General features: G+C 70.2%; 57 protein-coding genes, 2 tRNA genes and 1 other RNA gene (2 of these 60 running past the window's edge). 29 read left to right on the top strand and 31 right to left on the bottom strand.

Going from position 1 to position 53686, the window contains the following annotated elements; genetic code table 11:
• The 5 genes from SM757_RS02865 to mraZ form a co-directional block, all read right to left on the bottom strand.
• A protein-coding gene (locus SM757_RS02865; RefSeq protein ID WP_066331661.1) for a UDP-N-acetylmuramoyl-L-alanyl-D-glutamate--2,6-diaminopimelate ligase crosses the window boundary here: on the bottom strand, positions 1-244 show its beginning. Its footprint begins 1277 nt before the window's first position; the window shows 244 of its 1521 coding nt (coding positions 1-244); its start codon is at positions 242-244; its stop codon lies off the left edge, out of view.
• A gap of 85 nt (positions 245-329) precedes the next feature.
• Entirely contained in the window at positions 330-2108 is a 1779-nt protein-coding gene (locus tag SM757_RS02860) for a peptidoglycan D,D-transpeptidase FtsI family protein (protein ID WP_322464297.1), read from the bottom strand.
• Entirely contained in the window at positions 2105-2386 is a 282-nt protein-coding gene (gene ftsL, locus SM757_RS02855; protein ID WP_066331657.1) for a cell division protein FtsL, read from the bottom strand. Before ftsL ends, SM757_RS02860 begins: the two co-directional genes overlap by 4 nt.
• The gene (rsmH, locus tag SM757_RS02850) at positions 2383-3405 is read right to left on the bottom strand and encodes a 16S rRNA (cytosine(1402)-N(4))-methyltransferase RsmH (protein ID WP_084267150.1); all 1023 of its coding nucleotides are present in this window, start codon (positions 3403-3405) and stop codon (positions 2383-2385) included. The genes ftsL and rsmH overlap by 4 nt, the downstream gene beginning before the upstream one ends.
• Positions 3405-3845 carry a division/cell wall cluster transcriptional repressor MraZ gene (mraZ, locus tag SM757_RS02845; RefSeq protein ID WP_066331655.1) on the bottom strand — a complete coding sequence of 147 codons (441 nt, stop codon included), beginning with the start codon at positions 3843-3845 and terminating at the stop codon, positions 3405-3407. Before mraZ ends, rsmH begins: the two co-directional genes overlap by 1 nt.
• Before the next feature lie 293 nt (positions 3846-4138).
• On the opposite strand from mraZ, the gene SM757_RS02840 reads away from it, so the two are divergent.
• Positions 4139-4420, top strand: a complete 282-nt coding sequence (locus SM757_RS02840; RefSeq protein WP_066331653.1) for a hypothetical protein — start codon at positions 4139-4141, stop codon at positions 4418-4420.
• A 68-nt stretch (positions 4421-4488) separates the two neighbouring features.
• Here SM757_RS02840 and SM757_RS02835 read toward each other — a convergent pair whose 3' ends face one another.
• Complete coding sequence (locus tag SM757_RS02835; protein WP_322464296.1) at positions 4489-5481, bottom strand: MBL fold metallo-hydrolase; 993 nt, start codon at positions 5479-5481, stop codon at positions 4489-4491.
• A gap of 100 nt (positions 5482-5581) precedes the next feature.
• Between SM757_RS02835 and SM757_RS02830 the strand changes: the two genes are divergently transcribed.
• The 4 genes from SM757_RS02830 to SM757_RS02815 all read left to right on the top strand — a co-directional run bounded on the left by SM757_RS02830 (position 5582) and on the right by SM757_RS02815 (position 8722).
• A complete protein-coding gene (locus SM757_RS02830; protein ID WP_066331650.1) occupies positions 5582-5806 on the top strand; it encodes a hypothetical protein in 225 nt (74 codons plus the stop codon).
• Between the two features lie 29 nt (positions 5807-5835).
• The gene (locus tag SM757_RS02825) at positions 5836-6753 is read left to right on the top strand and encodes an NAD(P)/FAD-dependent oxidoreductase (RefSeq protein ID WP_322464295.1); all 918 of its coding nucleotides are present in this window, start codon (positions 5836-5838) and stop codon (positions 6751-6753) included.
• 232 nt (positions 6754-6985) lie between these two features.
• On the top strand, positions 6986-7753 hold the full coding sequence (locus SM757_RS02820; RefSeq protein ID WP_066331646.1) for a histidine phosphatase family protein: 768 nt from the start codon (positions 6986-6988) through the stop codon (positions 7751-7753).
• A 96-nt stretch (positions 7754-7849) separates the two neighbouring features.
• The gene (locus SM757_RS02815) at positions 7850-8722 is read left to right on the top strand and encodes an NAD(P)H-hydrate dehydratase (protein WP_157118721.1); all 873 of its coding nucleotides are present in this window, start codon (positions 7850-7852) and stop codon (positions 8720-8722) included.
• 82 nt (positions 8723-8804) lie between these two features.
• Here SM757_RS02815 and rnpB read toward each other — a convergent pair.
• An RNA gene (gene rnpB / locus SM757_RS02810) (RNase P RNA component class A) lies at positions 8805-9147 on the bottom strand.
• Positions 9148-9187: 40 nt separating this feature from the next.
• Between rnpB and cysK the strand changes: the two genes are divergently transcribed.
• Together cysK and SM757_RS02800 are read left to right on the top strand one after the other, a co-directional pair.
• Complete coding sequence (cysK, locus tag SM757_RS02805; RefSeq protein WP_066331639.1) at positions 9188-10105, top strand: cysteine synthase A; 918 nt, start codon at positions 9188-9190, stop codon at positions 10103-10105.
• A 91-nt stretch (positions 10106-10196) separates the two neighbouring features.
• Positions 10197-11174, top strand: a complete 978-nt coding sequence (locus tag SM757_RS02800; RefSeq protein WP_157118720.1) for a GGDEF domain-containing protein — start codon at positions 10197-10199, stop codon at positions 11172-11174.
• Here the strand turns inward: SM757_RS02800 and SM757_RS02795 are convergent.
• Together SM757_RS02795 and pyrC are read right to left on the bottom strand one after the other, a co-directional pair.
• The gene (locus SM757_RS02795; RefSeq protein ID WP_407655734.1) at positions 11087-11896 is read right to left on the bottom strand and encodes a DUF3025 domain-containing protein; all 810 of its coding nucleotides are present in this window, start codon (positions 11894-11896) and stop codon (positions 11087-11089) included. The genes SM757_RS02800 and SM757_RS02795 overlap by 88 nt on opposite strands.
• Positions 11897-11951: 55 nt before the next feature.
• A complete protein-coding gene (gene pyrC, locus SM757_RS02790) occupies positions 11952-12989 on the bottom strand; it encodes a dihydroorotase (protein WP_322464294.1) in 1038 nt (345 codons plus the stop codon).
• A gap of 99 nt (positions 12990-13088) precedes the next feature.
• On the opposite strand from pyrC, the gene SM757_RS02785 reads away from it, so the two are divergent.
• Together SM757_RS02785 and SM757_RS02780 are read left to right on the top strand one after the other, a co-directional pair.
• Positions 13089-14315, top strand: a complete 1227-nt coding sequence (locus SM757_RS02785; protein WP_322464293.1) for an ABC transporter substrate-binding protein — start codon at positions 13089-13091, stop codon at positions 14313-14315.
• Positions 14312-16042, top strand: coding sequence for a sensor histidine kinase (locus SM757_RS02780; protein ID WP_322464292.1), 1731 nt, complete (start codon positions 14312-14314; stop codon positions 16040-16042). The genes SM757_RS02785 and SM757_RS02780 overlap by 4 nt, the downstream gene beginning before the upstream one ends.
• 58 nt (positions 16043-16100) lie before the next feature.
• On the opposite strand, the gene SM757_RS02775 is transcribed toward SM757_RS02780, so the two are convergent.
• From SM757_RS02775 to SM757_RS02745, 7 genes are all read right to left on the bottom strand, one after another.
• On the bottom strand, positions 16101-18662 hold the full coding sequence (locus SM757_RS02775) for a chemotaxis protein CheW (protein WP_322464291.1): 2562 nt from the start codon (positions 18660-18662) through the stop codon (positions 16101-16103).
• A gap of 456 nt (positions 18663-19118) precedes the next feature.
• Complete coding sequence (locus tag SM757_RS02770) at positions 19119-19547, bottom strand: hypothetical protein (RefSeq protein WP_322464290.1); 429 nt, start codon at positions 19545-19547, stop codon at positions 19119-19121.
• A 336-nt stretch (positions 19548-19883) separates the two neighbouring features.
• A complete protein-coding gene (locus SM757_RS02765) occupies positions 19884-20618 on the bottom strand; it encodes an amino acid ABC transporter ATP-binding protein (protein WP_322464289.1) in 735 nt (244 codons plus the stop codon).
• A 12-nt stretch (positions 20619-20630) separates the two neighbouring features.
• The gene (locus SM757_RS02760; protein WP_322464288.1) at positions 20631-21299 is read right to left on the bottom strand and encodes an amino acid ABC transporter permease; all 669 of its coding nucleotides are present in this window, start codon (positions 21297-21299) and stop codon (positions 20631-20633) included.
• Position 21300: 1 nt separating this feature from the next.
• Entirely contained in the window at positions 21301-22041 is a 741-nt protein-coding gene (locus tag SM757_RS02755) for an amino acid ABC transporter permease (protein ID WP_066331973.1), read from the bottom strand.
• A 129-nt stretch (positions 22042-22170) separates the two neighbouring features.
• On the bottom strand, positions 22171-23067 hold the full coding sequence (locus tag SM757_RS02750) for an amino acid ABC transporter substrate-binding protein (protein WP_066331975.1): 897 nt from the start codon (positions 23065-23067) through the stop codon (positions 22171-22173).
• Positions 23068-23122: 55 nt separating this feature from the next.
• Complete coding sequence (locus SM757_RS02745; RefSeq protein WP_066331978.1) at positions 23123-24967, bottom strand: ABCB family ABC transporter ATP-binding protein/permease; 1845 nt, start codon at positions 24965-24967, stop codon at positions 23123-23125.
• 37 nt (positions 24968-25004) lie between these two features.
• On the opposite strand from SM757_RS02745, the gene SM757_RS02740 reads away from it, so the two are divergent.
• Positions 25005-25403, top strand: a complete 399-nt coding sequence (locus tag SM757_RS02740; protein WP_066331979.1) for an acyl-CoA thioesterase — start codon at positions 25005-25007, stop codon at positions 25401-25403.
• A gap of 22 nt (positions 25404-25425) precedes the next feature.
• Here the strand turns inward: SM757_RS02740 and SM757_RS02735 are convergent, their stop codons facing one another.
• A complete protein-coding gene (locus SM757_RS02735) occupies positions 25426-26187 on the bottom strand; it encodes an enoyl-CoA hydratase (RefSeq protein WP_066331981.1) in 762 nt (253 codons plus the stop codon).
• A 119-nt stretch (positions 26188-26306) separates the two neighbouring features.
• Between SM757_RS02735 and SM757_RS02730 the strand changes: the two genes are divergently transcribed.
• Positions 26307-26864, top strand: a complete 558-nt coding sequence (locus tag SM757_RS02730; protein ID WP_066331983.1) for an HNH endonuclease — start codon at positions 26307-26309, stop codon at positions 26862-26864.
• Between the two features lie 208 nt (positions 26865-27072).
• Positions 27073-27627, top strand: coding sequence for an outer membrane lipoprotein (locus SM757_RS02725; protein WP_322464287.1), 555 nt, complete (start codon positions 27073-27075; stop codon positions 27625-27627).
• Positions 27628-27697: 70 nt separating this feature from the next.
• On the opposite strand, the gene SM757_RS02720 is transcribed toward SM757_RS02725, so the two are convergent.
• A complete protein-coding gene (locus tag SM757_RS02720; protein ID WP_066331989.1) occupies positions 27698-27937 on the bottom strand; it encodes a hypothetical protein in 240 nt (79 codons plus the stop codon).
• 206 nt (positions 27938-28143) lie between these two features.
• Between SM757_RS02720 and SM757_RS02715 the strand changes: the two genes are divergently transcribed.
• The 3 genes from SM757_RS02715 (at position 28144) to SM757_RS02705 (ending at position 32680) form a co-directional block, all read left to right on the top strand.
• A complete protein-coding gene (locus SM757_RS02715; RefSeq protein WP_322464286.1) occupies positions 28144-28662 on the top strand; it encodes a DUF4142 domain-containing protein in 519 nt (172 codons plus the stop codon).
• A gap of 194 nt (positions 28663-28856) precedes the next feature.
• Positions 28857-29729 (top strand): ATP-binding response regulator, encoded by an 873-nt coding sequence (locus SM757_RS02710; RefSeq protein ID WP_322464285.1) that lies wholly within the window; start codon positions 28857-28859, stop codon positions 29727-29729.
• A 98-nt stretch (positions 29730-29827) separates the two neighbouring features.
• Complete coding sequence (locus SM757_RS02705; RefSeq protein WP_322464284.1) at positions 29828-32680, top strand: histidine kinase dimerization/phosphoacceptor domain -containing protein; 2853 nt, start codon at positions 29828-29830, stop codon at positions 32678-32680.
• Between the two features lie 7 nt (positions 32681-32687).
• On the opposite strand, the gene SM757_RS02700 is transcribed toward SM757_RS02705, so the two are convergent.
• Positions 32688-33572: a LysR family transcriptional regulator gene (locus SM757_RS02700; RefSeq protein ID WP_322464283.1), complete on the bottom strand. Its 885-nt coding sequence runs from the start codon at positions 33570-33572 to the stop codon at positions 32688-32690.
• Positions 33573-33654: 82 nt separating this feature from the next.
• On the opposite strand from SM757_RS02700, the gene SM757_RS02695 reads away from it, so the two are divergent.
• Positions 33655-34113, top strand: a complete 459-nt coding sequence (locus tag SM757_RS02695; protein ID WP_084267171.1) for a DoxX family protein — start codon at positions 33655-33657, stop codon at positions 34111-34113.
• Positions 34114-34135: 22 nt separating this feature from the next.
• Here the strand turns inward: SM757_RS02695 and SM757_RS02690 are convergent, their stop codons facing one another.
• A complete protein-coding gene (locus SM757_RS02690; RefSeq protein WP_322464282.1) occupies positions 34136-34405 on the bottom strand; it encodes a hypothetical protein in 270 nt (89 codons plus the stop codon).
• An 89-nt stretch (positions 34406-34494) separates the two neighbouring features.
• Between SM757_RS02690 and SM757_RS02685 the strand changes: the two genes are divergently transcribed.
• Positions 34495-34887: a hypothetical protein gene (locus SM757_RS02685; protein ID WP_322464281.1), complete on the top strand. Its 393-nt coding sequence runs from the start codon at positions 34495-34497 to the stop codon at positions 34885-34887.
• A 168-nt stretch (positions 34888-35055) separates the two neighbouring features.
• On the opposite strand, the gene SM757_RS02680 is transcribed toward SM757_RS02685, so the two are convergent.
• A tRNA-Ile gene (locus tag SM757_RS02680) sits at positions 35056-35132 on the bottom strand.
• 54 nt (positions 35133-35186) lie between these two features.
• Complete coding sequence (gene hrcA, locus SM757_RS02675; protein WP_066332004.1) at positions 35187-36206, bottom strand: heat-inducible transcriptional repressor HrcA; 1020 nt, start codon at positions 36204-36206, stop codon at positions 35187-35189.
• 69 nt (positions 36207-36275) lie between these two features.
• On the opposite strand from hrcA, the gene SM757_RS02670 reads away from it, so the two are divergent.
• Genes SM757_RS02670 through SM757_RS02655 form a run of 4 tightly spaced genes read left to right on the top strand, consistent with a single transcriptional unit; the run spans position 36276 to position 40427 of the window.
• Entirely contained in the window at positions 36276-37151 is an 876-nt protein-coding gene (locus SM757_RS02670) for an NAD kinase (RefSeq protein WP_066332005.1), read from the top strand.
• On the top strand, positions 37151-38842 hold the full coding sequence (gene recN, locus SM757_RS02665) for a DNA repair protein RecN (protein ID WP_322464280.1): 1692 nt from the start codon (positions 37151-37153) through the stop codon (positions 38840-38842). Before SM757_RS02670 ends, recN begins: the two co-directional genes overlap by 1 nt.
• The gene (gene rapZ, locus SM757_RS02660; RefSeq protein ID WP_322464279.1) at positions 38839-39744 is read left to right on the top strand and encodes an RNase adapter RapZ; all 906 of its coding nucleotides are present in this window, start codon (positions 38839-38841) and stop codon (positions 39742-39744) included. Before recN ends, rapZ begins: the two co-directional genes overlap by 4 nt.
• Positions 39741-40427, top strand: coding sequence for an LON peptidase substrate-binding domain-containing protein (locus SM757_RS02655; protein ID WP_322464278.1), 687 nt, complete (start codon positions 39741-39743; stop codon positions 40425-40427). Before rapZ ends, SM757_RS02655 begins: the two co-directional genes overlap by 4 nt.
• 320 nt (positions 40428-40747) lie before the next feature.
• Here SM757_RS02655 and mutY read toward each other — a convergent pair whose 3' ends face one another.
• From mutY to mutM, 3 genes are all read right to left on the bottom strand, one after another.
• Positions 40748-41827 carry an A/G-specific adenine glycosylase gene (gene mutY / locus SM757_RS02650; protein WP_322464277.1) on the bottom strand — a complete coding sequence of 360 codons (1080 nt, stop codon included), beginning with the start codon at positions 41825-41827 and terminating at the stop codon, positions 40748-40750.
• A 15-nt stretch (positions 41828-41842) separates the two neighbouring features.
• Positions 41843-42910, bottom strand: coding sequence for a hypothetical protein (locus SM757_RS02645; RefSeq protein ID WP_066332008.1), 1068 nt, complete (start codon positions 42908-42910; stop codon positions 41843-41845).
• Positions 42911-43019: 109 nt separating this feature from the next.
• Entirely contained in the window at positions 43020-43862 is an 843-nt protein-coding gene (mutM, locus tag SM757_RS02640; RefSeq protein WP_322464368.1) for a bifunctional DNA-formamidopyrimidine glycosylase/DNA-(apurinic or apyrimidinic site) lyase, read from the bottom strand.
• Between the two features lie 88 nt (positions 43863-43950).
• On the opposite strand from mutM, the gene SM757_RS02635 reads away from it, so the two are divergent.
• The 8 genes from SM757_RS02635 (at position 43951) to SM757_RS02600 (ending at position 50463) form a co-directional block, all read left to right on the top strand.
• Positions 43951-45792, top strand: coding sequence for a tetratricopeptide repeat protein (locus SM757_RS02635; protein WP_066332238.1), 1842 nt, complete (start codon positions 43951-43953; stop codon positions 45790-45792).
• Positions 45792-46313, top strand: a complete 522-nt coding sequence (locus tag SM757_RS02630; RefSeq protein ID WP_322464367.1) for an outer membrane lipoprotein LolB — start codon at positions 45792-45794, stop codon at positions 46311-46313. The genes SM757_RS02635 and SM757_RS02630 overlap by 1 nt, the downstream gene beginning before the upstream one ends.
• Positions 46314-46370: 57 nt before the next feature.
• Positions 46371-47276: a 4-(cytidine 5'-diphospho)-2-C-methyl-D-erythritol kinase gene (ispE, locus tag SM757_RS02625; RefSeq protein WP_322464366.1), complete on the top strand. Its 906-nt coding sequence runs from the start codon at positions 46371-46373 to the stop codon at positions 47274-47276.
• A gap of 36 nt (positions 47277-47312) precedes the next feature.
• A tRNA-Gln gene (locus SM757_RS02620) sits at positions 47313-47389 on the top strand.
• A gap of 90 nt (positions 47390-47479) precedes the next feature.
• Complete coding sequence (locus SM757_RS02615; RefSeq protein WP_066332018.1) at positions 47480-48442, top strand: ribose-phosphate pyrophosphokinase; 963 nt, start codon at positions 47480-47482, stop codon at positions 48440-48442.
• Positions 48443-48550: 108 nt separating this feature from the next.
• On the top strand, positions 48551-49171 hold the full coding sequence (locus tag SM757_RS02610; RefSeq protein WP_066332020.1) for a 50S ribosomal protein L25/general stress protein Ctc: 621 nt from the start codon (positions 48551-48553) through the stop codon (positions 49169-49171).
• Positions 49172-49345: 174 nt separating this feature from the next.
• Positions 49346-50023: an aminoacyl-tRNA hydrolase gene (gene pth / locus SM757_RS02605; RefSeq protein ID WP_322464276.1), complete on the top strand. Its 678-nt coding sequence runs from the start codon at positions 49346-49348 to the stop codon at positions 50021-50023.
• On the top strand, positions 50023-50463 hold the full coding sequence (locus SM757_RS02600; RefSeq protein ID WP_322464275.1) for a hypothetical protein: 441 nt from the start codon (positions 50023-50025) through the stop codon (positions 50461-50463). The genes pth and SM757_RS02600 overlap by 1 nt, the downstream gene beginning before the upstream one ends.
• 124 nt (positions 50464-50587) lie before the next feature.
• On the opposite strand, the gene SM757_RS02595 is transcribed toward SM757_RS02600, so the two are convergent.
• From SM757_RS02595 to hisH, 6 genes are all read right to left on the bottom strand, one after another.
• Positions 50588-50860, bottom strand: a complete 273-nt coding sequence (locus SM757_RS02595; protein ID WP_322464274.1) for a YfhL family 4Fe-4S dicluster ferredoxin — start codon at positions 50858-50860, stop codon at positions 50588-50590.
• Between the two features lie 53 nt (positions 50861-50913).
• On the bottom strand, positions 50914-51411 hold the full coding sequence (gene coaD / locus SM757_RS02590) for a pantetheine-phosphate adenylyltransferase (protein WP_066332030.1): 498 nt from the start codon (positions 51409-51411) through the stop codon (positions 50914-50916).
• Entirely contained in the window at positions 51408-52061 is a 654-nt protein-coding gene (rsmD, locus tag SM757_RS02585; RefSeq protein ID WP_322464273.1) for a 16S rRNA (guanine(966)-N(2))-methyltransferase RsmD, read from the bottom strand. The genes coaD and rsmD overlap by 4 nt, the downstream gene beginning before the upstream one ends.
• Positions 52058-52837: an imidazole glycerol phosphate synthase subunit HisF gene (hisF, locus tag SM757_RS02580; RefSeq protein WP_322464272.1), complete on the bottom strand. Its 780-nt coding sequence runs from the start codon at positions 52835-52837 to the stop codon at positions 52058-52060. Before hisF ends, rsmD begins: the two co-directional genes overlap by 4 nt.
• Entirely contained in the window at positions 52838-53590 is a 753-nt protein-coding gene (hisA, locus tag SM757_RS02575) for a 1-(5-phosphoribosyl)-5-[(5-phosphoribosylamino)methylideneamino]imidazole-4-carboxamide isomerase (RefSeq protein WP_066332035.1), read from the bottom strand. It lies immediately after the preceding gene.
• A gap of 68 nt (positions 53591-53658) precedes the next feature.
• Positions 53659-53686: the final stretch of an imidazole glycerol phosphate synthase subunit HisH gene (gene hisH / locus SM757_RS02570; RefSeq protein ID WP_322464271.1), read on the bottom strand. 683 nt of this gene lie beyond the right edge of the window; the window shows 28 of its 711 coding nt (coding positions 684-711); its start codon lies off the right edge, out of view; its stop codon occupies positions 53659-53661.

The raw sequence follows: 53686 nt of genomic DNA, 5'->3' as shown, positions 1-53686 counted from the left end.
CGGCGGCGATGCGCTCGTCGTCGAAGCCGAAAGCCTCCACGCCCTCGCTGGCCACCAGGCAGGCCGCCGCGCCGGCCTGCAGCGCGCCGGCCACGAAGCGGCGCGCGTCGTGCGCCGCGCCGGGCCAGGCCATGAAGGCGTCGCCCGCGCGCACCAGGCGGCTGTCGCTGCGCAGCGTGCCCGTCACGCGCGCGCGCAACCACTGCGCGGCGGCGTCGGCGTCGTCAAAGCGGGTCAGTGCCACGAGGCCTCCCGGCACGCCGCGGTCGCCGCCGGCTTGCTGCAGTTGATCGCGGGCGCCCCGGCCCGTTGCATGGTCACCGCACCCATCAGAAGCTCTCCGGCTCGGCCGGCACGGCCTTGGTGACGATCTGCGTCTTGACGTCGAGGTCGGGCTCCACGCCCTTGAGGCGCAGCGTCTGCTGCACCACCTGGCTGAACACGGGGCCGGCCACGGCACCGCCGAAGTACTGGCCGTTGGTGGGCTCGTCCACCATCACGGCCACGATCACGCGCGGCTTGTCCACCGGCGCCAGGCCCACGAACCAGGAGCGGTACTTGTTGCTCGCGTAACCGCGGCCTTCCTGCTTGTGCGCCGTGCCGCTCTTGCCGCCGGTGGAGTAGCCGATGACCTGCGCCTGCGGCGCGGTGCCGCCGGGGGCGGTGACGAGCTGCAGCATCTTGCGCACCTGCTGCGCGGTCTGCACCTTGAACACGCGCGTGCCCGGCTGCGGCGCGTCCTGCTTGAACATGGACACGGGAATGACCTCGCCGTCGCGCGCAAACGCCGTGTAGGCCTGCGCGATCTGCAGCAGCGAGGCCGAGAGGCCGTAGCCGTAGGCCATGGTGGCCTGCTCGATGGGCTTCCAGCTCTTCCAGGGGCGCAGCCGCCCGGTGACGGCGCCGGGGAACTTGAGCTGCGGCTTCTGGCCGAAGCCCACGCTGGAGTACAGCTCCCACATCTCCTTGGGCGGCATCTGCATGGCCAGCCGCGCCGAGCCGATGTTGCTGGACTTCTGTATCACCTCGGAGACGGTGAGCACGGGGTGCGGGTGCGCGTCGCGTATGGCGGTGCCGCTCACCACCAGGGTGCCCGGGCCGGTGACCACGGGCGTGTCGGGGCGCACGCGGCCGGTCTCCAGCGACTGGCCGATGATGAAGGGCTTCATCGTCGAGCCGGGCTCGAAGGTGTCGGTGAGCGCGCGGTTGCGCAACTGGTTGCCGGTGAGCTTGCTGCGGTCGCCCGGGTCGTAGCTGGGGTAGTTGGCCAGCGCCAGCACCTCGCCGGTCTGCACGTCGATGACCACCACGCTGCCGGCCTTGGCCTTGTTGTCCACCACGGCGTCGCGGATGCGCTGGTAGGCGAAGAACTGCACCTTGGCGTCTATGGACAGCGCAATGTCGCGGCCGTTGACGGGGTCGAGCTGCTGGCCCACGTCCTCGATGACGCGGCCCAGCCGGTCCTTGACCACCTCGCGCGAGCCGTTCTTGCCCTGCAGCTCGCGCTGGAAGGCCAGCTCTATGCCCTCCTGCCCGGTCTGCTCCATGCCGGTGAAGCCCACCACGTGCGCGGCGGCCTCGCCCTCGGGGTAGCGGCGCTTGAACTCCGAGACCTGGTGCACGCCCTTGAGGTTGAGCGCCTTGATCTGCTCCCAGGTCTCGTCGTCGAGCTGGCGGCGCAGCCACACGAAGTTGTTGTTCTCGGCCAGGCGCTTGTCCAGGTCGGACACGCCCATGCCCAGCAGCTTGGCCAGTTGGGCCTTCTGCGCGGGGCTGGCCTCGAAGTCCTTGGGGATGGCCCACACGGAGGGCGCGGCCACGCTGGTGGCCAGCAACGCGCCGTTGCGGTCCAGGATGCGGCCGCGGCTGGCGGGCATCTGCAGCGTGTGGACGTAGCGCTTCTCGCCCTGCTGCTGGAAGAAGTCGGTGCCGATGATCTGCACGTAGGCCGCGCGCGCCAGCAGCGCGGTGAAGCCCACGCCCACCAGCGCCACCAGGAAGCGCGAGCGCCACGGCGGCGTCTTGGAGGCCAGCAGCGGGCTGGTGGCGTAGTTGACGCTGCGCACGCTCACGGCGGCGCCGCGCGGGCCCGGACGCAATGCGCTCATCGCTGCGCCTCCGACGCGGCGGCGTCCACGTAGAAGGTCACCGCCGGCGTGGCGGTGCGCATGGCCAGGCGCTCGCGCGCGAGCTTCTCCACGCGGCCGGACGTGGCCTGCAGCTCGCGCTCGGCCTGCAGCCGCTTGAAGTCGCGCTCCAGCAGCCGCTGGTCGCTGCGGGCACGGTCCAGCGCGGTGTAGAGCTGCCGGCCCTCGTAGGCCGTCTTCACCAGGAACATGCAGCTGCCCACCAGCACGGCCAGCAGCAGGAAGTTCAGCCGCGTCATCGCCCCCTCCCCGCGGACTGCGCCGCGCGCGCGCCGCGCGCGGCACCGGCAGGCTGCAGCGGCGCGCCGGCGTCATAGGGCACGTCGGTGCGCTCGGCCACGCGCAGCACGGCCGAACGCGAGCGCGGATTGGCCGCCACCTCGGCCTCGGAGGGCCGGATGCGCTGCACCGCGCACAGCCGCGAAGGCGTGGGCGGCGCAAACGGGGCGCGGCGGTCCACCTCGGCACGGCTTTCGCGCGCCATGAAGGTCTTGACGATGCGGTCTTCCAGCGAATGGAAGCTGATCACCGCCAGCCGCCCGCCCGGGGCCAGCAGCGCCAGCGCCGCGCTCAGGCCCTGCTCCAGCTCCTGGAGCTCGCCGTTGACGTGAATCCGAAGAGCTTGAAAGGTGCGTGTGGCGGGGTCCTGCCCCGGCTCGCGGGTCTTGACCGCACGAGCCACGAGGTCGGACAGCTCGGAGGTGCGCTGCACGGGCTGGCCGCTTTCCCGGCGAGCCACAAGCGCCTTTGCAATCTGGAGAGCAAACCGTTCTTCGCCATAGTCGCGGATCACCTGTGCAATCTGGCGCTCGTCGGCGCGCGCAAGGAAGTCGGCCGCGCTCTCGCCGCGCGTGGGGTCCATGCGCATGTCAAGCGGGCCGTCGAAGCGGAAGCTGAAGCCGCGCTCCGGCGTGTCGATCTGCGGCGAGGACACGCCGATGTCCAGCAGCACGCCGTCCACGCGCGGCACGCCCAGCGCCGCCAGCACCTCGCCCATCGCGCCGAAGTTGGCGTGGTGTATGGAAAAGCGCGGGTCGGCTATGGCGGTGTCGCCACGGGTGGCCGCGGCCAGCGCCTCGGGGTCGCGGTCCAGCGCAATGAGCCGGGCGCCCGCGCCCAGCCGCTGCAGCAGCAGCCTCGAGTGACCACCACGGCCAAACGTGCCGTCCACGTAAATGCCGTCGGCCGCGCCCAGCACGGCATCGACGGTTTCATGCAGCAGCACCGTTTGGTGCTGCCCGGGAAGAGAAGAGCGCATCACGCGACAAAATCCTGGATCGCCGCCGGCATTTCAGAGCCCATGACCTGCGCCTCGTGCGCCGCAAGGCGCGCGCGGTCCCACAGCTCCAGACGCGAGCCCATGCCGATGAGCATCACGTCACGCACCAGCCCGGCGGCCTCGCGCAGCTCCGGCGCCACGAGTACCCGCGAGGCGCCATCCATGTCCACGTCCAGCGCGTTGCCCAGGAACACACGACGCCACCCGTCAGCCGCCATCGGCAACTGCAGCAACTTGTCGCGGAACTGTTCCCACGCCTGGCGCGGAAACATGAGCAGGCAACCCGCCGGACTCTTGGTGAGGGTCAGCTGGCCGCCTGACAGGTTCATCAATGCGTCGCGATGACGTGCGGGAACAGTAAGGCGCCCCTTACCGTCCAGCGTCAGCGCCGCAGGACCCTGGAAGACATGACCAACCACAACACCCCACTTCCAACCACTTTTCCCCACTGTACCGGACTGGCACACCCCGGTCAACTTTGTCGGCCGAAAAAATTCAATGAAATCAATAAGTTAGACGTGGAAGTGAATCTCGTTTGAGAGTAAAAAAGTGCTGCAGAAATAAGGACTTGCGCCCCCCAATGAAAGTGAATGCTGAGCTGCCGGTGGGGTTTTGAGCCCAAAGGGGGCCTTTCGACAGTTCACGTTCCGGCCACAAGGTCAGGAACAGGGCTTGCCGCCTGCTGGAAGACGACTGCCTTCAGGAGGAAACCATGACAGACGCCCACAACCGCGAGCAGGAGGCCAAGCGCCTGGAAGGCCAGGGCCGGCAGGCCGAGGACAAGGTGCCCACCTACCAGGAGCTGCTGGACGAGGCGGTGGACGAGACCTTCCCCGCCAGCGACCCCATTTCGCCCAGCGCGGCCATGCATGCCGACCGCAAGATCGCCACCGGCAAGGACAGCCACGACTGGACGCTGCAGCCCGGGGCACACACGCCGCCCAAGGCCGAGGACGGGGACAAGAACGACCCGCCAGCCGCCGACAAGCGCTGAGCCCGGCTCGGGGGCGGCGACTGTAGCCGCTCGCGCGGCCCGTGTCCGCCGCCCTGTTCCCTTTGTCTTCAGCGCCAGCGCTCGGCCGGCACGGTGAAATTGAAACGCTCGCCCGGCCGCAGCACCTGCACCTTGTCCTGCAGCCCGGCGGCGCGCGCCGCGGCGAGGAAGTCCTCCAGCGAAGACTTGAAGACCGGGTAGTCGTCGTTGTGTATGGGAATGGCGCGCTTGGGCTCAATGAGCTGCAGGGCCTGCACGCCCTGCTGCGCGTCCATGGTCAGCAGCACGCCGAACAGCCGCGTGCCCCCCAGGTGCAGCAACGCCAAGTCGATGTCCGGGTAGCGCTTGGGAATCTCGGCCAGCTCGTCATAAACCAGCGTGTCGCCGCTGATGTAGAGCCGCCAGGCCGGCGTGCCCCCTGGGGCCAGCAGCTCCACCAGGCTGCCCATGGTTTGCGGCAGGGCCGCGTGCACCACCGGTGGCCCATGGCGCGCTGGCATGGCGGTGATGCGCAGCCGCGCCGCGCCCTTCTCCAGCTCTATGGCCTGCCAGGTCGCCAGCCCGTGCAGCGATCTGAAACCCCGCTCCGCCAGCTGGCGCACCGCGTGCGGCGTGCTGATGACGGGCAGCAGCTTGTCGAGCCTGCGCTCGGCCACCTCGTCGAAATGGTCGCCGTGGTAGTGCGACAGCAGCACCGCATCCAGCGGCGGCAGTTGCTCCACGTCCATGGCCGGATCGGTCAGCCGCGGCGAGTGGATGCCGTAACCCAGGTGCGCATGCTCGCCCTTGTGCAGGAAGTTGGGGTCGGTCAGCAGCGTGAAAGGGCCGACGCGCAGCACCACCGTGGCCGTGCCGATGAACTGCACCGAGCCGCCGGGCACGCCGCCCGGCGCCGCGTCAACCGGCGCGGGCAGCGGCAATTTCAAAAGGGGCAGGCTTTCCTGCTGCTGTGGCCGCGGCTGCGCACGCAGCAGCGGGCTGGCCGCGCTCAACAGCAAGCCGCCGGCGGCGCGCAGCAGGGCTCGGCGCCGGCGCTGCAGGGCCCTGCGTACTTCTTCCATGTGGGCAGCGCGTGCAAGCGCCATTCCCAGTCTGCGACCTTGGGTGGGGAATGGCGCTTGCCGACACGGCTGTCGCCAACCACGTCGAGGAGACTGACCCATGAACACCACGTCCTCCAGCGATTCCAGCGGCAACCAGCGCGAGGCGCCCGCCTCCACCGGCGACCGCGCCCCCATGAACCCCGGCGACCAAGCCCCGCCCGGGACGCCCGGCACCGGCGAGGACGTCTGCCCGCGCTGCGGCGGCAGCGGCCGGCTCGGCGCCAGTGACTGTCCGGAGTGCGGCGGCAGCGGCAAGGTCAACGTCGGCATAGGCGGCGCCTGAGCCGCGGGCGCGGCAAGGCCGGCAGGCCCATGGACGACGTCGAATCCCCGTTCGACTGCGACGCCGCCGTCATAGGCGGCGGCCCGGGCGGGCTCACCGGGGCCATCTACCTGGCCCGCTTCAAGCGCAGCGTGCACGTGCTGGACGCCGGCCACAGCCGCGCCGCCAGGATCCCGCGCAGCCACAACATGCCCGGCTACCCGCAGGGCGTGGCGGGCACGGCGCTCATCGAAGCCATGCGCGAGCAGGCGCGGCGCTACGGAGCCGTGCTGGAAACCGCCTGCGTGCACCGCCTGCAGCGCGTGGACGGCGGTTTTGCCTTGCACTTCACCGGCGGGCGCGAGCCGCTGCGCTGCCGCCAGGTGCTGCTGGCCACGGGCGTGAGCGACAACGAGCCCGCCATGCCGCACCTGGCGCAGGCGCTGCGCGAAGGCACGCTGCGCTACTGCCCGGTGTGCGACGGCTTCGAGGTGATAGGCCACTCGGTGGGCGTGCTCACCGACCGCTGCGCCGGCGTGCGCGAGGCGCTGTACCTGCGCCACTTCAGCGAGCACGTGACGCTGTACTTCACCCAGCGCGTGGACGTGGCGACCGAGGACCGCCGGCGCCTGGCCGCCGCCGGCATCGCGCTGCAGGCCGCCCCCGTGCGCGCCCTGCGCCTGCGCGAAGGCGGCGGCGTGCTCATAGAGCACGAGGACGGCACCGACGAGCGCGACTCGCTCTACGCTGCGCTGGGCCTGCGCGTGCACTCCACGCTGGCCACGGCGCTGGGCGCCGACCATGACGAGGACGGCTACCTCCTCACCGACGCCCGCCAGCGCACCAGCATCGAGGGCCTGTACGCCGCCGGCGATGTGGCGCAAAGCCTCAACCAGATCACGGTGGCCGCGGGCGGCGCGGCCATCGCCGCCTCGGCCATGCACCGCGCACTGGGCCTGCCCGGCTGAAGCACGGGCACGGCGGTTGCCGAATGGCTCTGCCAAGCCGTGGCAAGCGTGCCGCGCGCAGCCGGGCCGGTCCAGGTCCTGTCCATGGAGCCAGGAGCCGACGCTGCCGGACGTCACGCGCCGCCCTGCGCCTGCCGCTGCCTCCGCTGCCCGGCTTGGCCCTGATTCGACGCCGGCGGCACCCAAAGCGGCTGCCGCAGCCCAACGCTTGAACCACCCGGGAACGACCACCTTGGAACAGAAATGGCCTGAAGTGCTGTGGATAGTCCGACACGGCCAGAGCGCCGGCAACGTGGCGCGCGACCACGCCGAATCCGCCGGGCTGCCGCTCATAGACATCGCCGAGCGCGACGTGGACGTGCCGCTGTCCGACCTGGGCCGCCAGCAGGCACAGGCGTTGGGCGACTGGTTCAAGGCGCTGCCCATGGAGCAGCGGCCCAACGTCGTCCTGTGCTCGCCCTACGTGCGCGCACGGCAGACGGCGCAACTGGTGCTGGAGGCCGCGGGCGTGGACCGCGAGGACGTGAGCTGGGTGGTGGACGAGCGGCTGCGCGAGAAGGAGTTCGGCCTGCTGGACCGCCTCACCCGCCACGGCATACGGCTGAAGTACCCCGAGCTCAGCGAGCAGCGCCGCCATGTCGGCAAGTTCTACTTCCGCCCGCCTGGGGGCGAGAGCTGGTGCGACGTCATCCTGCGCCTGCGCAGCCTGCTGGAGACGGTGGTGCGCGAGTACCGGCGCGAGCGCGTGCTCGTCGTGGCGCACCAGGTGGTGGTGAACTGCCTGCGCTACCTGCTGGAGCGCATGGACGAGGCGCAAATCCTGGACGTGGACCGCCAGGCCGACGTGCCCAACTGCGGCCTCACCCGTTACGCCTTCGATCCCACCCTGGGCCGCAACGGCCGCCTGGTGCTGCGCGAACTCAACTTCGTCTCGCCGCTGCGCCAGGCCGGCGCCCCCGTCACCGCCGAGCCGGACGTGCCGGCCGCACCCAAGTCCTAGCCCTGGTCTTGCCGGCCTCAAGGCGCCGCCCGCTTGCGCCGGCCGGCAGCGAAATTGCCGCTACCCGTCATTCCCGTTACAGACTCACGAGGCTTGATGGACCTGATCCCTGTTGACGACGACCTGCTGCGCGGCTGGCCCCTGGCGAAACCTTCGCCGCAGGGCGACAAGGAGGAGCGCGGCCGCACCGTGGTGGTGGGCGGCAGCGCCGAGATTCCGGGCGCGGCGCTGCTGGCCGGCACCGCCGCGTTGCGCGCGGGCGCGGGCAAGCTGACCGTGGTCACCGTGCAGCGCATGGCGCTGGCCATGGCGATGGCGCTGCCGGAGGCGCGCGTCATCGGCTTGCCTGAGACCGCGGGCGGCGGCCTGGACGCCTCGGGGGCGCAGTTGCTGGCGCCCATGGTGCCTCACACCAACGCCCTGCTCTACGGCCCGGGCCTGCAGGACGAGGCCGCTGCCCCGATGTTCGTGCAGACCTTGCTGCAGCACTTGCCGCCCACGTTGCCGCTGCTGCTGGACGCGCTGGGCCTGTGCGCGGCGCCGCACGTTGGGCAGCGCGAAGGAGGCCTGTTGATCACGCCGCATGCGGGCGAGATGGCCAAGCTCTGCGGCGAGTCCAAGGCCGACGTGCAGTCCGACCCCGCCCAATGCGCCATGGACACCGCGCAGCGCCTGCACGCCGTGGTGGTGCTCAAGGGCGCGACCACGCACATCGCCGTGCCGGACGGCCGCCTCTGGCGCCACGAGGGCGGCAATCCCGGCCTGGCCACCTCGGGGTCGGGCGACATCCTGGCCGGGCTCATCGCCGGGCTGGTGGCGCGCGGAACGCCCCTGGAGCAGGCGGCGGTGTGGGGCGTGGCGCTGCACGCGCGCGCGGGCGAGCAGCTCGCCGCGCGCATGGGCGGCCTGGGCTTTCTTGCGCGCGAGCTCTCGGCGGAGATTCCGCACCTCATGGACACGGGCACCTGAGGCCGCGCCGGAGCGCGCCGGGGTTTGGAGGCCGCTGCCGCGGCCTAGCGCACGCGCGCCATGCGCGCGTGCCTTGAATATGTTGTGAAGCAAGCCGATGGGCCGGATTCTGTGCAGCCGTGGCGCCCTTGCGGGCGCCGCGGCCGTGACCGCCATTCCTCTGGGCCGTGGATCGCTCGCACGGCTCGATGCCACCTACCCGCCGGCTCCGCGGAGCCACATCATCGCCGGCCTATTTGGTGTTGCTGCGCGTAGAGATTGCCCGTTTCACCCCGCGGGCCTTGCGGCTCGCGGACTCGTCTCTGTTGCTCTGATCCTCACCTCGCGGTGGACAGCCGTTAGCTGCTACGCTGCCCTGTGCAGTCCGGACCTTCCTCCAGTGCCGCCTTGCGGCGTGGTGCACCAGCGGCGGTCTGGCCTGCTTCACACCGACATTATCGCCGCATCAAGAACGGAGCTCCTACAGTGAAGGCCAACAACATCCTCGACACCATTGGCGCCACGCCGCACATCCGCATGCAGCGCCTCTTCGGCGACGCGGAAGTCTGGATCAAGTCCGAGCGCAGCAACCCCGGCGGCTCGGTCAAGGACCGCATCGCGCTGGCCATGGTCGAGGCGGCCGAGCGCGACGGGCTGCTCAAGCCCGGCGGCACCATCATCGAGCCCACGTCCGGCAACACCGGCATCGGCCTGGCCATGGTGGCGGCGGTCAAGGGCTACCAGCTGGTTCTGGTGATGCCCGACAGCATGAGCGTGGAGCGCCGCCGCCTGATGCTGGCCTATGGCGCCAAGTTCGAGCTCACGCCGCGCGAAAAGGGCATGAAGGGCTCCATCGCCCGCGCGCAGGAGCTGGTGGCCGCCACGCCCGGGAGCTGGATGCCGCAGCAGTTCGAGAACCCGGCCAACATCGACGTGCACGTGCGCACCACGGCGCAGGAAATCCTGGCCGACTTCCCCGAGGGCCTGGACGTGCTCATCACCGGCGTGGGCACGGGCGGCCACATCAGCGGCTGCGCGCAGGTGCTCAAGGCCCAGTGGCCCAAGCTGAAAGTGTTCGCGGTGGAGCCCAGCGCCTCGCCGGTGATCAGCGGCGGCCAGCCCTCGCCCCATCCCATCCAGGGCATTGGCGCGGGCTTCATCCCGGCCAACCTCAAGACCGAGCTGCTGGACGGCGTGATCCAGGTCGAGGCCGAGGCCGCGCGCGAGATGGCGCGCCGCTGCGCCCGCGAGGAAGGCATGCTGGTGGGCATCTCCAGCGGCGCCACGCTCAGCGCCATCGCGCAAAAGCTGCCTGAGCTGCCCGCGGGCAGCCGCGTGCTGGGGTTCAATTACGACACCGGCGAGCGCTACCTCTCCATCGAAGGCTTCCTGCCCACGGAGTGACGCTGCGCCCGCCCCGGCCCGCACGCGACCGGGGCGGCTTTCCCAACCCCCTCTCCGCCACGCCAAGCCGCCCTTGAAGACCACGCCACTCTTGCCTCTCGTTGCCGCGCCGAACCCGGCCGGCACACCGCCCCCGCCCGTGGCGGCCGCCCTGGTGCAGGCTCTGGCCGAGAGCGAGCTGCTGGTGGCGCTGTTCGACGCGTGCGACCAGCTCTGCTGGTGCAACCCGGCCTTCGCGCAGCGCTTCCTGGACGGGCTGGCGCTGCCCGTGCCCTTTGCCGAGCTGGTGCAGCACAACTCCCGGCGCGGCTTGGGCGTGCGCATCGACGGCGGCGACGTCGAAGCCTTTTTGCGCGACCGCCTCCCGCGCCGCCGGCGCCTGCCCTACCGCGCCTTCGAAGTGGACACCCTGGACGGCCGCTGGCTGCGCATGACGCACACGCTGCTGGAGTCGGGCTGGCTGCTGAGCGTGTCCACCGACATCACCGAGCTCAAGCAGGGCGAGCTGATGCTGCGCCGCGCCCAAGCGCAGGCTGAGCAGGATGCGCGCACCGACATGCTCACCGGCGCACCCAACCGGCGCCACGTGTTCGAGTACGGCCTGATGGCGTTGCAGTGCTGCGACTTGGCGGGCCAGCCCTGCAGCGTGGCCCTCATAGACCTGGACCACTTCAAGCGCATCAACGACGGCCACGGCCACGACATGGGCGACGCCGTGCTGCGCAGCCTCGCCGCGCAGGCGTTCGCCGTGCTGCGCAATGGCGACCTCTTCGGCCGCATTGGCGGCGAGGAATTCCTGCTGCTCACGCCCGGCGCGCGCCAGGAACAGGCGCTGGAGATCGTGGAGCGGCTGCGCTGCCAGCTGCAGCCGCTGATGCTGGACGGCGGCGCGCGGCTGCCCTTCAGCTTTTCCGCCGGCGTGGCCCAGGCCTTGAGCGGCGACAGCATGGACAGCCTCATCACCCGCGCCGACCGCGCCCTCTACCGCGCCAAGCTGGCAGGGCGCAACCGCACCGAGTCGGCCGACGCCGGCGACGGCAGCGGCCTGAACACCGCCTCGTCCTCGTAGAAGCCCGGCTGGGCGTTGGCCGCCCACCACGGCGGCACGCCCAGCACGGGCAGCGGCAGGAAGGGCCGCGGCTGCAGCACCTGCACGCCCGCGTCCAGCGCCCGCACGGCGCCGGCGGGCCACACATGGGCCGTGATGCCCTTGTAGGGCTGCACCAGTTGCTCCATCACGGCATGGCCGATGAGGCGCAGCCGGATCTCACCGCTCAGCCAGCGCCCGCGCTGCGCCACCAACAGCTCGCGCCAGCGCCGCGCGCGCAACAGCGCCACGGCGTCGGCCGGGGCGTCCAGCAGTGCGCCGCTTTCGTCCAGCAGCGTGAGCGCGTCGCGCAACGGGCTGCGCCGCGGCTGCACGCCCTCCACCGCCAGCACCTGCGCGTGCAGCTCGTTGAGCCTCAGTTTCAACGCCGGCTCCGCGAGCCACACCAAGCCGTTGAAGAAGTCGTGCAAATGGTCGCGCGTGGGCACGCAGGCGGTGCGGAAAATAAAACTTTCATACGCCTCGCCCGGCGGCAGCTCGGATTGCGGCACGAAGCGCAACGCTCCGGCGGCCAGCCGCACCTGCGCCCGCGCCGGCACGGCATTGAGCGCCTGCGCGACGCCCGCGCCGCCCAACACCGCGGCGCAGGCGGCCTGGCCGTGCGCGCGGTAGGGCACAAGCCAGGGGGCGTCCCAGTCAATGGCCTCGAAAGCCCCGCGCAGCGGCAAGCGCGCCACGGGCAGGCGCGTCCTGCGGGGTGGGCTCACGGCGTGCGGCGAACGCGGCGGCAGCGCCGGCTCAGGCCAGCTTCCAGTGCAGCACTTCGCCGGCGCACAGCGGCTTGAGGGCCGCGTCGCCGAAGGGCACGGTTTCCGGCAGCGTCCAGTCCTTGCGCACCAGGGTCACGGTGCCGCTGTTGCGCGGCAGGCCGTAGAAGTCGGGGCCGTGGACGCTGGCAAAGCCTTCGAGCTTGTCCAGCGCACCGGCGGCCTCGAATGCCTGGGCGTAGAGCTCCAGCGCGGAGAGCGCCGTGTAGCAGCCCGCGCAGCCGCTGGCGTGCTCTTTCAAATGCGCCGCGTGCGGGGCGCTGTCGGTGCCCAGGAAGAATTTCGCGCTGCCGGAGGTGGCGGCCTGCACCAGGGCTTGGCGGTGCTCCTCGCGCTTGAGGACCGGCAGGCAGTAGTAATGCGGGCGTATGCCGCCGGTGAAGATGGCGTTGCGGTTGTAGAGCAGGTGGTGCGCGGTGATGGTGGCGGCGGTGTGCCCGTCGGCCTGGGCCACGTACTGCGCGGCCTCGCGCGTGGTGATGTGCTCGAAGATGATCTTGAGCTCGGGGAAGTCGCGGCGCAGCGGGATGAGCACGCGGTCGATGAACACGGCCTCGCGGTCGAAGAGGTCGATGTCGGCGTTGGTGACCTCGCCGTGCACCAGCAGCTTCAGGCCCTCGCGCTGCATGGCTTCCAGCGTCGGGTAGGTGAGCTTGATGTCGGTGACGCCCGCGTCGCTGTTGGTGGTGGCGCCGGCCGGGTAGAGCTTGGCGGCGACGACGCCGGCGGCCTTGGCCTTGGCGATCTCGGCCGGGGGCAGCCGGTCGGTGAGGTACAGCGTCATCAGCGGCTCGAAGGCCACGCCCGCGGGCACCGCGGCGAGGATGCGCTCGCGGTAGGCCAGCGCCTGCTCGGCCGTGGTCACGGGCGGGCGCAGGTTGGGCATGATGATGGCGCGGCCGAACTGGCGCGCCGTGTGCGGGACGACGGACTGCAGCGCCGCGCCGTCGCGCACGTGCAGGTGCCAGTCGTCGGGGCGGGTGAGGGTCAGCGATTGCGGGGCATTCATGGGGCGGATTTTCTCATCCGGCCTCCATGGCCCCTGGCCAACCACTGCAGGGCTCCTTTTTGCTGCGTTGCAGGCGGCAGAATCCGCGACCTGAAAGTCATGCAGCCCCGTCGTCGTCGCATCGTCCAAAGCTTGGCCGCCGTATCCGTGTCCGGTACCTGGCCGGGCCTGGCGCACCCCGCCCCCGGCCAGCACAGCGCCGCGCCCATCCTCATCGGCATGGACGGCGAGTTCAGCCTGCAAAACAGCCGCTCGGCGCAGGCGGTGGAAATGGGCATCCGCTGCGCGCTCGACGAGATAGAGCGCCGCGGCGGCGTGTTGGGCGGGCGGCGCTTCGAACTGGTCACGCGCGACCACGGCTCCATCGCCGCGCGCGGCATCAGGAATTTGCGCGAGTTCGCCGCCATGCCGGGGCTGCTGGCCGTCTTCGCCGGGCGCTTCAGCCCCGTGGTGCTGGAGGAGATGGACCTCATACGCGAGAGCCGCACCCTGCTCATGGCGCCCTGGTCTTCGGCCGACGCCATCGTGGACAACGGCATGCGGCCCAACTACGTGTTCCGGCTGTCGCTGCGCGACAGCCTGGCCATGCCGCGGCTGCTGCAAAGCTGCGCCGCGCGCGGCCTCCACAGCGTTGGGCTGCTGCTGACCAACACCGGCTGGGGCCGCAGCAACCACGCCGCGGCGCGGGCCTGGAGCGCTGCCCACGCCACGCCGCGCGTCGTGGGCACGGCCTGGTACAACTTTCGCGACACCTCGCTCCTGGAGCCCTACCGCGCGCTGCTGGAGGCCGGCGCGCAGGCCATCGTGCTGGTGGCCAACGACGACGAGGCCGCCGTGCTGGTGCGCGAGATGGCCGCCCTGCCCGCGGCGCAGCGCGTGCCCCTCTTCAGCCACTGGGGCGTCTCCGGCGGCGACTTCGTCGGCCAAGCCGGGCCGGCGCTGTGGGAGGTGGACTTCAACGTCATCCAGACCTTCAGCTTCTTCCGCGCCCGCCCCGCGGCGTGGCGGCGCTTCGTGGCTGCGGCGCGGCCGCGCTACGGCATCGAGCGCCCCGAGCAGATCGCCGCGCCCGTGGGCGTGGCCCATGCGTACGACCTCATGCACATCCTGGCGCTGGCCGTGGAGCGCGCCGGCAGCGCCGAGCGCCCGCGCGTGCGCGACGCGCTGGAGCAGGTGCGCGACTACGACGGCCTGATCAAGCGCTACCCGCAACCCTTCACCCCCATGCGCCACGAGGCGCTGGACCAGAGCGACCTGCTGCTGGCGCGCTACCGCGCCGCCGACGGCGCGCTGGTGCCGGTGGACGCGGCGCGCAAGCCGTCGTGACGGGCCGCGCACGCACACCGGCGGCCACGCGCACCCGGCTGGCCACGCGCATCACGCTGGCGTCGGTGCTGGTGGCGCTGGCGACGGTGCTGCTGCTGGGCGCCGGCGCAGGCTGGCTGCTGTACCGCCAGCAGCAGCGCGGGCAGCAGGCCATCGCCATGCAGCTGCTGTCGGAGCAGGCGCGGCGCGTGGCCGACCGGCTGGACGCCGTGCGCGAGCGCATGCAGCAGGCCGCGGCCAGCAGCCTCATCGCCACCGCGCTGGTGGACAGTGCCGGCAAGGAGCTTTACCTGCTGCCCTACCTGCAGCAACTCGGCCAGGTGGGCGGCATGCCGGTGACCGTGCTGTTCGCGGACTTCGAGGGTCACCCCATCGCCGCCAGCCGCGGCGCCCGCTTCGACACGGCGCAGCTGCGCTGGCTGGCCGAGGCGGTGCCGCGCAGCCAGGCCGCCGCGTCGCTGTTCGGCAGCAGCGGGCAGGCCGAGCTGGCCTTCATCACCCTGGTGCGCTACGCCCGCACCGCGCAAGCCGAGGGCGCGCTGCTGGCCCGCATGCGCCTGGCCGAGCTGGTGCCGGATGGACGCTACGAGCTCGTCAGCGCGCAGGCCGGGGCGGCCGATGCCGCGCGGCCCGCCGTGCCCATTCCGGCGCACGCGCAGTTCGCCCCGCTTGGCCTGCAGGTGCGGCTCAAGGCCGGCGCGCAGGAGGCGCCGCCCGCGCACGACGGGACGCTGGCCCTGGTGCTGGCCATGCTGGCCATGGCGCTGCTGCTGGCGGCAGTGGCGGGCCGCTTTTTCGCGCGGCGGCTCACGCGCGACCTGGACACGCTGGTGGAGTGCGCCGGGCGCATGCAAAGCGACCGCTGGGCCGACCGCAGCGTGCGGCTGCCGCGCGCGCGCACCAGCGAGATAGACGCGCTCAACCAGCGCATCAACGCCATGCTCGACGAGCTGGAGCAGGCGCACCGCAGCCAGATGGAGGCCGAGCAGGCGCGCGCGGCACAGGCGCTGTCGGAGGCGGCCAGCCGCCAGAAGTCCCTTTTCATGACCCGCGTGAGCCACGAGCTGCGCACGCCGCTCAACGCCATCCTGGGCTTCACGGACCTGCTCTCGCACCGCACCGAGCTGGATGCGCGCCAGCGCGAGTGGCTGCACTACATCGCCAGCGCCGGGCAGCACCTGCTGGCGCTGGTCAACGACCTGCTGGACATCTCGCGCATAGAGAGCGGCGCCCTGGAGCTGCAGCTGGGTCCGGTGGACGTGGCCGAGGTGCTGGCCGCCGCGGCGCGCGACCTGGGCACGCTGGCGCAGCGGCACGAGGTGGCCGTGCAGGTGGACACCCTGCCCCCATCCACCTGCGTGCGCGCCGACGCCACGCGGCTGCGCCAAGTGGTGCAGAACCTGCTGTCCAACGCCATCAAGTACAACCGCCCCGGCGGCCAGGCGCGGCTGCGGGTGCTGGCCGCCGGCGAGGACGTGGACCTGCTGGTGGAGGACAACGGCCTGGGCATGGACGAGGCGCAGCTCGCGCAGCTCTTTCAACCCTTCAACCGCCTTGGGCGCGAGCGCAGCCGCGTGGAGGGCACGGGCATAGGCCTAGCGCTCACGCGCAGCCTGGTGGAAGCCATGCAAGGCAGCCTGCGGGTGGAAAGCCGCCCCGGCGAGGGCAGCCGCTTCACCGTCAGGCTGCCCAAGTGCGCAGCGCAGCCGGAGCGGGCCGAGACGTGAGGGCGAGGGCCGCGGCCGGTGGGCGTTTGGACACTCGCCCCGGCGGCGGCCCGCAGCCTCACTCCACCATCAAGTCCACCGCCTCCAGCGTCAGGCGGCGCGCGGCGGCCGCGCGGCCGCTGAGCCATTCCCGCAGGCGCTGCACGTCCAGCACCTGGATGAGCTGGCGGCCCTCGTCGGCCGTGAGCAGTTGCGTCACCAGCGGCGGCAGCATGTCGCCCGTCCAGGGTGCGTGCTGCGACTGCTCGGCCGTGAAGCTCCAGACGCCGTGCAGGTCCGACACCAGCAGGCCCAGCTCGAAGTTCTCGCCGCGCAGCACCACCACCTGGCCGCCGGCGGACAGCGTGGTGCCCGGCCCCCCCAGGAGCGCATCGAGGTCGAACACCGACACGTGGCGCGTCACCAGCCCGTCGCGGCGCAGCGCCAGCATGCCCACGCGGTGCGAGCTGCCCACCGAGGGCAGGCGATGCACCTGCGACGAAGGCTGCGCCTCCACCACCTGGTCCGCGCGCACGGCGAACAGCTCCTCGCCCAAGCAGAAAGTGGCGAACTCCTGCCCCGGCGCGCTGCCCTGGCGGCGCGAGGTGGTGAGCATCTGCGGCCGGCGCGCGGCGGCACGGCCCTCGCGCACCGGGCCCAGGGACTGCAGCGTCACGGCCAGCACCTGGTCGTCGTAGCCGTCGCACAGCTTGAACTCGCGGTAGCCGGGCGAGGCGCTCACGCCCAGCACCATGTACTGGCCGTCGCGCACCACGATGCGCGCGGCGCCCTGGCCGCGCGGGAGCTTGAGCATGTCCGGCGGCAGCCCGTCGAAGCGCCCGCCCACGGCCAGCGCCGCGTCGCTGGCGCACAGCACGCGGCCCTCGCGGTCCACAAAGGCGGCCTGCTCGTCGCCCTGCCCGGCCAGCGCGCCGCGCAGCATGGCTTCGAGCTGCGGCGCGGTGTCGAACACGATGCCTATGCCGCCGAGCGCCTCGCCGCCCCGCGGCGCGCGTATGGCGGCGTGGTAGACCCAGGTGGGCTGACCGCCGTAGAGCGCGCTTGGGCGCAGCGGGGTGACGTGGTAGTGCTGCTGGTCCGGCAGCGACAGCACGGCCGAGAGGGTGTCGGGCTCGATGCGGCTGCCCACCACGCCGCCGCCGTGCGCGTCCATCGAGTGGCTGGAGGCGATGATGCGGCCGCTGCGGTCGTACACCACCAGCCGCGTGTAGACGGTGTAGAGCCCGTTGATGTGGCGCAGCACGCGCGTGGCCTCGTCGGCGCGCGCACGCTCGCTGCCCGCGGCCAGCGCGGCGGCCAGCTCAGGCGCCAGCGCCCACCAGCGGCAGTCGTTGGCGCGCTCGTACAGGTTGCGGTCCAGCAGCTCCACCAGCCACTGCGCAGTGAAGCGCGCCGAGCTCAGCCGCGCGGCCAGTGCCGTGTCGGCCAGCTCGCGTATGGAGCGCGAGAACAGCGCGTCGCTGCGCGAGCCGTTGTCGGTGATCTGCTCCAGCACCGTGCGCAGCGCACGCTCGTCGCGCTGCTGCGCCGGGGCCATCACCTGCCCGTTCCAGACCACGCGGCGCACGGCGTCGGCGGCCACGATGATGTCGTGCAGCGGCGGGCAAAAGCCCGCCGAGTGGCTCAGCAGCCCGTCCACCACGGCCTCCTCCAGCCCGTCGAGCACGCCCGCGCGCGCGGTGTCGAAGGCCAGGTCCAGCGGCACCATGGTCTGCGCCTTCCAGCCCGGCGGGCCGGCGTAGCCCTGGTAGCCCTCGGCGGCAAAGGTCTGCACCAGGTACTTGCGCCCGCTCCAGGTGCGCAGCGACACCTCCTCGCCCGCGCTCACCGGCACCTGCAGGCCGATGGGCATCCAGGCCGGCTCGGCGCTGGCGATGATGCGATCCTCGCCGTCGAGCACCACCAGGTTGGCGCGCCCGTTGCGCGTGTGGCGCGAGGCGAAGATACCCGCCATCTCCGTGGCGAAGCCGAACACCAGGCACAGCACGCCCGCGGGCTGCCCGCTGCTGGGGTGCAGCACGCGCTGCGAATACACCAGCGCCGGCTGCATGCCCGGCTGCAGCTTGGAGGGGCCGAAGCTCTCCACGTAGCCCTCGGCCTGCAGCGTGCGCGCCACCAGATCGTGGTCACCGTGCGTGAAGCCCTCGGCGCTGCCCGCGGCGGCCCTCACGCGGCCCTCGGTGTCCAGCAGCGCAATGGCGTCGTAGACGGTGTACTTGGCGCGATAGGCGCGCAGCCGCCCCGTCACGCCCTCGGCGTCCCTCTCCCCCGTGCCGGCCAGGAACTCGCGCAGCACCTGGTCGGTGGCCAGGAAGCCCACGTCGGCCGTGCGCTCGTAGAGGTTGCGCACCAGCGCGTCAATGGTGTGCCGCGCGGGCGTGCCCACCTCCACCATCAGGTTGGCCACCTTTTGCCGTGCGAAGCTGGCAATGAGATCGCGCTCCAGCGACTCGAACCCCTGGCGCGTGGCTGCCAGCATGGACAGCAGGCCCTGCGTGCCGTCCGGGCACGTCATGCGCGCCGTGGCTTCAATCAGGCGCCACATCAGGCTGATGTCGCGCAACGACGCTTCGCAGCTCACGACGTCGCGCATGTGCGGCAGGCATTCTTCGAAATTCATCACTTGGCGCGTCCCGTAAAACATGAACAACAGTCTTACGGTTCGCAACGTGCGTGCCATAGGCACAGGAGCCGCATCATGGGTGCATTTACTTACAGATGCACCACTAAGGGTCTTGACCGAGCACGACGCTGGGGCATTGGCGCACGCGAGCGAAGCAAGGAGCGCGGCAACGCTGGAGGGCATGGGGGAACCGGCGTGGCTCCGAGGAAGGTCGTCGCCACGGGCCGCCTCGCATGTGGGGACATGCGCGGCGGCCCGTGGCGCGCCTGTGGCGCTTCCCCAGGGCAGCAGGCGGGCGGCGCGCCTGTGCTCCCTCCCGGGTCCAGTCAGACCAGCCAACGGTCCGCGGCGCTGGCGGTTGACCCCGACAGCCCTGGGACAAACGCCCTTGACCCGGACGATGTTTTGGGTGTGACGGCGGTGCGGCGCGAAGCCCGCAGGCCGCGCCGGGTTTCAGTGGGGGCAGCCGCCTGAGCCGGCCATGGGCGCGACCAGCGCAGTGCGCTCGGCGAATTCCTGCAGCGGGGGCGAGCCCGGCATGCCGGCCATGACGCAGCCGTCCGGCGTCATGGCCACGCTCACGCCGCGGCAGTGCAGCTCCACCAGCTCGCCGCAGGCGTTGTAGGCAAAACGCAAATGCCCCCCGTCCATGAAGCGCACGCTGTGCGAGACCAAGCCCGCGGTGCGCAGCACCTCATGGCTGTGCACCTCGCACAGGTTGGCCAGGCTGACGCTGGTGACCATGGGCAACTCGGCCACCACTTGGGCGTTGGTGCGCACGAAGTGGGCGCCCCAGGGCGTGGCCGGCGGCTGCTGCGGGTCCGGCGGCTGCGTGGCGTCGCTCTCGAACAAGGACCAGGACTGCTGCGGGCGCTGCTGCATGGCGTTTCCTCCTTCGTGGCTGAAGGACTTCACTGGCCGTGATGGGCCGGGCCGGCGGTCGGCGATGGCAGGTCATGAAGGTTCGTCGAGCGACGTCCCGGCGTCAGGGTCTGGCGCCGTTGCCCTCGGGGGCCGCCACGCGGCGTGGCGGCGGCGGGCGAACTGCTCGGCACGGGATTGATTCCCTCACATGCGGGGCATGGGCTCCATGGGAGCTTGCGCCCGGCCGAGCCGGTCAAATCCTCCCAAGTCGGGGTGCGCTGCGGGTTTGCACGCTTGCGGCTGGGAGGGCGGCCTGGGCGGCGGCCTTGGGCACGAGGCCACCGCCCTCGTCCCTCAGTGCTGCAGGATCTTGGAGAGGAATTCCTTGGCCCGCGGCGAGCGCGCGTCGGGGTTGCCGAAGAACTCCTGCTTGGCGCAGTCCTCGATGATGCGGCCCTGGTCCATGAAGATCACGCGGTGGCTGACCTTGCGGGCGAAGCCCATCTCGTGCGTCACGCACATCATGGTCATGCCCTCGTTGGCGAGCTGCACCATCACGTCCAGCACCTCGCCCACCATCTCCGGGTCCAGCGCGGAGGTGGGCTCGTCGAACAGCATGACGATGGGGTCCATCGACAGCGCGCGGGCGATGGCCACGCGCTGCTGCTGGCCGCCGGAGAGCTGGCCGGGGAACTTGTCCTTGTGCGCCATCAGGCCCACGCGGTCCAGCATCTTCAGGCCGCGCTTGAGGGCGTCGTCCTTGTTGCGGCCCAGCACCTTGATCTGCGCCAGCGTGAGGTTCTCCGTCACCGACAGGTGGGGAAACAGCTCGAAGTGCTGGAACACCATGCCCACGTGGCTGCGCAGCTTGGGCAGGTCAGTTTTCGGGTCGGCGATGCTCACGCCGTTGACGACGATGTCACCCTTCTGGACGGGCTCCAGCGCGTTGACGGTCTTGATGAGCGTGGACTTGCCGGAGCCCGACGGGCCGCAGACGACCACGACCTCGCCCTTTTGGATGCTGGTGGTGCAGTCGGTGAGCACCTGGAAGCTGCCGTACCACTTGCTAACGTTCTTGATGTCTATCATGAGGTTGCCCCCTCAACGGATGATGGCGATCTTCTTCTGCAGCCGCCGCACGAGCATGGACAGGCTGAAGCAGATCACGAAGTAGACGACCGCGGCGACCAGGTAGGTCTCGACGGGCCGGTTGAAGTTCTTGCCGGCGACCTCTAAACCCTTGAGCAGGTCGTAGGCGCCGATGGCGTAGACCAGCGAGGTGTCCTGGAACAGGATGATGGTCTGCGTGAGCAGCACCGGCAGCATGTTGCGAAAGGCTTGCGGCAGGACCACGAGCTGCATGGTCTGGCGGTAGCTCATGCCCATGGCGTAGCCCGCGTAGACCTGGCCCTTGGGCACGCTCTGTATGCCCGCGCGCATGATCTCGGAGTAGTACGCGGCCTCGAACACCGTGAAGGTGATGGTGGCCGAGAGCTCCGCGCCCAGCGGGCGTCCCGTGAGCAGCGGGATGAGCAGGAAGAACCACAGGATGACCATCACCAGCGGTATGGAGCGCAGCGTGTCCACGTAGAGCTGCGCCGGGATCTGCAGCCACTTGTGGCTGGAGAGCCGCATCATCGCCAGCAGCGTGCCCAGCAGGATGCCGCCGACCATGGCCACCACCGTGAGCTGCAGCGAGAACAGGAAGCCCTTGGCGACGAAGCCGGTGATGACGTCCCAGCTCAGGAAGGAGAAGTCGAGGTTGAGCATGTCAGCGCGCTCCCGCCTGCGTGCCCGGGATGTGCAGCCGGCGCTCGATGAAGATGGCGATGCGGTTGACCAGCAGCGCCGAGACGAAGTAGAGCGCCGTCACCGCCAGGTAGATCTCCACGCCGCGCGAGGTCTCCTCCTGCGCCTGCATGGCGAACATGGTCAGCTCGGCGATCGAGACCGCAAAGGCCACGGCCGAGTTCTTGATGATGTTCATGCTCTCGCTGGTCAGCGGCGGGATGACGATGCGAAACGCCATGGGCAGCAGCACGTAGCGGTAGGTCTGCGCCAGCGTCAGGCCCAGCGCCAGCCCCGCGTAGCGCTGCCCGCGCGGCAGCGCCTGTATGCCCGCCCTCACCTGCTCGGACACGCGCGCCGAGGTGAAGAAGCCCAGCGCGAACACCACCAGGACGAAGCTCGGGAAGGCGCGCAACGGCGGCAGCAGCGCCGGCACCACGTGGTACCAGAGGAAGATCTGCACCAGCAGCGGAATGTTGCGAAACAGCTCCGTCCACGCGTTGCCCAGCAGCACCAGCGCGCGGCTGGGCGTGGTGCGCAGGATGCCGACGAGCGAGCCCACCACCAGCGCCACCACCAGCGCCAGCAGCGCCACCGAGAGCGTCCAGCCCCAGGCCGAGAGCATCCAGTCGAGGTAGGTGATGTTGCCGTCGCTGCCGAAGCAGCTCGGCACGGCCTCGCCCTCTATGGTGTCGCGGCAGAACACCTGCCAATCCCATGCCATGCGTTCTTCTCCTTCTTCGGCGCCTGCGCGGCGCGCATGAAAAAGGCGCGGGCAACGCTGCTGTGCGTCACCCGCGCCGCGGCTCAGGGTCCGGGCGTCACGGTCAAGCCGTGGCCGGCGGCCATGGAATTACAGCTTCTTGGCGTATTCCTCGGCCGGCTGGTCGTTGGGCTTCTTCAGCGCCTCCTTGAGCAGGTCGCTCATGGGCAGCTTGACCACGGCGCCGGTGGGCGGCGTGGGCTGCATGAACCACTTGTCGTAGAGCTTGTTGATCTCGCCGGACTTGGCCATGTCGGCGATCGTCTGGTTGACGATCTTGCGCAGGCCCTCGTCGTCCTTGCGCATCATGATGGCGATGGGCTCCACCGACAGCGGCTCGCCCACGATCTTGAAGTCCGCGGGGTTCTTGCTGCGGGCGATCAGGCCGGCGAGCAGGCTGGAGTCCATGACGAAGGCGTCGGCGCGGCCGGTGTCCACGAGCAGGAAGCTGTCGGCGTGGTCCTTGCCGAAGACTTCCTTGAACTCCATGCCCTCGGCACGCTTGTGGCGCCTAAGGGTTTGCACGGAGGTTGTGCCGGTGGTGGTGGCCACGGTCTTGCCCTTGAGGTCGGCCACCGAGTTGATGCCGGAGTTGGCCTTGACGGCCAGGCGCACGGTCTCGACGAAGGTGGTGTTGGCGAAGGCCACGTCCTTCTGGCGCGCGAGGTTGTTGGTGGTGGAACCGCACTCCAGGTCCACGGTGCCGTTTTGCACCAGCGGGATGCGGTTTTGCGAGGTCACGGGCTGGTACTTGATCTCCAGGCGCTTGCCGATGGCCTTCTCGACGCTTTCGACGGCCTTTTCGCAGATGGCCACGTGGTAGCCCACGTACTTGGAGCCACCCAGGGTGTAGGACAGCACGCCGGACGACTCGCGCACGCCCAAGGTGATGGTGCCCGTGTCCTTGGCCTTTTTGAGGGTGTCGGACTGGGCTTGCGCTGCACCGGCTGCCGCCAGGATGGTGGCGACGAGCAGGATCTTCTTCATGCGGGCTCCTTGATCAAGAAGTAGTAATGGGAGTGAAAGCATTCTAGGCACGGCTTCAGGCCACTCGGCCCGCCGGCGCGTCGATTGCGGCTTCCCCGCCGCTTTGCTGCAACAACCACATGCGCGCGTAGCGCCCCTGCAGCGCCAGCAGCTCGGCATGCGTGCCCTGCTCGACGATGCGCCCCTGCTCCATGACCAGGATGCGGTGCGCATCCACCACCGTGGAGAGCCGGTGCGCGATCACCAGCGCCGTCTTGCCCTGCGCGGCGCTCTTGAGCTCGGCCTGAATGGCGCGCTCGTTGGCCGAGTCCAGGGCGGAGGTCGCCTCGTCGAAGATGAGGATGGGCGGGTTCTTGAGCAGCGTGCGGGCGATGGCCACGCGCTGCTTCTCGCCGCCCGAGAGTTTGAGGCCCCGCTCGCCCACCATGGTGTCGTAGCCCTTGGGCGTGGAGGCGATGAAGTCGTGGATGCGCGCGGCGCGGGCCGCGGCTTCCACCTCCTGGCGGCTGGCGCCGGGGCGGCCGTAGGCGATGTTGTATTCCACGGTGTCGTTGAAGAGCACCGTGTCCTGCGGAACGATGCCTATCGATTGGCGCAGGCTCGCCTGCGTGACCTCGCGGATGTCTTGCCCGTCTATGGCGATGCGCCCGCCACTGACGTCGTAGAAGCGGTAGAGCAGCCGCGCCAGCGTGGACTTGCCCGCCCCGGACGGCCCAACCACCGCCACCGTCTTGCCCGCCGGGATCTCGAAGCTCAGGCCCTTGAGGATGGGCCGCGCCGCCTCGTAGGCAAAGCTCACGTCCTCGAAGCGCACGCAACCTTCGCTCACGCGCAGCGCTTGGGCGGCCGGCGCGTCGGCCACTTCGCGGTGCGTCTCCAGCAGGTGGAACATCCGGTCCAGGTCGGTGAGCGACTGCTTGATCTCGCGGTAGAGCACGCCCAGGAAGTTCAGCGGGATGTAGAGCTGGATCATGAAGGCGTTGATCATCACCAGGTCGCCCAACGTCATGCGCCCGTCCACCACGCCCTGCGTGGCGCGCCAGAGCATGGCCACCAGCGCCACGGCGATGACGAGCTGCTGCCCGCTGTTGAGTAGCGACAGCGTGCGCTGGCTCTTGAGGGCCGCCTTGCGCAGTGCTTCGAGGCTGCGGTCGTAGCGACTGGCCTCGAACTCCTCGTTGTTGAAGTACTTGACCGTCTCGAAGTTGAGCAGCGAGTCGATGGCCTTGGTGTGGGCCTGCGAGTCGAGCTGGTTCATCTCGCGGCGGTACTGGGTGCGCCACTCGGTCACGGAGATGGTGAAGGCGACGTAGCACACGAGCGCGGCCAGCGTGATCCAGGCGAAGCCGGTGTCGAACTTCACCGCCAGCAGCGTGAGCACCAGGCCGACTTCGATGATGGTGGGCAGGATGCTGTAGAGCGAGTAGGAGATGAGCGAGTGCACGGCGCGCGTGCCGCGCTCGATGTCGCGCGTCATGCCGCCGGTCTGGCGCTCCAGGTGAAAGCGCAGGCTCAAGGCATGCAGGTGGCGGAACACCTGCAGCGAGATGCGCCGCGCCGTGCCCTCGGTGGCGCGGGCGAAGATGAGCTCGCGCAGCTCGGTGAACACGCTGGTGGACAGGCGCAGCGCCGCGTAGGCCACCAGCAGTCCAACCGGGACCACCAGCATGGATGCGGCGCTGCCGGGCTGGATGGAGAGCGCGTCCACCAGCTGCTTGAGCAGCAGCGGCACGCCCACGTTGGCCACCTTGGCCCCGACCATGAAGGCCAGCGCCGCGCCCACGCGCCAGCGGTAGTGCCACAGGTAGGGCAGCAGCTTGCGCAGGGTGCTCCAGTCGGAGCGGCGGGCGGCGGGGTCGGAAGAGGAGTCGACGGCGCTAGAGCGGGCCAGGGCGCGCATGATGTAGGGATCAGTGACAACCCTTGCCATCATGCCCATGTCCGAATCCCCTGCCACCCTGCCCACCGACAAGGAGCTGGTCCTGCGCGTCATCCCCATGCCGTCCGACGTCAACGCCAGCGGCGACGTCTTCGGCGGCTGGGTGATGGCGCAGGTCGATCTGGCCGGGGCGGTGCTGCCCGCGCGGCGCGCCCAGGGACGCATCGCCACCATCGCCGTCAAGGAGTTCGTGTTCAAGCAGCCCGTGCGCGTGGGCGACCTGCTGAGCTTTTATGCCGAGATCATCCACTTGGGCCGCAGCTCCATGACGGTGGACGTGGCCGTGTATTCCCAGCCGCTGCATGACGCCAAGCGGGTGCTCAAGGTCACCGAGGCGGTGCTGACCTACGTGGCCGTGGACGAGCAGGGCCGCCCGCGGCCGCTGCCGCCGGTTTGAGCACCGGCAGCCTCAAGCGCTCTTAGAACTTCGAAAAGTCCGGCCGGCGCTTCTCGAAAAAGGCCTGGAAGGCCTCCATGGCTTCGGGGCTGCGCAGGCGCTGGACGAACACCTCGCGCTCCTCCTGCAGCGCCTGGCGCAGCGCCGGCAGCAGCGGCGCGCGCATCAAGGCCTTGGTCGCGCGCACCGCAGCCGGCGGCAGCTGCGTAAAGCGCGCGGCCAGCCGCCGCGCATGCGGCAGCACTTCCGAAGGCGGCATCACCGCGTTGGCCAGGCCCAGCTCCACGGCCTCGGCGCCCGTGAAGGCATCGCCCAGCAGCAGCTTCTCGGCCGCGCGGGCATGGCCCAGGCGCTGTGCCAGCAGCAGGCTGGAGCCAAACTCCGGCACCAGCCCCAGGTTGACGAAGGGCAGCGCCAGCCGCGCCTCGTCGGACACCACCACCAGGTCACAGTGCAGTAGCAGCGTGCAGCCTATGCCGATGGCCGCGCCCGTGACGGCGGCCACCAGCGGCTTTTCCAGCGCCAGCACCGCTTCCATGAAGGCAAATACCGGCGCGTCCTCGGCGCCGGGCGGGTACTTCATGAAGTCCTCCAGGTCGTTGCCGGAGGTGAAGATGCCGGGCTGCCCCGCCACCAGCACCGCGCGCACGGCCGCGTCGGCCTGCGCGGCGCGCAGCGCCGCGGCCATGTCGGCGTACATCTGCGCGGTCAGCGCATTCTTCTTCTCGGGGCGGGCGATCTCCAGCGTGGCGACGCCGTCGACGTTGGCGGTACGGATGCTCATGAATCAGGCTCTTGAAGCCGAAAGTCCGAAGGCGGCTCACGATAGCAGTGTCAAGGCCTTTGCACCCCCTGTTGATGCGTCCATGCGCAATGGATTACGCTTGACGAGGGAGAACTGACGTGGACGTGCTGCAACTCGACGTGTCCGGACGACCGCAAGCTTGGATCACCGCCCGCGAGGCGGCCGTGATCTACGCCACCGACGGCGTCGCGTGGACTTTGGGCGACCCCTGCGCGGTGCTGCGCGGGGGCGTGCAGCGCGCCACCGGCCGCATCTCGCGCATCGAGGTGCATTCCATCATCGCCGTGCGCGGCGCCATTCCCAGCCGCGCCTGGCGGCAGACGCCGGCGCTGAGCAACTCCAAGCTCTTTGCGCGCGACCGCTACTTCTGCGCCTACTGCGGCCACCACCTCCCCGCCGACGAGCTCACGCGCGAGCACGTGGTGCCCACCTCGCGCGGCGGCGCCGACACCTGGCTCAACTGCGTCACCGCCTGCCGCTCGTGCAACGGCCGCAAGGGCAACCGGCTGCCGGAGGAGGCCCGCATGAGCCTGCTGTACTTGCCCTACGTGCCCAGCCTGCACGAGGACATGATCCTGCGCGGGCGCCGCATCCTGGCCGACCAGATGGAGTTTCTGCTCGCCAGCGTGCCGCGTTCCAGCCGGCTGCACGGCTGAGCTTCACGCTCGACGCGGCGCGATCTCCTGGCGCACGGCGCTGCGGCTTTACGTTGCAGCAATGCACCCGCGCTAACCTTCGCCCCGTCCGTTTGGGCTGCGCCCCGTTTTCAGCGTCCGGCCTACGCCGCGCCAAGGCCGGTACCCTAGCCGTCAACGCGACGCTGCCGGCAAGCGTTGCGCTGCCACCTGCAAGGGAACACATCACATGAACCGCATCAAGACTCTGGCCGCCCTGGCGCTGGCCGCCGCGCTGGCCGCCTGCAGCACCACCAGCCCCGACGTCATACAGCGCGGCGACGCGCAGCGCCTGTCGCAGATCCAGGACGCCACCGTGCTCAACGTGCGCGACGTGGTGGTCGAGGGCAGCCAAAGCGGCGCGGGGGCCGCCACCGGCGGCGTGCTGGGCGGCATCGCCGGCTCCACGCGCAGCAGCGGCCGCGAGTCGGTGGCCATCGGCCTCGTGGGTGCCGTGGCCGGCGCGCTGGCGGGCAACGCCATCGAGCGCGCCTCCACGCGCGAGAACGCCGTGGAGGTGCTGGTGCAACTGCCCAGCGGCGAGCGCCGCGCCATCGTCCAGGCCAAGGGCAACGAGAACTTCGTGCCCGGCGAGCGCGTGGTGCTGGTCACCACCGGCGGCAAGACCCGCGTGGTGCGCAACCCCGGCGGCGCCGGCTACTACACGCCCGCTCCCGCGCTGGCGCCGCAGCCCGCCCAGCCCGGCGCGCCCGTCTATTCGCCCAACGGCCGCCCGGCGTACTGAAAACGCCGCCGGGAGGCGCAGGGCCGCGCCACGCCGCGGCCCACCCCGCAGGCACTTTCTCCTGCGGCCGCTACACGTCCAACGTGTAAACCTGCGCCTCGCGGCGCTCCTGGGGGTTGTGGCCCAGAAGCGGCTTGTCCCAGTCGGCGCCGTGGGCACCCTGGCCCGGCACCAGGCCGCTGGTCATCACCGCCACCTCCTCGCTGGTGGCGTCGAACTCCGCCACCTGCACGCGCTGCTCGTCGAAGAGCCGCGCCACCATGGCGCCGCCGGAGTCGATCAGCACCAGGAACTTCGCCGGTTTCTGCATGGATTCTCCCGAGGTTTTTTGCGTCTGATTTCCAGGTCTCACGGCGCCCAGCCGCACGGCGCCGGGCCATTGTCGGCTCGGCAAGCGCGGTGCCCAGCAGCGGGGAAAGCCCTGAGCACGCCGAGCCTTGCGCGGGCGTGACGCTTGCCCGCACGGTGCATGCCGCCCACCCCGCGGCGGACCTCTTCCACAACAGGAGCCCCCACATGAAGCGTTTGATGTCCACCGTCGTGCTCGGCTGTTCCATGGCCCTCTTCACCGGCCTTGCAGACGCGGCCAACGGCATGGTGCGCAGTGACCGCAACTTCATGGAGCAGGCGGCCCAGAACGGGCACGCCGAGGTCGAGGCCGCCAAGCTCGCGCAGAGCAAGAGCGGCAACGAGAAGGTGAAGTCCTTCGCCGCGCAGATGGAGCAGGACCACACCAAGACCAACGACGAGCTCGCCGCGCTGGCCTCCAGCAAGAACGTCAAGCTCCCCACCGAGCCCTCGGTGGTGCAAAAGAGCAAGGCCAAGGCGATGGGCGCCCTGGACGGCGCGAAGTTCGACCGCCAGTACGCCGACACCATGGGCGTCAAGGCGCACGAGGACACGCTCAAGATGTTCCAGAAGGCCGCCTCCGGCGCCAAGGACCCGGACGTCAAGGCTTTCGCCGCCAAGACCGTGCCCGCGCTGGAGCAGCACCTGAAGATGTCGCGCGACTTGCGCGCTTCGCTGGGCAAGTAAGCACCTGACGCGAGCTTCCCGGGGCCTGCTCGCAGCGCACACCGGGAGCCGCCCGGGAGCGCCTGGCCAACGCCCCGGGCCTGTTGCGCCCACTACAGCGGCTGCATCAGCACAACCCCCATTAGCAGTGGTTTCCATATCATGGAAAATGCTGAGTGCGCGAAAAGCATCAAACGAAGTGGGGGGAAGAAGTCATGGAAACGCCGTGTTCAATCCTGATTGTTGAAGACGAGGCGGTGATCGCCCTGGACCTTCAACTGCAACTGGAGGACATGGGCTACCGCGTGCTCGGCCCTGCGGAGAGCGGCCCCCAGGCGCTGGCGCTGGCGGCGCAGGAGCGGCCGGACCTGGTGCTGATGGACATCCGCATCCAGGGTCCCATCGACGGCATAGAGACCGCCGCCCGCCTTGGGCGCGTGAGCGGGCTGCCCGTGGTGTTTCTCACCTCCCACAGCGACGAAGAGACCGTCGCCCAGGCCGCGCGCACCTCTCCCTGCGGCTTTCTCACCAAGCCCTTCGAGGGCCGTGCGCTGCGCGCGGCCATCGAGATGGCGCTGTCGCGCGCGACGCTGGAGCGGCAGTTGCGCGAATCGGAGCGCTGGTTCGCCGCCACGCTGCGCGGCGTGCAGGACGGCGTGCTGGTGGTCAACCCCGACACGACGCTGCGCTTCATCAACCCCGCGGCCGAGGCCCTCACCGGCTGGAGCGCCGAGGAGGCCGTGGGCCGCCGCCTGGAGGACGTGGTGCGCTACGCCAGCGGCGACGACGATCCGCCCGCGGTGCTGAAGGCTCTGGCCGAGAACCGCAGCGTGGGCGTGACCCACGGCCGGCGGCTGCTGCGGCGCAACAGCGCGCGCACCATGGTGGTGGTGGACGAGTCGGCCTCGCCGGTGGAAGGCGAGTTCGGCCTGCGCATGGGCGCGGTGCTGGTGCTGCGCGACGCCACCGAGCGCCTGTCGCGCGAGGGGCTGGACGCCGCCGGGCAGCACCGCCCGCCCGCGGCCAACGCCGCCGATAAGCCGGCCGCCGAGCCGCAAGACCTGCCGCCCAGAGCACGGGCCACGTGAATGCCGGGAGTGCGGTCTCCGGCCTCCAGGCCTGAACGCCTGAGGGCGGCTGAAGTTTTCGAATTCTTCCCCGGCGGCGGTGCCGGAAAGCGCCCCTCATGAGCGCCTCGCAATCCGGCGCCCCCCGCAGCGCCCTCCCGCGGCCGGACGGCCCGCCACCGGGCGACGGGCCGCCGGACGCCCCCGCCGCGCGGCTGCCGCGCTCGCTGCGGCTGCCCCTGCCGCGCGCCGTGCTGGCGGCGCTGCTGCTGCTGCTGGCCGTGGCGGCGGTGGCGCTGTGGACGCAGCGGCGCGCGGCCGATGCCTCCGAGCTGCGCCGCCACACGCTGGACGTGCGCCTGGAGCTGGCCGCGTTCAGCTCCGACCTGAAGGACCTCTCCCGCGCCGTGCGCGGCTACGCCATCAGCGGCCAGGACGACTGGCTGGACCCCTACCGCACCGCGCGCGAACGGCTGCCTGAGCAGTTGCAGCGGCTGCAGCGCCTGACGGCCGGCAACGAGGCGCAGCAGCAGCGGCTGCGGCAGCTCGGCCCGCTGCTCAACGGCTACCTGCGCTACGTCTCGGACGCGCTGGACACGGCCGAGCGCGACGGGCTGGAGGCGGCACGGCGGCGCATTGCCGCCGGCCCGCGGCGCACGCAGGCCGACGACATCGACCTGCTGCTGGCCGAGCTCGACGCCGAGGAGCTGCGCCAGCTCGCCCTGTACGAGCGCGCGGCGCAGCGCAGCACCGATCTCAACACCGCCGTGACGCTGCTGGGCAGCCTGCTGTCCCTCACGCTCATGGCGCTGGCCGGGCGGGCGCTGCAGCGCAAGCTGCGCCAGTTGCGCGCCAACGTGGACCGGCTGGCCCGCGCACGCAGCGCCGAATCGCAAGCCATGGCGCGGCTGCAGCAGACGCAGTCCTCGCTGTACGCGGCCAACGAGGCGCTGCAGGCGCAGGCCGACCACCTGGCCGAGCTCAACGACGCGCTGTGGCAGTGGATCAGCACCCAGCCCGCGGCGGCGCGGCCGGCGGGCCAGGCGCCCGGCTCGGCGCTGGACGATCCGCAGCGGCTGCAAGCGCTGCGCCGCACGGGGCTGATGGACTCCGCGCCTGAGCACAGCTTCGACCGTTTCACGAGGCTGGCCGCGCAGTCGCTGCAGGTGCCGGTGAGCCTGATCTGCCTGGTGGACGCCGAGCGCCAGTTCTTCAAGAGCCAATGCGGCCTGGGCGAACCCCTGGCCAGCGCGCGGCAGACGCCGCTGTCGCACTCCTTGTGCCAGCACGTGGTGACCTCGGGGCAGGCGCTGGAGGTGTCGGACGCGCGCACGGACCCGCTGCTGCGCGACAGCGGCGCGGTGAAGGACCTCGGCGTGGTGGCCTACCTGGGCGTGCCGCTGGCCACGCCGGACGGGCAGGTGCTGGGCAGCTTCTGCGCCATGGACCACCGCCCGCGCCGCTGGAGCACGCAGGACCGCGCGACGCTGGAGCGCATCGCGCAGTCGGTGCTGGCGGGCATCGCGGTGCGCATGCAGTTGCACGAGCTGGAACGCCGCGTGGCCGAGCGCACGGCCGAGGTGCAGTTGCTGGTCGGCGCCATAGAGCACTCGCTCACCGGCTTCAGCATCGTGGGCCTGGACGGGCGCTTCACTTTCGTCAACGAGGCCTATGCGCGCATGGCCGGCTACGACAGCCCGCAGGACGTGATCGGCACGTCCGTTTCCGCGCACTGCGCCGACCCGTCGCTGAGCCGGCGCGTTGGGCGCCAGGTGCACGGCCAGGGCAGTTGCCGCATGGACTTCACCGCGCGGCGGCGCGACGGCAGCACCTTCGAGGCGCTGCTGGACGCACACCGCGCGCAGGACCCGGGCGGCCGCGAGATCCACGTCGGCACGGTGATGGACATCACCGAGCGCAAGCGCGCCGAGCAGGCGCTGCGCATGAGCGAGGAGCGCTTGCGGCTGGCGCTGGACGCCGGCGGCATGGACGCCTTCGAGCTGGACCCGGTGTCCGGCGTGGTGCTGCGCATAGGCAGCCTGCAAAGCGCGCTGGGCCTGACGGCCGAGGAGCAGCACCTGTTGAAGGCCTACCTCAAGCGCGTGCACCCGCAGGACCGCGCCGCGCTGCAGGCGGCCCTGGCGGAGTTGAGCCCGCAGCAGCCCTCCTACCGCGCCGAGTACCGCATCCAGTCCGCCGACGGCACCTGGCGCTGGCTGCTGGAGCGCTCGCAGCAAAGCTTCAATGCCGCGGGCGAGCGCGGGCGCATCACCGGCGTGGTGGTGGACGTGACCGAGCGCCGCCACGACGAGGAGGCGGTGAAGACCTCGCTGGCCGAGAAGGAGGTGCTGCTGCAGGAGGTGCACCACCGGGTGAAGAACAACCTGCAGGTGGTCAGCAGCCTGCTGCAGTTGCAGCGCCGCCAGCTTTCGGATCCGGCCATCCAGGCCGCCTTCAGCGAGACGGAAAGCCGCGTGCGCGCCATGGCGCTGGTGCACCAGCGGCTGTACCAGCAAAGCACGCTGTCCTCGCTGGACTTCGCCGACTACCTGCGCAGCCTGGGCAGCCAACTGCTGCAGAGCTTTGGCGGCGAGCGCTCGGTGAAGGTGGTGTATCAACTGCAGCCGCTGAAGCTGCCCGTGGGCACCGCCATCCCGCTGGGCCTGATCGTGACGGAGCTGATCACCAACGCCTTGAAATACGCCTTCGACCGGCACGGCGGCGTGTTGGGCGTGGAGCTGGCGCCGGACGGCGAGTGGGGCCTGCACCTGGTGGTGAGCGACGACGGCCCCGGCTTGCCCGCCGGTTTCGAGCCGTTGCGCAGCCGCGGCCTGGGCATGCGGCTGGTGCAGACGCTCTCGCGCCAGATCGACGCGACGGTGGAGTTCGGCGAGAACGCGGACGGCGGGGGCACACGCTGCCGCATCCGGGCGCCCATCAGCCGGGATGCGGCGCAAGGCGGGGCGATCTGAACGGACGTCACGCCAGCACCAGCGCCTGCGCAAGGTGGGCATAGACAGCCGACACGCGGCGCTGGTGGCGTGACTCGGGGTGGGCCAGCAGCCACAGCTCGGTCTGGCATTCGTCCAGCGCGTCGCTCAAGGGGCGCAGGTCGGCCCGGCCGTGGGCGAGGAACATGGGCAGCAGGCCCACGCCGCAGCCCAGGGCAATGAGCTCCATCACGGTGAGGATGCTGTTGGCGCGCCAGGCCGGCACCGCCTTGGGGAAGCGGCGGCGGCGCCACAGCACGGTGGGGTGGTCCGGCAGCGCGTCGTCCGGCGCCACCCAGGCGGCGCGGCCGGCCTCCACGTCGGCCCAATCACGCACGGCCGAATCGCGCGCCGTGTAGAGCGCCACGCGCAGCGGGCCGAGCTGGCGGCCGACCAGGTGCGGCGGCGGGCGCCGCGTGGCGCGCACGGCAATGTCGGCGTCGCGCCGCGTGAGGCTGGCCAGCTCGTTGCCCGCATGCAGCTCGAACGTGAGCTGCGGGTGGCCTTTCTGGAAATCGCGCAGCGCGGGTGCGATCAGCCCGTGCAGCAGCGTGTCGGTGGTGGTGAGGCGCACGCTGCCGGCCAGGCTTTGCGGCGGCTGCTGCGCGGCCGAGCGCGCCGCTTCCAGCGCCGTCTCCACGGCCTCGGCCTGCTCGGCCAGGGTGCGGGCCAGGTCCAGCGGCAGGCAGCCGGTGCGCGATCGCTCAAAGAGCGGCTGCTTCAGGCCGCGCTCCAGCCGCTGCAGGGCGCGGAAGGCGGTGGAGGCGTCCACCTTCAGCCGCTCGGCCGCGCCGTTGAGGCTGCCCGCGCGCACCAGGGCTAGCACCAGGGCGAGGTCGTCCGCGCCCAGGTCGTATTGCGTTTGTGCAGTCATCACATGCTCCGCTGCCAATTCCATAGGCGCCAGTGCAATCCTAGATTGGAGGCTTCTTCTTTTCCAACACAGGAGTGCCGCCATGGCTTCCACCCTCGATCTGGCCTCTTCCACCCGCCTTGCCGGCCGCGGCGTCGTCACCCCCGCCGCCCTGGGCGCCACGCTGCTGCGCGTGAGCCTGGGGGTGATGTGGATCTCGCATGCGCTGCTGAAGCTGCTGGTGTTCACGCTGCCCGGCACGGCGCAGTTTTTCGAGAGCGTCGGCTTCTGGGGCTGGCTGGCCTACCCGGTGTTTGCGGCCGAATTGACCGGCGGGCTGATGCTGGTGCTGGGGATTTATGCGCGGCAGGTGTCGCTGGCACTGGTGCCGGTGATGCTGGCGGCGGCGTCCGTGCACATGGGCAACGGCTGGGTGTTCACCAGTGCGGGCGGGGGATGGGAGTACCCGGTGTTTTTGGCGGTGGCGTCAGTGGTGGTTTGGCTGGTGGGGGATGGGGCTTTCAGTCTGAAGCGCAGTGGAGAGGAAATAGCTCGGTTTTGAGCAGCGGCGCCGCGAACCCGGATCAACCTTCGGGCAAGTTCTTGACGAAATTGTGCTTGGGCTTGAAGCGGGCGCGCAGGTCGGCCAGCCAGGCGGCGCGCGCGGCGGGCTCCAGTCGGCGGGCGATGTCCTGCACCAGCTCCAGTTCGTTCTGGTAGGGACTTAGCGCAAGCTCCATGGCGTCGTCCAGCACGCGCTGCAGCAGTTGCACCGCGTCGGCACGCTGGTCGTCGCCCAAGTGCACGGCGATATGGCGCAGCGCCGCCGCCTCGCACCAGGCCGGTGGCTGCACGAGGCGGCAGGCTTCGGCCCAACGGCCCTCGTCGGCCAGGGCTTGCGCGGTGCGGCCCTCCTGCCTGCAGCACTGGAAACTGCGTCCAAGTGCTCCAGGTGCAGCGCTTGCAGCGTCGGCAATTGGTCGATGGCGGGCTGCATCTCCACCCTTTTCCGCTGTCTACGCCTGAGCTTGGCGGCGAGCGCGACAGCGACAAGCAGCAGGGATACTCCCAAAATCAATACTTCCAGCACACCGATTTTGCACTTCACCCTAGACATACTGAGAAAATCCAGGGAGGGGCGAGCGATTCCGACGCGCCACGATTAGGAAATAATTTTGTAGGCCCGTTGGCAGGAAACCTACTGAGCAACACATCACAAGCACGGATTGGGACAAAACCTGCGTTCAGGATGCCAGAGGTGCATCAACGCGCAGATACGCGAGGCAGTGGAGCAAAGGCAATTGAAATAAAAATCAAACAATCACCGTGGTTTTAAAATATAAATCCACGCAAAAGCAGAAATCAAAAATTATAGAAATCGACAAAATCACGATGGAATTTCGCCGCCATCAAAAAGGCAGTATTACCATTTCCATGCTTGCGCAGCGTTAAATTTGATTCGCAAACAAAAAAACCAACCAGATTGTGGTTGGTTTCTTTTTATTGGTAGGCCGTGTAGGACTTGAACCTACGACCAAAGGATTATGAGTCCTCTGCTCTAACCGACTGAGCTAACGGCCCCCTGCACAGCGTTGCGCTGAGCCCGCCATTGTAGCCATGGCGGGGACGGTTCCGTCACTTCTGGCTCAGCGCGTTGCTCACCAGCCGCGAGGTGATGTCCACGATCTGGATCATCCGGTCGTAGGCCATGCGCGTTGGGCCGATCACGCCCAGCGTGCCCACCACGCGGCCATCCACCTCGTAGGGCGCGGAGACCACCGACAGCTCCTCGAACGGCACCACGCGGCTTTCGCCGCCTATATAGATGCGCACGCCCTCGGCGCGGCTGGAGACGTCCAGCAAACGCATCAGCTCGGTCTTGCGCTCGAACAGGTCGAAGAGCTTGCGGATCGACCCCATGTCGTTGCCGAAGTCCTGCACCGCCAGCAGGTTGCGCTCGCCGCTGACCACGACTTGGTCGCTCTCCTCCAGCGCCTGGCTGCCGGCCTGCACCGCGGCCTGCATCAGCAGCGCGATCTCGCCGCGCAACTGCTCCACCTCGCCCTGCAGCCGCGCGCGCACCTCCTCGATGCTCAGCCCGGCGTAGTGGTGGTTCAGGTAGTTCGTCGCCTCCACCAGCTCGCCCTGCGTGTGGTCGCGCGCGGTGAAGATGACGCGGTTTTGCACGTCGCCGTCCGGCGCCACCAGGATCACCAGCACCCGCTTGTCGCCCAAGCGCAGGAACTCGATGTGGTGGAACACGCCCGCCTTGCGCGGCGCGGTGACCACGCCCACGAAGCTGGAAAGGTTGGACAACAGGTGCGCCGCCTGCGCAATCACGCGCTGTGGCTGGTCCGGGTGAAGCTGCTCGCGCGCCGCGGCCATGTCGCTGGCCCCCTGCTCCAGGCCGCGCGCGGTCAGCATGGTGTCCACGAAGAGGCGGTAGCCGCGCGGCGTGGGAATGCGCCCGGCGCTGGTGTGCGGGCTGGCGATGAGGCCCAGGTCCTCCAGGTCCGCCATCACGTTGCGGATGGTGGCCGGCGACAGCTCCAGGCCGCAGGCCTTGGACAGCGTGCGCGAGCCCACGGGCTGGCCGTCGGCGATGTAGCGTTCAACCAGGGCTTTGAGAAGGGTGCGGGCGCGCTCGTCGAGCATGCTTTTCATTCTACGGAGATGCGGCCGTGTCATCCTTCACGCAAGGGGTGCTGTGGTGTAATCCCGCGCATGCCGACCCCCTTCCGTCACGCCGCCATCGTGGGCAAGTACCAGGCGCACGGCATCAGCTCCGTACTCGAGGAGGTGGCGCAGTTTCTGGTCAAGCAAGGCCTGCAGGTTTCGCTGGAACGCAACACCGCCCGCAGCACCGGCCTCACCACCTATCCCGTGCTCGACACCACCGACATCGGCCGCCACTGCGACGTGGCCGTGGTGGTCGGCGGCGACGGCACCATGCTGGGCATCGCCCGCGAGCTGGCCCGCCACAACCTGCCGCTGGTGGGCATCAACCAGGGCCGGCTGGGCTTCATCACCGACGTGCCCATCGGCCACTTCCGCGACGCCCTGGCCTCCATGGTGGCCGGCGACTACGAGGAGGAGCACCGCTCCATGCTCGAAGGCGGCATCTGGCGCGACGGCCGCTGCATCTTCGAGGGCCTGTCGCTCAACGACGTGGTGGTCAGCCGCGGCGCCACCGCCGCCATGGTCGAGCTCAGCGTGCACATAGGCACCGAGTTCATCGCCAACATCCGCGCCGACGGCCTCGTCATCGCCACGCCCACGGGCTCCACGGCCTACGCGCTGTCGGCCGGCGGGCCCATCCTGCACCCGGGCATTGGCGGCTGGGTGCTGGTGCCCATCGCCTCGCACACGCTCTCCAACCGCCCAATAGTGCTGCCGGATGCCGGAGAGATGCGGGTGGAGATCGTGGCCGGAAGGGACGCCTCGGCCAACTTCGACATGCAAAGCCTGGCCAGCCTGCACATAGGCGACCAGGTCCGGATGCAGCGCTCGGCGCACAAGGTGCGCTTCCTGCACCCCGTGGGCTGGAGCTACTACGCCACGCTGCGGCGCAAGCTGCGCTGGTACGAGGGAGTGGTCTGATGCTGCGTCGCCTGGTGCTGCGCGACTTCGTGATCGTCTCGGCGCTGGAAGTGGACTTCGACGCCGGCTTCTCCGTGCTCACCGGCGAGACCGGCGCGGGCAAATCCATCCTGATCGACGCGCTGCAGCTCGCCCTGGGCAGCCGCGGCGACGCCGGCGTGGTGCGCGAGGGCGCCTCGCGCGCCGACATCACCGCCGAGTTCGACACGCCCCCCGCCCTCTCGCCCTGGCTGGAGGAAGCCGGCTTCGACCACGACGGCTCCACCTTGCTGCTGCGCCGCACGCTGGACGCGCAAGGAAAAAGCCGCGCGTGGATCAACGGCAGCGTGGCCACCGTGGCGCAGTTGCGCGAGGCGGCGGAGCTCCTGCTCGACATCCACGGCCAGCACGCCTGGCAAAGCCTCACCCGCCCGGCCGCCGTGCGCGCCCTGCTCGATGGCCAGGCCGGCGTGGACGGCGCCCCGCTCGCCGCGCTGTTCGCCCGCTGGCGCGACGCCCAACAGACGCTGCAGGACGCCCGCGCGCGCCAGGACAGCCTGGAGCGCGAGCGCGAGCGCCTGGCCTGGCAGATCGGCGAGCTCGACAAGCTGGCACCCGGCGAGGACGAATGGGAGCCGCTCAACGCCGAGCACGAGCGGCTGTCGCACGCCCAGTCGCTGCTCACGGCCGCGCGCACGGCGCTGGACGCCCTCTCCGAGGCCGAGCCCAGCGCCGACGCCCTCACCAACCGAGCCATCGACGCGCTCTGCGACGTCACCCGCTACGACGCCCGCCTGGAGCCGGTGGTGGAAGTGCTGCAGGCCGCGCAGGTGCAACTGGCCGACGCGGCGCACAGCCTCAACGCCTACCTGGGCCACGCCGAGCTGGAGCCGGAACGGCTCAACGAGCTGGACGAGCGCCTTTCGGCCTGGATGTCGCTGGCGCGCCGCTACCGCCGCCCGCCCGCCGAGCTGCCCGCGCTGCTGGCGCAGTGGCGCGCCGAGCTGAAGACGCTGGACGCCGCCACCGACCTCGACGCCCTGGAGGCCGAGGTGAAGAAGGCGCTGGAAGCCTGGCGCGTGGAAGCCCAGCGCGTGAGTGCGCTGCGCCGCACGGCCGCGCCGCAACTGGGCTCGCGCGTCACGCAGGCCATGCAGACGCTGGGCATGGCCGGCGGCCGCTTCGAGGTGGGCCTGCTGCCGCAGGAGCAGCCGCAGGCCTTCGGCCTGGAGTCGGTGGAGCTGCGCGTGGCGGGCCACGCCGGCAGCTCGCCGCGGCCGCTGGCCAAGGTGGCGTCGGGCGGCGAGCTCTCGCGCCTGGCGCTGGCCATCGCGGTGACCACGGCGCGCGAGGAAGCCGCGGGCGCGGCCACGCTGATCTTTGACGAGATCGACGCCGGCGTCGGCGGCGCCGTGGGCGACGCCGTGGGCCGGCTCATGAAGCAGCTCGGCCGCGAACGCCAAGTGCTGGCCGTGACGCACCTGGCGCAGGTGGCGGCCTGCGCCGACCACCACTTCGTGGTCAGCAAGGCCGAGCGCAAGGGCGTGACGCTCAGCGACGTGCAGTCCGTCACCGGCGAGGCCCGCGTGGCCGAGGTCGCGCGCATGCTGGGCGGCGAACGCCTGGCCGGCACCAGCCTGGCCCACGCCCAGGCGATGCTGGACGAGGCCGCGGCCACCGCGCCGGGCCGCGAGCGGGCCAGGCCGCGATGAGCGAAGACCTCCACCCCACCACCCCCGCCCCGCGTGAGGTGGTGCTCGTCACCGGCATCTCGGGGTCGGGCAAGTCCGTGGCCCTCCACGCGCTGGAGGACGCCGGCTACTTCTGCGTGGACAACCTGCCGCCGGAGCTGCTGCCGGCCTTCCTGCACCTGCAGGCCGGGCACGACCGCCACGTGGCCGTGGCGGTGGACGTGCGCACGGCGGGCTCGCTGCCGCGCCTGGTGCCCATGCTCCCGCAACTGCGCGCCGAAGGCGTGCTGGTGCGCCCGCTGTTCCTGGACGCCACCACCAACGCGCTGCTGCGCCGCTTCTCCGAAACGCGCCGCCCCCACCCGCTGACCAAGCGCGCCGCCGACAGCGGCAAGCCCCAGCCGGCGCTGGTGGAGGCCATCGAGATCGAGCGCGAGCTGCTGGCCGGGCTGCGCGAGGTCTCCACCGTCATAGACACCAGCGAGCTGCGCCCCGCCGTGCTGCGCAGCTGGATCCGCGACCTGGTGGGCGCGCGCCCGGGCTCGCTCACGCTGGTGTTCGAGTCCTTCGCCTTCAAGCACGGCGTGCCGCTGGACGCGGACTTCGTGTTCGACGTGCGCGTGCTCCCGAACCCGTACTACATCCGCGAGCTGCGGCCGCTGACCGGGCGCGACGCCCCGGTGGCCGACTACCTGCGCGCGCAACCGGAGGCCAATGACATGCTGGAGCAGATCGCCACCTTCCTGCGCCACTGGCTGCCCGCGTTCGAGGACGACCAGCGCAGCTACCTCACTGTGGCCATCGGCTGCACGGGCGGGCAGCACCGCTCGGTCTACCTGGTGGAATCGCTGGCGCAGCGCTTTGCCAGCCACAGCACCGGCGCCGTGCTACGCCGCCACCGCGAGCTTGACGGGCTGGCATGAGCGCCGACCCTGCCGGCAACGGTCACGCCGCCCGCAGCGCGGTGCCCTCGCCCGGCCCGGCCGCCCCGGCCGACCAAACCGCGCTGCCCCTGTTCCCGCTGAACACCGTGCTCTACCCGGGCGGCCTGCTGCCCTTGAAGATCTTCGAGGCGCGCTACCTGGACATGGTGGGCGAGTGCCTGCGCACCGGCAGCAGCTTCGGCGTGGTGGCCTTGCGCGAGGGGCTGGAAGTGCGCCGCCCCGGTGCCGCGGCTGAAACCTTCGAGCACGCCGGCGTGCTCGCGCGCGTGGACGACGTGGACGCGCCGCAACCCAACATCCTGCTGCTGCGCTGCAGCGGCACGCGCCGCTTCACGCTGGACGCCCCGCGCCAGGACAGCGACGGCCTGTGGCGCGCCGACGTCCATTTCCTGCCGGAGGACGCCACCGTCCCGCCCGGCGAGGAATTCCAGGGCGCCGCCAACGCCCTGGCCCGTGCCCTGGAGGCCCTGGAGTCGCAAGGCATGCACCTGTGCGAGGGCGAGCCCAAGCTGGACGACGCCGGCTGGGTGGCCAACCGCTGGTGCGAGCTGCTGCCCCTGCCGTTGAGCGCGCGCCAGAAGCTCATGCTGCTGTCCGACCCGCTGATGCGGCTGCGCCTGGTGGACGACGTATTGCGCCAGCGCGGGCTGGTGACGGGCTGAAGGGAACGCAGGCGCCCTGCTGTCCGGGGAAAGTGCTTGTGCCCCGTCCGCCTGGTGGCAAGGGTGCCTCGCACCCTCGTCCGTCTTGTCGGGATGCTGGCGCACCGGCGTTGGCCCCGGCCATGCCGCTCGAACGCCACACCCCGGTGTTACTGGCACGCCTGGACCGCTTGCGCCCAGGCGCCCAACGGCAGGTGTTAGACCGTCTAACACCGTGTTCAGGGGGCAGCACCATGCCGGCCGCCGCAGGACTTGCCCCCGGCCGTGCACCCCGCCTGTAGGAGGCCCGCGACCTTGGCCAGCCGCCGGCGCCGCGCCGCTCACCCCCCGTGGCGCTCCAACAGCTTGCGCACCGGCGCCGGTAAACCCATCTCGAAAGCCTCCTCCACCGACACCCAGCGCCCCGCGGGCAGCAGCGCCTGGGCGGCCGCGCGGGCGGCGGCGTCGCCAGCGGGCAGCTCGTGCAGCCAGGGCTGCAGCACCCAGTCGAAGTGCGTGAGGGCGTGCTCCACGGCCGGCAGCGCCTCGCCCTGGCCCGGCAGCGCGGCCAGCAGGCGCTGCAGCGCGGCGGGGTCCTCGTACTCCGGCAGGCTCCACAGCCGCGCCCACACGCCGCTGTCCGGACGCTGGGTCAGCCACAGGCGGCCGTCCTGTTCCAGCCACAGCAGCGCGTGGCTGCGCTGGCCGCGCTTGAGCTTCCTGGTCTTGACGGGGTAGCGCGTGGGCTCGCCCTGCGCACGGCCCACGCACGTCTGCTGCAGCGGGCACAGCAGGCAGCTCGGCTTGCGCAGCGTGCAGACGGTGGCGCCCAGGTCCATCAGGCCCTGGGTGTAGGCCTCCATGCCGGTGGCCGGCAGAAGCGCCTCGGCGCGCGCCCACAGCTCGCGCTCGGCGCTGGCCTGCGACAGGTCGGCCGAGAAACCCAGCGCACGGGTGAGCACGCGCTTGACGTTGCCGTCCAGGATGGCGGCGCGCTCGCCGAAGCAAAACGCCGCGATCGCCGCCGCCGTGGAGCGCCCAATGCCGGGCAGCGTGGCCAGCACGGCGCTGCTGCGCGGAAAGGCGCCGCCGTGCTGCTCCATCACCGCCTGCGCGCAGCGGTGCAGGTTGCGCGCGCGGCTGTAGTAGCCCAGGCCGCTCCAGAGGGCCAGCACGTCGTCCTGCGGCGCGGCGGCCAGCGCCGCCACGTCGGGAAAGCGCGCCAGGAAGCGGTCGTAGTACGCCAGCACCGTGGACACCTGGGTCTGCTGCAGCATGATTTCCGACAGCCACACGCGGTACGGATCGCGCGTGTTCTGCCAGGGCAAGTCGTGGCGCCCATGCGTGCGCTGCCAGGCCACGACGCGTTCGGCCAGGGAAGGAGAAACGGCCTCGCCGGCCGAGAAGTCTTGGGTTCGCATCGGGGAAGAAAAGGGTCAGGCGGCTCGCGCCTGCAGATGGGGGCTGTCGGCACCCGTCAAGAGAGCTGGGACGTTCTCCAGCCGGCCCAACAGGCGTTGGGCGTGAATGAAGCTTTCCTGCTCCAGCAGCTCCTGCGCTTCGAGCTCGCCGATGCGCTGCTGCAGCTCCTCGGTGGCCAGTTGCAGGCGCTGCACGCTGTCGTGGCGGTGCTGCAGCCGCTCGCGCGAGCGCTCCAGCCGCGTCTGCGCGGGCGTCCACAGGGCGTGGCTCCAGCTCTCCAGCTCGGCGGTGGCGGCGTTGAACAGCCGCACCAGGCGTGACTGCAGCATGCGCAGCAGCCGCGTCTGGTGCTGCGGCTGCAGCAGCCGCAGCAGGTTGGTCACACCCAAGTGGCGCGTGTAGGCGCCGCTGAGCACGGTGAGCTCGTCCATGTAGGGCTGCAGCGGCGGGGGCGTCTGCGCCTGCAGCGGCAGCGAGAAGGTGGTGGCGATGGCGCCGTAGCCGGCGGCCATCACGCCGTGGATGTCGTTGCAGCGGCGCTGCGCTTGGGCCAGGCGCAACTGCAGCCGCTGGCTCAGCGCGGCAAAGGCGCGTCCCATCAGCGCCGGGCGCTGCCAGGTGTTGCCGCTTTCCTCGCGCATGCGGCGCAGCTCGGCGTGCAGGGTTTGCGCGTGCAGCCCGGCCAGCAGCTCCTGCGCCATGCGGGCGTGGACAGCGCGCAGGGCATCGAGCCGCTCGCAGCAGTCCTGCAGTTGTTGGGTGTCGTGGTTCACGCGCTGCTGCAGCGCCAGCAGCCGCGCGGCGCTGCGCTCCTGCAGCTCGCGCAGCTCGCCCATGCGGGCGGCCAGGTCGGCCTGGTGTTCGTCCTGCAGCAGGGCCAGCCGCAGTGCCAGCGCGTGGGCCTGGAGCTGCAGCGGCTGGCCCGCCTGGTGGCGCAGCCGCAAGGCGCCGATCAGCTCGACACAGTCCTCATCGAGCAGGTCGTGCTCGCCCAGCACCTGCGCCAGCTCGTCAGCCGGGCAGCCTGGCGGCCGAGGCCACATCGGCACCTCGGTCGAGGAAAAAAAGAGTTTGTCGAGCATGTGCAAGCCAGCAGGCCGGGGATGCAAAGGCCATTGTGGCCCAGCCCCCCCCGTGGACACGGGTGAGGCAAACACTTGCTGACAGGAAAGCCACAGGCACTGCGGAAATTCACCGCCGCTGACACCTTGGGCAGAAAAAGGTCGAGCGTTGCGCCTGCACCAGTCGCTGCACGGGAGTGCCGCAGCGCCGGCAGTCCTGGCCTTCGCGGCCGTAGACCCCGGCCTCGTGCTGGAAGGCGCCGCTCATGCCATGGGCGTCGCGGAAGTCGCGCAACGTCGAGCCGCCCAGCTCCAGCGCGCGTCCCAGGATGCGGCGCAGCGCCTGCAGCAGCTTCTCGCAGCGCGCCAAGCTCAGCGTGTTGGCGGGGGTGCGCGGGTCGATGCCGGCCTCGTAGAGCGCCTCGCAGGCGTAGATGTTGCCGGCGCCCACCACGATGTCACCGGCCAGCAGCGCGGTCTTGATGGGGACGCTGCGGCGGCTGAAGCCCTCGTGCAGCCGCGCCGCGGTGAGCGCGGGGTCGAAGGGCTCACAGCCCAGCCGCGCCAGGAGCCTGGCGGCCATGCCCGCGTCCAGCGCGGGCGACCAGACCACGGCGCCGAAGCGGCGCGGGTCGGTCAGCCGCAATGTGCCGGCGTCGGTGGCGAGGTCGAAGTGCTCGTGCTTCGTCGGCGCATGGGCTTGCTCCAGCAGGGCCAGCGAGCCCGACATGCCCAGGTGCAGCAGCAGGCCTCCCTGGGGGGCGCCGGTGCCAGCGTCCAGCAGCGGCAGCCAGATGTACTTGCCGCGCCGCTGCAGCGTGCCCACGCGCAGGCCCACGAGCGATTGCGGCTCCACGCCCAGCGGCCAGCGCAGCGCAGCGCCCACGCGCACGCGCACGGCGCGGACAATGGAACCTTCCAGCCGCGGCGCGACGCTGCGCCGCGTGACTTCGACTTCAGGCAATTCAGGCATCGGCATGATTATCCGCAGCGCTGCCGATGGCCTCGCGGGAGTGGCGGGGTCACCGGCCACCTAGAATGAAAACGCAAAAGGAGTGCTGATGGCCGGATTTGCCTCGCAATGGTTCAAGCGCCCGCTGCGCGCGCAACTGCGCGGCGTGGCCGCCGCCGCCATGCTGTGCACCGCATACGCGGCGCAGGCCCAAACGCAGACGCCGGCGCCGGCCGAGGCCCCGGCTTCCAGCCCAAGTGCAAGCCCGGCTGCGCCGGTGCCGCAGAACTCGGCGCTGGACACGCCGCTGCTCTACCAGTTGCTGGTGGGTGAGATCGTGTTGCGCAACGGCCAGGCGGGCGACGCCTACCAGCTCTACCTGGACGCCGCGCGGCGGCTGCGCGACGAGGGGCTGTTCCGCCGCACGGTGGAGATCGCGCTGCAGGCCCGTGCGGGCGACCAGGCGCTGCAGGCCGCCAAGGCCTGGCGCCAGGCGCTGCCGCAGTCCGGCGAGGCACTGCGCTTCGAGCTGCAGTTGCTGCTGGCGCTGCACCGCGGCAACGAAGTGGCCGAGCCGCTGCGCACGCTGCTGGAGCGCAGCCCCGACGCCGAGCGCCCGGGCCTGATCGCCACGCTGCCGCGGCTGCTGCAGCGCCAGGACCAGCCGCGCGAGACGGCGCAACTGCTGGACAACGTGCTCAAACCCTACCTGGAGCGGCCGGACACGCGCACCATCAGCCGCGTCGCACAGGGCAGCGCCTGGTTGTCCGCGGGCGAAGCGCAACGCGCCCTGTCGCTGGCGGAACAGGCGGCGGCCGACGATCCGAACTCGCCCGCGCCGGCCCTGCTGGCGCTGGAGATGCTGCCGCGCCAGGTGGCGGCCGACGCGCTGGTGCGCCGCTACATGGAGCAGCCGCAGGCCGAGCCGGCGGTGCGGCTGTCGTATGCCCGCACCCTGAGCGCCATGCAGCGCTACGGCGAGGCGGTGCAGCAAGTCGAGCTGGTCACGCAGGCCAAGCCGGATGTGGCGCCGCCCTTCCTGATGTTGGGCGCGTTGCGGCTGGAGCTGCGCGAGCCCGCGCGCGCCGAAGTCGCGCTGCAGCGCTATCTGCAACTGGTGCGCGAACAGGGCGCCAGTGCCAACGAGGAAGGCGAGGACGAGCCCGCCGACGAGGCCCGCCAGCGCGGCGTGACGCAGGCGCAACTGCTGCTGGCCCAAGCGGCCGAGCAGCGCGGCGACATGGCGCAGGCCGAGCGCTGGCTCGCCGGCATAGACGACCCGCAGCGCCTGGTGGAAGTGCAGGCGCGCCGCGCGCTGCTGCTGGCGCACCAGGGCCGCGTGGACGAAGGCCGTGCCCTGCTGCACGCCCTGCCTGAGCGCAGCGAGGAGGAGGCGCGCGCCAAGCTCATGGCCGAGGTGCAGTGGCTGCGCGAGCTCAAGCGCTGGGACGAAACCTACAAACTGCTGGCCGCGGGCAACCAGCGCTTCAGTGCCGATCCGGACCTGCTGTACGAGCAGGCCATGGCGGCCGAGAAGCTGGATCGCGTGGACGAGATGGAGCGGCTGCTGCGCCAGGTGATCACGCTCAAGCCGGACCACCAGCACGCCTACAACGCGCTGGGCTACTCGCTGGCCGAGCGCAACCAGCGGCTGCCGGAGGCGCGGCAGCTCATCGCCAAGGCGCTGGAGCTGGCGCCGGGCGACCCCTTCATCATCGACAGCTTGGGCTGGGTCGAATTCCGCATGGGCAACACGCAGGAGGCCCTGCGGCTGCTGCAGCAGGCCTACACGGCGCGGCCGGACATCGAAATCGCCGCACACCTGGGTGAAGTGCTGTGGACGCTGGGCCGGCGCGACGAGGCGCTGCGCGTGTGGCGCGAAGCCCGCGGGCGCGACGGCAGCAACGAGCTGCTGCGCGCGACGCTGGCGCGATTGAAGGTCGACTTGTGATGCGCCGGCGCCGGCTGGCCGCCGCGCTGCCGGCGGTGCTGCTGGCCGCATGCGCGCAGCCCCCGCGCGCCGTGGCGCCGGACGTGGTGGCCGGCCGCCTGGCCGTGCAGGTGGACGCCTTCAACGAGGCCCCGGCGCGCAGCTTCAGCGCCGCCTTCGAGCTGCAGGGCAATGCCGAGCGAGGCCAACTGCAGCTCACCTCGCCCTTGGGCACGGTGCTGGCGCGCGCACAGTGGATGCCGGGGCAGGCGCTGCTGCAGACCTCGCAGGGCGAAAGCCGCGACAGCAGCCTGGACGCGCTCTCGGAGCGCATGTTGGGCGAGCCCATGCCGCTGGCCGCGCTCATCGAGTGGCTGCATGGCCGTCCATGGCCCGGTGCTCCGGTGCAGCGCCTGGCCGACGGCTTCGAGCAAATGGGCTGGCGCATTGACCTCAGCCGCTATGGCGATGGCGTGCTGCTGGCGCAGCGGTCGCAGCAGCCGGCCATAGGGGTGCGGGCGCGGCTGGATCAGAATCCCTGATTCATTTTTGAGTTCTTGCCGGCCTGCCCGGCGGCTTTGCCTCCATCGCCCATGTCCTTGCGCGCGCTCTACGACGTCCCTGCCCCCGCCAAGCTGAACCTCTTCCTGCACGTGGTGGGACGCCGCGAGGACGGTTATCACCTGCTGCAGTCGGTGTTCGTCCTCATCGACTGGAGCGACACGCTGCACTTCGAGCTGCGGCACGACGGGCAGTTGCACCGCCACGACCTGGGGCCGGCGTTGCCGGAAGACGATCTGTCTCTGCGCGCGGCGCGGCTGCTGCAGCAGCGCAGCGGCACGGCGCTGGGGGCGGACATCTCCGTGCTCAAGCGCGTGCCCTGGGGCGCGGGCCTGGGCGGCGGCAGCTCCGACGCGGCCAGCGTGCTGCTGGCGCTCAACCGCCTCTGGGGCTTGAACTGGAGCCGCGCGCAACTGCTGGAGCTCGCGCCGCTGCTGGGGGCGGACGTGCCTTTCTTCGTTGGCGGGCGCAATGCGTTCGTCGAGGGCATTGGCGACCGCCTCACGCCGCTGGAGGTGCCGGTGGAGCGATTCGCCGTCATCAAGCCACCTGTGGAACTCCCTACGAAGAACATTTTTTCGAGCCCCCTGTTGTCAGGCCGAAAAACCGATGCTATAGTCGCGCTCTTTCCTGCAAACGACGTGACGCACACGATCTTGCAGCCAGGCTTCGGTCACAACGACTTGCAAGCCGCCGCTGAAAATCAAGCTCACGAGGTAGCGCAAGCTGCCCAGTGGTTGCGGGCCCGATACGGCAATAGCCGAATGACAGGTTCCGGAAGCGCAGTGTTTGCAAGAATAAAAAAACGTGCTACAATCGATGTCTCGCTTACGGCGACAAAGTTAGAAGATGATGCAAGTGCACTGGCATCGCTTCCGACGAAGTGGGCGGGAAGGTTGTGCAGCAGTTTGAGCCGTCATCCATTGGATGGCTGGGTCGGCTGACAAGTTTCAGGTGCTGGCGCGAGCCGGAACCGGTGTAGGGGAGTCGCCAAGTTGGTCAAGGCATCGGATTTTGATTCCGACATGCGAGGGTTCGAGTCCTTCCTCCCCTGCCAAATAAATAAGTAGTGTCATCACCCAAGCTTGCGGCGCCGCTTTGACGGCGCCGCTTCGCTTCCAAAACCCGTTTCGACGGAGCGCGCATCGTGTTGTTCAATACCGTGCTGTTCACCGGCAACGCCAATCCGTTGCTGGCCCAGGAAATCGCCACCCACCTGGGCGTCGAAGTCGGCAAGGCTTCTGTCGGCCGCTTCTCCGATGGGGAAGTCACCGTCGAGATCCAGCAGAACGTGCGTGCGCGCGACGTGTTCGTGGTGCAGTCCACCTGCGCTCCGACCAACGAGAACCTGATGGAACTGCTCATCATGGTCGATGCGCTCAAGCGTGCCAGTGCGCGCCGCATCACGGCCGTGATGCCCTACTTCGGCTACGCCCGCCAGGACCGCCGCCCGCGCTCCACCCGCGTGCCCATCAGCGCCAAGGTCGTGGCCAACCTGCTGGAGACCGTGGGCGTCGAGCGCGTGCTGACCATGGACCTGCACGCCGACCAGATCCAGGGCTTCTTCGACATCCCGGTGGACAACATCTACGCCTCGCCGGTGCTGCTGTCCGACCTCAAGAGCCGCAGCTACACCGATCTGGTGGTGGTGAGCCCGGACGTCGGCGGCGTGGTGCGCGCCCGCGCCCTGGCCAAGCAGTTGGGCTGCGACCTGGCCATCATCGACAAGCGCCGTCCCGCCGCCAACGTCTCCGAAGTGATGCACGTCATCGGCGAGATCGAAGGCCGCAACTGCGTGATCATGGACGACATGATCGACACAGCCGGCACGCTGGTGAAGGCGGCCGAAGTCCTCAAGGACCGCGGCGCCAAGAACGTTTACGCCTACTGCACGCACGCCGTGTTCTCCGGCCCGGCTATCGACCGCATCCAGAACTCGGCGCTGGACGAAGTGGTGATCACCAACACCATCCCCATGAGCGAAGCCGCCCGCGGCTGCCGCAAGATCCGCCAGCTCTCCGTGGCCTTCCTGTTCGCGGAGACCATCCGGCGCATCTCGGACGGCGAATCGGTGACGTCTCTGTTCGCCGAGCAGAACAATAATTTCTGATGAATGAGCGGGCTCCCTTGCGGGAGCCCTTTTCGCATGGCGGGCCTCTCGGCCCGTTTACACCTTGGGCAGCCTGGTCGCGGGTGCCCGATTCACTTGGAGTGAAGCATGAAATTCGTCGCTTTTGAGCGCACCCTGCAGGGGACCGGAGCGAGCCGCCGCCTGCGCATTGCTGGCAAGGTACCTGGCATCGTTTATGGCGCCGGCGAGCCCGCCACGATCGAGCTGGACCACAACGCCCTGTTCCACGCCCTGAAGAAGGAAGCTTTCCACAGCTCCCTGCTGGAAATGGAACTCAACGGCGAGACCTCCAAGGTCATCCTGCGTGACTACCAGATGCACGCCTGGAAGCCCATCGTGATGCACATCGACTTCCAGCGCGTGGACGAAACGACCCGCCTGCACAAGAAGGTGCCGCTGCACTTCACGAACGAAGAGAACTCGCCGGCCGTCAAGACCGACAAGTGCACCATCGCTCACGTGACCACCGAGATCGAAGTCGAGTGCCTGGCCGCCCAGCTGCCCGAATTCCTGACCGTGGACCTGGGCGAGTTGGTCAATGGCCAGTCGCTGCACGCCTCCGACCTGAAGCTGCCGGCCAACGTCAAGCTGGTCAACCGTGGCCGCAACCCGGTGATCGTCGTGGCCAACCCGCCCAAGGCCGAAGAAGAGATCGTGGCTCCGGTGGTTGCCGCCGCTCCCGCCAAGGGCAAGAAGGGCAAGAAGTAATTGCCTGGGGCCTCACGGCCTCTGCCTTCTCGAAAAAGCCCCGCCCAGCGGGGCTTTTTTTACGTGCGCGGCCTGCAGGCTCAACTGTGCGCCGCGCCGCTTCGCGGCTTGCGCCGCCGGGCCTGATGCCCTGCCCGCGCCGGCCGGCACATCCGCCTCGCGATAATCCACACCATGATTCGACTGCTGGTGGGCCTGGGCAATCCCGGCCCGGAATACGAGGACACGCGCCACAACGCCGGCTTCTGGTGGGTGGACGCCGTGGCGCGTCAGTTGCGCACGACGCTGGTGGCCGACCGCAGCTACTGGGGCCTGGTCGCGCGGGTCAACCGCCCCGAAGGCCCGCTGTGGCTGCTGGAGCCCCAGACCTACATGAACCTGTCCGGCAAGTCCGTGGCGGCGCTGGCGCGCTTCTTCAAGATCGCGCCGGAGGAAATCCTGGTTGCGCACGATGAGCTGGACGTGCTGCCCGGCCAGATGAAGCTCAAGCGCGGCGGCAGCCACGCGGGCCACAACGGCCTCAAGGACATGCAGGCCCAGCTCGGCAGCGCCGATTTCTGGCGGCTGCGGCTGGGCATCGGCCATCCCGGCGTGAAAGCCGAGGTCGTGAACTACGTGCTGAAAAAGCCCTCGCCCACCGACCGCGAGGCCATTTACGCCTGCATTGATAAATCGCTGCAGGCGCTGGACCTGCTGCTGGCGGCCGACATGGAGCGCGCCACCATGAAGCTCAACGCCCGCCCGCCGCGGCCCAAACCGCCCAAGCCGGCGGCAGCACCAGCCGCCGCTGCGACGCCCGCCGCTCCCACCGCCAGCGGTGAGGACGGCGAGAACAAAGGCAGCGTCTCCTGATGAAGCGCGTGCTGCTACCCGCCTTGCTGCTGGCGGCCGCCACCGCGGCCTCGGCACAAGCCGTCTACCGCTGCGGACCGGACGGCAGCGACTACCGCCAGACGCCCTGCCCCGGCGGCCAGGCGCTGAACGTGGCCGACCCGCGCACCGACGCGCAGCGCAGCGAGGCTGCCCAGCGCGCACAGCGCGATGCGGAACTGGCCCAGGGGCTGCGGCAGCCGGCGCCGGCAGGTGGGGCAGCCGCCTCACCGGCCCGCTCGGCAAGACCTGCCGCGCCGCCAACGGCAGAGCACAAGACGGCAGACCACAAATCGGCCAGCAGCCGCCACCACGGCAAGCGGCATCACACCGCTGCTGAAAACGCCCGCACGGCCCGCGCGCCCGTGGAGCTGAAGCCCGCGAAGACGTCCAAAGCCAAGCCGGCAGACGCCCAGCCCTGACGGGCAACCCTGAAGGGCTCCAGGGCCTGGCTGCCAGGCCTTCCGCTCAAAGGAAGGTGCGGCAGGCCCGCTTTGGAAACGACAAGGCCGGCATGTCGCCGGCCCTTGCCCAGGAAAAGTCAGCTCAACCCGCGGAGCTCGATGCCGCCGTCGCGGCCTGCAGCCGGCGGTACTTGGCCCACAGCGATTCCTTGTCTTCCACGCGCTGCGGGTTGACCGGGATGCAGCTCACGGGGCAGACCTGCACGCATTGCGGCTCGTCGAAGTGGCCCACGCACTCGGTACAGCGCTCCGGGTCGATCTCGTAGAACTCCACGCCCAGCGAGATGGCCAGGTTGGGACATTCGGGCTCGCAAACGTCGCAGTTGATGCACTCGTCGGTGATCATGAGCGCCATCAACGCTCTCCTTCTTACTTCAGTGATGTGGGGGACGGTGGCCTAGTGCAGCGTCAGGCGCGGCTCACGCGTTCCTGCAGGCGGCGCAGGACCGAGGGTGCCACGAACTTGGAGACATCACCGCCCAGGGTGGCAATCTCGCGGACGAAGGTGCCGCTGACGAACTGGTACTGGTCGCTGGGCGTGAGGAACAGCGTCTCCACGTCCGGCATGAGCTGGCGGTTCATCCCCGCCATCTGGAACTCGTACTCGAAGTCGCTCACCGCGCGCAGGCCGCGCACCACCACCTTGCCGCCGTGCTCGACCACGAAGTCGCGCAGCAGGCCGCGAAAAGCGATGACTTCCACGTTCGGATAGGCCCGCGCCACCTCGCGTGCGATCTCCAGCCGCTCGTCCACGTTGAACATGGTGCGCTTGTGGTGCCCGGCGGCCACGGCCAGGATGAGCCGCTCGAACAGCCGGCTGGCACGGCGCATGAGGTCCTCGTGGCCCAGCGTCAGCGGATCGAAGGTGCCGGGATAGACGGCGGTGAGCCGCGTGGTGCTGGTCATGGCTGGGCCTCCGTGACAGAAGCGGTGCCGCCCGCGTGGTCGTCGCGCTGCAGCAGGTGGAAGAACACGGCGCCGGCCCGCCCTTGCCGGTGCAGCCGCAGCCCCGCGGGCGCCTGCGTCAACGCCACCGGCGCCTCCAGGTAAATGAACCCATCCGACGCCAGCAGCGGGCGTGCCGCCGCGATCGAGGCGTCGAACAGGTTGGCGTCGAAAGGCGGGTCGATGAAGACCAGCTCGAAACTGCCCGGCGCGGCGCTGCGCATCCAGGCGATGGCATCGGCCTGCCGCACGTCCATTTGCGAGGCTTTCAGACGCTGCTGCGACGCGCGCAGGCTGGCCGCCAGTTGCGTGTCGCGCTCCAGGAGGGTGACCTGGGCCGCGCCGCGCGAGGCGGCCTCGAAGCCCAGCGCCCCGCTGCCTGCGTAGGCGTCCAGCACACGCCAGCCGGATAAATCCTGGCCCAGCCAATTGAAGAGGGTTTCGCGCACGCGGTCCGGCGTGGGCCGCAGCCCGGGCTTGTCGGCCACGGGCAGCTTGCTGCGCTTCCACAGCCCGCCGATCAGCCGCACCTCGCGCGGCGCGTTGGCGGTGGCTGCAGCAGAGCGGGACGCGCCGCCGCGCGCCTCGCGCGTCGGCGCGTGGCTTTTCATGGCCGGACCGGAATCCCGTCGCGCGCCAGCAGCGCCTTGGCCTGCGCCACGGTGAACTCGCCGTAGTGGAAGATGCTGGCCGCCAGCACCGCGTCGGCGCCGCCGATGCGAATGCCTTCGGACAGGTGCTCCAGCGCGCCCACGCCGCCGGAAGCGATGACGGGCACGGGCACGGCGTCGCTCACCGCGCGGGTGAGCTCCAGGTTGAAGCCGATCTTGGTGCCGTCACGGTCCATGCTGGTCAGCAGGATTTCGCCCGCGCCGTACTCGGCCATCTGCCGGGCCCAAGCCACGGCGTCCAGGCCGACGTTCTTGCGCCCGCCGTGGGTGTAGACGTCCCAGCCGGGGCCGCGCGCGGCGAGGTCCTCGCCCTTGCGCTCCTTGGCGTCTATGGCCACCACGATGCACTGCGCACCGTACTTCTCGGACGCATCGCGGATCACCTGCGGATTGGCCACGGCGGCGGAGTTGAAGCTCACCTTGTCCGCGCCCGCGTTGAGCAGCCGGCGCACGTCTTCCACGGTGCGCACGCCGCCGCCCACGGTCAGCGGAATGAACACCTGCGAGGCCACGGCCTCGATGATGTGCAGGATGAGGTCGCGCCCGTCGCTGGTGGCGGTGATGTCCAGGAAGGTCAGCTCGTCGGCGCCCTGGTCGTTGTAGCGCGCGGCGATTTCCACCGGGTCGCCGGCGTCGCGCAGCTCCACGAAGTTCACGCCCTTGACGACGCGCCCACCCGTGACATCCAGGCAGGGAATGATGCGTTTGGCGAGCATTTAGCGGGCGACGCCTTCGAGCAGCTCGTCGGCGCGCTCCTGGGCCTTGGCGAAGTCCAGCGCGCCGGTGTAGATGGAGCGGCCGCAGATCACGCCCTCCACGCCCTCGCTGTACACCTCGCACAGCCGCTCGATGTCGGTCATGTTGGACAGGCCGCCGGAGGCGATGACGGGCACCGACAGCGCCTGCGCGAGCTTGACGGTGGCGTCGATGTTGATGCCCGTGAGCATGCCGTCGCGGCCGATGTCGGTGTAGATCACGCCTTCGACGCCGTAGTCCTCGAACTTGCGCGCCAGGTCCACCACCTCGTGGCCGGTGAGCTTGCTCCAGCCGTCGGTGGCGACCTTGCCGTCCTTGGCGTCCAGGCCCACGATGATGTGGCCGCCGAAGGCGCTGCAGGCGTCCTTGAGCAGGCCCGGGTTCTTGACCGCGGCGGTGCCGATGATCACGAAGCTCAGGCCGTCGTCGAGGTAGCGCTCGATGGTGTCGAGGTCGCGGATGCCGCCGCCGAGCTGCACCGGGATCTCGTCGCCCACCTCGGCGAGGATGGACTTGATGGCAGCCTCGTTGACGGGCTTGCCGGCGAAGGCGCCGTTGAGGTCCACCAGGTGCAGCCGGCGCGCGCCGGCATCAACCCAGCGCCGCGCCATGGCGGCCGGGTCCTCGCCAAACGTGGTGGATGCATTCATGTCGCCTTGTTGAAGGCGCACGCATTTACCGTCCTTGAGGTCGATGGCGGGGATGAGGAGCATGGCTCGGCAGAGCAATTAGGGGTTGGAAAGGAAAACCGATTTCTCGGTACTTCGGAGCTTGGGGAGCTTCAGGGCTTCCAGAGCAGGAAGTTGCGG

Source organism: Azohydromonas lata, from assembly GCF_034427735.1.
Lineage (GTDB): Bacteria > Pseudomonadota > Gammaproteobacteria > Burkholderiales > Burkholderiaceae_C > Azohydromonas > Azohydromonas lata.
The sequence above is the reverse complement of the archived record's forward strand: the minus strand, read 5'-3'. Positions and strand labels throughout refer to the sequence as shown.

Excerpts from the sequence above, each read along its gene's own strand:
- SM757_RS02860 (WP_322464297.1), bottom strand. The coding sequence starts at position 2,108 with ATGAGCGCATTGCGTCCGGGCCCGCGCGGCGCCGCCGTGAGCGTGCGC.
- ftsL (WP_066331657.1), bottom strand. The coding sequence starts at position 2,386 with ATGACGCGGCTGAACTTCCTGCTGCTGGCCGTGCTGGTGGGCAGCTGC.
- rsmH (WP_084267150.1), bottom strand. The coding sequence starts at position 3,405 with ATGCGCTCTTCTCTTCCCGGGCAGCACCAAACGGTGCTGCTGCATGAA.
- SM757_RS02840 (WP_066331653.1), top strand. The coding sequence starts at position 4,139 with ATGACAGACGCCCACAACCGCGAGCAGGAGGCCAAGCGCCTGGAAGGC.
- SM757_RS02835 (WP_322464296.1), bottom strand. The coding sequence starts at position 5,481 with ATGGAAGAAGTACGCAGGGCCCTGCAGCGCCGGCGCCGAGCCCTGCTG.
- SM757_RS02830 (WP_066331650.1), top strand. The coding sequence starts at position 5,582 with ATGAACACCACGTCCTCCAGCGATTCCAGCGGCAACCAGCGCGAGGCG.
- SM757_RS02825 (WP_322464295.1), top strand. The coding sequence starts at position 5,836 with ATGGACGACGTCGAATCCCCGTTCGACTGCGACGCCGCCGTCATAGGC.
- SM757_RS02815 (WP_157118721.1), top strand. The coding sequence starts at position 7,850 with ATGGACCTGATCCCTGTTGACGACGACCTGCTGCGCGGCTGGCCCCTG.
- pyrC (WP_322464294.1), bottom strand. The coding sequence starts at position 12,989 with ATGAATGCCCCGCAATCGCTGACCCTCACCCGCCCCGACGACTGGCAC.
- SM757_RS02785 (WP_322464293.1), top strand. The coding sequence starts at position 13,089 with ATGCAGCCCCGTCGTCGTCGCATCGTCCAAAGCTTGGCCGCCGTATCC.
- SM757_RS02775 (WP_322464291.1), bottom strand. The coding sequence starts at position 18,662 with ATGAATTTCGAAGAATGCCTGCCGCACATGCGCGACGTCGTGAGCTGC.
- SM757_RS02770 (WP_322464290.1), bottom strand. The coding sequence starts at position 19,547 with ATGCAGCAGCGCCCGCAGCAGTCCTGGTCCTTGTTCGAGAGCGACGCC.
- SM757_RS02765 (WP_322464289.1), bottom strand. The coding sequence starts at position 20,618 with ATGATAGACATCAAGAACGTTAGCAAGTGGTACGGCAGCTTCCAGGTG.
- SM757_RS02760 (WP_322464288.1), bottom strand. The coding sequence starts at position 21,299 with ATGCTCAACCTCGACTTCTCCTTCCTGAGCTGGGACGTCATCACCGGC.
- SM757_RS02755 (WP_066331973.1), bottom strand. The coding sequence starts at position 22,041 with ATGGCATGGGATTGGCAGGTGTTCTGCCGCGACACCATAGAGGGCGAG.
- SM757_RS02750 (WP_066331975.1), bottom strand. The coding sequence starts at position 23,067 with ATGAAGAAGATCCTGCTCGTCGCCACCATCCTGGCGGCAGCCGGTGCA.
- SM757_RS02745 (WP_066331978.1), bottom strand. The coding sequence starts at position 24,967 with ATGCGCGCCCTGGCCCGCTCTAGCGCCGTCGACTCCTCTTCCGACCCC.
- SM757_RS02740 (WP_066331979.1), top strand. The coding sequence starts at position 25,005 with ATGTCCGAATCCCCTGCCACCCTGCCCACCGACAAGGAGCTGGTCCTG.
- SM757_RS02735 (WP_066331981.1), bottom strand. The coding sequence starts at position 26,187 with ATGAGCATCCGTACCGCCAACGTCGACGGCGTCGCCACGCTGGAGATC.
- SM757_RS02725 (WP_322464287.1), top strand. The coding sequence starts at position 27,073 with ATGAACCGCATCAAGACTCTGGCCGCCCTGGCGCTGGCCGCCGCGCTG.
- SM757_RS02720 (WP_066331989.1), bottom strand. The coding sequence starts at position 27,937 with ATGCAGAAACCGGCGAAGTTCCTGGTGCTGATCGACTCCGGCGGCGCC.
- SM757_RS02715 (WP_322464286.1), top strand. The coding sequence starts at position 28,144 with ATGAAGCGTTTGATGTCCACCGTCGTGCTCGGCTGTTCCATGGCCCTC.
- SM757_RS02710 (WP_322464285.1), top strand. The coding sequence starts at position 28,857 with ATGGAAACGCCGTGTTCAATCCTGATTGTTGAAGACGAGGCGGTGATC.
- SM757_RS02705 (WP_322464284.1), top strand. The coding sequence starts at position 29,828 with ATGAGCGCCTCGCAATCCGGCGCCCCCCGCAGCGCCCTCCCGCGGCCG.
- SM757_RS02700 (WP_322464283.1), bottom strand. The coding sequence starts at position 33,572 with ATGACTGCACAAACGCAATACGACCTGGGCGCGGACGACCTCGCCCTG.
- SM757_RS02695 (WP_084267171.1), top strand. The coding sequence starts at position 33,655 with ATGGCTTCCACCCTCGATCTGGCCTCTTCCACCCGCCTTGCCGGCCGC.
- hrcA (WP_066332004.1), bottom strand. The coding sequence starts at position 36,206 with ATGCTCGACGAGCGCGCCCGCACCCTTCTCAAAGCCCTGGTTGAACGC.
- SM757_RS02670 (WP_066332005.1), top strand. The coding sequence starts at position 36,276 with ATGCCGACCCCCTTCCGTCACGCCGCCATCGTGGGCAAGTACCAGGCG.
- recN (WP_322464280.1), top strand. The coding sequence starts at position 37,151 with ATGCTGCGTCGCCTGGTGCTGCGCGACTTCGTGATCGTCTCGGCGCTG.
- rapZ (WP_322464279.1), top strand. The coding sequence starts at position 38,839 with ATGAGCGAAGACCTCCACCCCACCACCCCCGCCCCGCGTGAGGTGGTG.
- SM757_RS02655 (WP_322464278.1), top strand. The coding sequence starts at position 39,741 with ATGAGCGCCGACCCTGCCGGCAACGGTCACGCCGCCCGCAGCGCGGTG.
- mutY (WP_322464277.1), bottom strand. The coding sequence starts at position 41,827 with ATGCGAACCCAAGACTTCTCGGCCGGCGAGGCCGTTTCTCCTTCCCTG.
- SM757_RS02645 (WP_066332008.1), bottom strand. The coding sequence starts at position 42,910 with ATGCTCGACAAACTCTTTTTTTCCTCGACCGAGGTGCCGATGTGGCCT.
- mutM (WP_322464368.1), bottom strand. The coding sequence starts at position 43,862 with ATGCCTGAATTGCCTGAAGTCGAAGTCACGCGGCGCAGCGTCGCGCCG.
- SM757_RS02635 (WP_066332238.1), top strand. The coding sequence starts at position 43,951 with ATGGCCGGATTTGCCTCGCAATGGTTCAAGCGCCCGCTGCGCGCGCAA.
- SM757_RS02630 (WP_322464367.1), top strand. The coding sequence starts at position 45,792 with ATGCGCCGGCGCCGGCTGGCCGCCGCGCTGCCGGCGGTGCTGCTGGCC.
- SM757_RS02610 (WP_066332020.1), top strand. The coding sequence starts at position 48,551 with ATGAAATTCGTCGCTTTTGAGCGCACCCTGCAGGGGACCGGAGCGAGC.
- pth (WP_322464276.1), top strand. The coding sequence starts at position 49,346 with ATGATTCGACTGCTGGTGGGCCTGGGCAATCCCGGCCCGGAATACGAG.
- SM757_RS02600 (WP_322464275.1), top strand. The coding sequence starts at position 50,023 with ATGAAGCGCGTGCTGCTACCCGCCTTGCTGCTGGCGGCCGCCACCGCG.
- SM757_RS02595 (WP_322464274.1), bottom strand. The coding sequence starts at position 50,860 with ATGGCGCTCATGATCACCGACGAGTGCATCAACTGCGACGTTTGCGAG.
- coaD (WP_066332030.1), bottom strand. The coding sequence starts at position 51,411 with ATGACCAGCACCACGCGGCTCACCGCCGTCTATCCCGGCACCTTCGAT.
- rsmD (WP_322464273.1), bottom strand. The coding sequence starts at position 52,061 with ATGAAAAGCCACGCGCCGACGCGCGAGGCGCGCGGCGGCGCGTCCCGC.
- hisF (WP_322464272.1), bottom strand. The coding sequence starts at position 52,837 with ATGCTCGCCAAACGCATCATTCCCTGCCTGGATGTCACGGGTGGGCGC.
- hisA (WP_066332035.1), bottom strand. The coding sequence starts at position 53,590 with ATGCTCCTCATCCCCGCCATCGACCTCAAGGACGGTAAATGCGTGCGC.